Source organism: Rahnella sp. P4_A8 (assembly GCF_056402435.1).
Genome location: NZ_JBFUHK010000011.1, coordinates 57672 through 114852 on the forward strand (window position 1 = coordinate 57672; position 57181 = coordinate 114852).

Genomic DNA, 57181 nt, shown 5'->3' on the forward strand with positions numbered 1-57181 from the left:
TTGCTTGCTTATTGGGAGCCTCGGGTTGCGGGAAAACCACGGTGCTGCGTGCCGTTGCCGGGTTTGAACGGCTGCAAAGCGGTGAGATCTATGTTTCACAGCATCGCGTTGCCGGGCCAGGTCTTCATCTGCCGCCAGAAAAACGTCATGTCGGCATGGTCTTTCAGGAATATGCGTTATTCCCACACCTGACAGCTCAACAGAATGTCGCGTTTGGCCTGCGCAGGATACCGCGTGAGGAGCAGCAAGCCAGAGTGACGGCGCTGTTAAGACTGGTGGAATTGCATAGCCATGCCAGCCGCTATCCCCACGAACTCTCCGGCGGGCAACAACAGCGCATTGCGTTGGCTCGCGCGCTGGCACCGAATCCAGAGATCCTATTGCTGGATGAGCCCTTTTCCAGTCTGGATAAAAAAACGCGCGAGCGACTCGGCGGCGAGGTGCGCGATATTCTGCGTGAAGCCGGGCAAACGGCACTTCTGGTGACGCACAGTGAGCAAGAAGCGCAATTGATGGCAGATCATATTGGTTATGTGCAACAGGGTGAATATCACAAAATAAAGGTGGACGATTCGAATTACGCGAACATTTAGATTTCAAGTGCAGCAAGTATTACGGTTTCCATTTTCTCCGGGGTGGTGAACGGTGCAAAACGCTTGAGCGGTTTGCCGTCGCGTCCGATCAGGAACTTAGTGAAGTTCCACTTGATCCGCCCACCGAGCACGCCGGGCAATTCGTTTTTCAGATACCTAAACACCGGGTGCGTAGCAGCGCCGTTGACCTCCACTTTTTCGAATATCGGGAAGCTCACACCATAGTTGATGTGACAGGTCTGCGCGATTTCGTCGGCGCCGCCGGGTTCCTGCTTACCGAACTGGTTGCAGGGAAAACCAAGCACCACCAGACCCTGTGCAGCGTACTTCTTGTAGAGCGCTTCAAGGCCTGCGTATTGTGGCGTGAAGCCACAATGGCTGGCGGTATTCACCACCAGAACCAGCTTACCCGCATAGTCGGCCATAGAGATGAGCTGGCCATCCAGACTGGTGGCGGTGAGTTGATGAAAGGTGATCATGTCGGGCTCCTCAGAGGGAATTGGCAAAGTCGAACGAAAAGAAAAACAAACCGACGTGCTAAAGGCCTCGCGTCGCGTGAGTAAGATAGAGTCAGTCGCAGCGCCGGTTCAATGAGTCTGCCCGCAAAACCGATGACTATGGGCATCCGGGCACTCTGTAGATCTCAGAAATAACCTGCATCGTTGCGTCTTCGATCATTCCTTCATTACGGCATAAAACCCAGCCGTGATCTGCAACTTCCCGCTCGAACGCCTGGGTACAGGCGACATGATCTTCCAGCTTATGAATCACCGTACTACTTAGCCCACGCGGTCGGGCTGCGGCCCTCGCCCATGAAATATCAGGCGCGGTAACCACCCCGACATGCAGGTCTGGCATTCTCACATTTCGTTCAATGTTAAGCTGTAAAATCTCTGCAAATGGAACCATCCGGCGAAACGCGGCTTCCGACGGGTACCAACGATCCATCAAGATAATGCTGTCCGGTGGCTGTTTAGTCAGCACATGCCGGGAAATCCATGCACGGCTATCAGCAAAGCGCTCACAAACCTCCAGCTCCAAATCCCGGGAGGGATTTCTGGCGAGCCTGTTCACGAGGGCCATTGTTTCCCTCCTGTAAGGATCGCTTTTTTTCTCGCAAAGCCGGACCACCTTCTTGTTGTCAGCCCTGAGTACTTTCGTCATGGCCTCCAACAGTGTGGTTTTGCCGACCCCCTTGGGCCCATCCAGAGAAATAAACAACGGACGACTCATTCCTGAAATGACGATTGATACAGGGTTTTTGTAAAGCTCAAATCTGGCAAAAGCATCTTATTTCCTTCAGATGAACAGACACTGATGAACATTCCGGCAAGGGTTGTGACCTGCACGGTGTAGTTTAAGGGATCCGCTTAGCAAACGGAAAACATCCCACGTTAAGCCTCACAAATTCATCACCATGCCAATAGCAGCGAGCTTCTGGATAAGTTTTACTTTATATATCGTCCTCTCAGCCAGAACCTTTCAGGTTCAAAACTGTATTTAATCGAAATTTTATGTAAGCTGACACACCCATGTACTAGTCAAGTGGATTGAAGATGAATTTTTTGTCAATTGAAGATGTTAGAAATCGAATCGATCAGATTGATCGCGAACTGGTTAAGATGATCGCGCAACGCAGCGAATGTGTTAAAGCTGCAGCAGCTTTCAAAATTGACCACTCAGCCGTTCGCGCGCCTGACCGCGTCCAACAGGTCATCGACAAGGTATGTCAACAGGCCACTGAAGCAGGACTTCCCGAAGTGATTATCGAAAAGGTCTACCGGACAATGATCGGTGCGTTTATCGATTATGAACTCGAGCAACACGACCAGCTCCGACAGGAAAAACGCTGACATCATGCGCCAACATACCATTCAACTTCTCCCCCTTACTGTAGCGGGTATCGAGGCGGTAAACGCCAACAGCGATATCTCTTTTGGGCGGCATACTCACGACCAGTTCGGCATTGGTTTGATGGACAGCGGCGGGCAAAAATCCCTGTATACCGGTGTGACTTACCTGCTGTTTATGGCGTGGCAAACGCTTCGGGATAAGACACTTTTATCCGCTGGCTGCCCCGGGTTAGCGTTATCTCATCGCGCCTTGATACAGCAGGCTGTGGTTGCCAATCTTCTTAATCCCAAGCTTTCGCTATTTTTCCTGGCATTTCTTCCGCAGTTTATCGCCACCAGGGATGTACACCCCACACAGAGCATGTTGATTCTTTCTGCAATTTTTGCGGCCATGACTTTTGCTGTGTTTTCTCTGTATGGCATTTTTGCTTCGGCTGTTAGTCATAGTGTATTAGGAAATCACAGGGTGATGACCGGCATTCGTTGGGGTGTAGCGCTGGCCTTTACTGCAGTTGGGATTCGACTGGCGATGACCGTGCAATAATAAACATTCATGTTAGATAGCACTGGAAAAAGTGTGCTTATAAGAGCTATTGGATGTCCGAATTTGGCACTAACCGGCCCGCTACGTTGGAAACGTCGGCTCTGAGCGAAGAGCTGACGCTACTCCTGGAAATAAATACTTATTAGCCATAAACATGAACAAATAAAAAAGCATCTGCTATAAATATCAGCATGCATTGTGTTTTGAAATCAATGAAGGTGAATGAGATGGCTGATGAAAACATGCTCATTACTGATAGTAATGAGCTTGAGCAACTTTACGGTGCGGTAGCAAAGCCTTCTTTAACAAAGGTGACAGACCATATTCATCCTGCCTACCGCCCCTTTATTGAAGCATCAACATTTGTGGCGCTTGCAACATCGGGACCTGATGGTCTGGATGTATCGCCAAGAGGTGATCCTGCAGGCTTCATTTACATCGAGGATGCTAAAACTCTATTTTTGCCTGACCGCCGGGGTAATAACCGCATTGATAGTCTACGCAATATATTAAATGACAATCGGGTTGCGCTTCTCTTTTTAATACCCGGCATTGGCGAAACTTTGCGTATAAGTGGCACAGCTGAAATACGTAAAGACCCGGCTTTGCTGGATAAATTCGCAATCAATAATCACCCGCCTAAAACGGTATTGCGCATTTCAGTGGAAAGCGTTTTTTTCCAATGTAGCCGAGCGATCATTCGCTCAAAACTCTGGGATCCTGCCGCACAAATTGACAGGCAGGCTCTGCCCAGCACAGGAAGTATCCTGAGTATGATCTCACAGTCAGAAATTGATGGTTTGGCTTACGACGAGGCCTTGCCGGAGCGATTGAAAAACACACTTTACTGATTGTAATGTTGGGCGACTAAATAACATCAGCATCGATATGCCGAAGTAGCCAACAATCCCCTGATACCCCGGAGAAACGCAGGGAATGCGAACCTGGATTGACAATCCTTAACCCTCAGGCAATCTTTCATCTGATAGATGAACCCTGTGAACTTCAGAATTGAATTAATTTTTTCAGCCCTGCTTGCCGGGCAGAGCAGTGACTTTTTGCCCCTGCGCAACAGCAGAACAGCTCAGAGCCAACAAAAGTGATAAAGAAATCCCGGCTTTCATCAATGACCCTCTCTTTTCGGCTGCATTAAATTTTGCGCCACTATTGCTGATAAGGCGCGTTAACCGCGCCACCCTCACAATCCATTTTCATCGCACTCAGCTCCCTGGTTGATTCGCAAGGGTGAGAGTCGTGGCGCTTGTTCAGGCAGTGGCGGTACGATGCCATCAACAACATGAGGAACATACGGTGCTTCCAGCGCTGCAATTTCTTCTGGCGATAATGTCAGCTTAAGTGCTTCCACGGCGGTGGACAGGTGCTCCGCTTTAGTGGCACCGATTATAGGTGCGGTAATCACTGATTTTGACAGCAACCATGCAAGTGCAACATGTGCACGAGGAACGCCCCGCCCGGCGGCCACCTGCGCCACAACCTCAACCACTTTCCGGTCCTGCTGCGCGGCATTTTCATACATTTTCAGTGCAAAGACGTCGTTCTGCGTTCGGGTGGTGGTTTCACTCCAGTCACGGGTCAACCTGCCGCGCGCCATCGGGCTCCAGGGAATAACACCCACGCCCTGATCCCCACAAAGCGGCAGCATTTCCCGCTCTTCTTCCCGGTACAGTAAATTGTATTGCGGTTRCATAGAGACAAAGCGCGTCCAGCCGTTACGCTCAGCGACATGTTGCATCTTTGCAAAACGCCAGGCTTCCATTGAGGATGCACCGATATAGCGAACTTTCCCGGCTTTCACCAAATCGTGAAGTGCTTCCATGGTTTCTTCAACAGGTGTGCCGTGATCAAAACGGTGAATCTGATACAGATCCACATAATCCATACCCAACCGGGTCAGGCTGTCATCGATAGACTGAAACAGCGATTTTCGCGAGAGAAAACCGGTATTGGGTGAGTTACGCCATGGGAAAAATGCCTTAGTAGCGACGACAATTTCATCCCGGTACGCCATATCGCGTAGCGCCCGACCAACAATTTCTTCTGAGCTTCCACCTGAATAAATATTAGCCGTATCAAAAAAATTAATTCCCGCCTCAAGTGCCTGGCGAATCAACGGTCGCGAAGCACTTTCATCAAGCGACCACGGCTGAGGAAGGCGTTCCGGTTCGCCGTAACTCATGCATCCCAGACACAGTCGTGAGACTTTCAGGCCACTGCGCCCCAGGTTTACATACTGCATAATCATCTCCCTGCCACGTTATTTAATGAAGATTGCGACGTCTGTTATTGCCAGTTGCCCACCATTTTCGGGATGAATTCACGAATCTCATATTCAGCGAGATTGGGGTGATAGGCGTCTTCGCTCAGAATAGCGTCCAGATCTTCCCGGCTTTCAGTCTGAGCAATAATCACCCCTGCTCTTTCGCGATCGGAATAGGGACCGATGAGAACAAACTTGCCTGCATTGAAATACTGCTGAAACCAACTGACATGGCGTGTGAAAAGCGCCTCATGCTGAACAGCCGTGATATCGCCATTCACCGTAATATTGATGAGATACATTTTCCCTCTTCTCCTTTACACAGCCATTTTTAAAGCAGGGGTAGTTTCTTTAATCGCGGTAATCAGACGCGCGGCATGAACTTTTGCCAGTGCTTTCTGTTCGAGGACTTTAGCTTCATCACGCCCTGCATAGCTCATCCCAAAGGTGTAAACCGGCTCCTGCCAATCCAGATTGCACAGCAGTGCCGTGGTTTCAAACGGTGTGATGTATTGCTGAATGTCGTGACCGAACAAACCTTCAGGGGAATACAGGCCCTCTGGTGCTCCGGCGGTAAAGGAAATGATCAGCTTTTTGCCACCCAGTTTTGCGGTTGAGCCATGGGCAAAGCCGTGAACTAATACCTGATCAATCCACAACTTCATTAACCCCGGCACTGAATACCATGAAAAAGGAAACTGCCAGACAATCACATCAGCTTCGAGTAAGGCTTGCTGCTCCCGTGCCACGTCGATCCGGTAGTCAGGATACAGAGCATCAAGAAAGCGAATTTTGGCCCCGGGCAACGCTTTTGCGACTTCATCCAGGATAGTGGCGTTACCAATGGATTCACTAAGATTCGGATGACCTGAAATAATCAGTACATTTTGCATTTTTGGCTTCTTTAACAGGGGTTTGTTTTACTGTAAGTGAGTATAACCAACCCTGATTCTGTTTTTTAGAGCAGTAATAGCTCATACACTCTTAGCCAATAGCTAATAATCTAACTTTGTTTCCTCTGCTGGGGGTCGCCATGAACAATGTCATTTACAACCAAATCCGTATTTTCCAGAACATCGCCCGTGAAGGCAGCATCACTGCTGCGGCCAGGAAACTTGAAATAACGCCACCTTCGGTCAGCAAAGCGCTAAAACTGCTTGAGCAGCATATTGGTCACCCGCTTTTTGTGCGCACCACCCGGCGCATTGAGCTGACGGATGCCGGGGAACAATTGTTGCAACAGACATCGCGGGCTGTGGCGTCACTGGAAAGTGCGGTGGAAAGCATCAAAGACCTGAATCAGGAACCCTCCGGGCTGGTCAGAATTACGCTATCACGCTTTGCCTACCTGCTTATCCTGAAGCCTTTTATGGCAGAGTTTTGCCAGAGCTACCCCGGAATACAGCTTGAGATATCCGTTTATGACGGAACAGTAAACATGGTTGATGAACGTTTTGATTTGGGCATTCGTTTTGGGGATATCCTTGAAGAGAGTGTTGTGGCCCGCCCGTTGATGAAACCGTTTCGTGAAGGTTTGTATGCTTCTGCGGCCTATCTCGCGGAACACGGTACGCCCAAACTGCCAGCGGACTTGCATCAGCATCAACTCATCGGCTACCGCTTTATTACCAATAACCGCCTCCTCCCTCTGATGCTGGAAGATAAAGGTCAGCAATTAACCGTTGAGATGCCAGGGCAGCTCATCAGCAATGATATTGATGTCATGKCAGATGGCATACGCAGCGGTCTTGGAATTGGCAGATTGTTTGAGCCGGTGTATGAATTGCAACACGATAAAGAGCAGTTTATCCCGGTGATGATGCCTTACTGGAAGACCTATCCACCGGTTTATCTCTACTACTTAAAAAACACCGGCAAGGCAAAACGAGTCAAAGCGCTGATTGATTTTTTAATGATGAAAACCAAAAAATAGCTGACGACATAACCTGTTAAAGGTCCACATCCGTTTGAAGCGCTAAACAGCGCTACAGGTATATCGCTGCGTGCGCCGTAGCCGTTAAGGTCAGGAGCAATAACTGGCCGACCACCCGGAGGTCTGTGAAATTTCGGATCCCTCAAAGTACCGGTTAAGCCGTTGATAAATATGACAGGTGCGATGTTACCTCAGTCTTTTGGTGGTTTTGACAGGATAAGAATTCAAATTTAGTTTATTTATTAGCCAGCTCATGGCAAAAGTGATCCAGTCAAAGGAGCCAAATTTAAGAAGCCCGCTTAGGAAACTCAGCGGGCTTCTTGCTTTTCATGCTCCGGTACTATGCCTTTATGGCTTTGATGCAATCAGTGAGTGTGAAATTTCCGAAGACAGCCACAGATTCCATGCATTAGCATTTAGGTAACTTTATGATTTTTCCATACCATTTCTGAGAAACCCGCTAAGGACCAGACTGCATTTGTTTAACATCAGATATTGAAAACAGTACGGCAACGGCTGTCATCTTCATTCCAGGCATCATTCACTTCGCTTAATGGCCGAATACGAAATGGGACTGAGAAATCACTCAAAGCAGCAGCTTGTAATAGTTCACCAACCGAAGCGACCAGTTCAGCATCAGATACGCTGCCAAGTCCGCTCCCCATCAGGGTCAGTCCTGATGAGCGTAGTAATTTGCTATGTAATGATATTTCTTGTCCACTTAATGAGCCGATCTGCACAAAACGCACCAGTCTGGCACCTCCGGCAGCGGCAGACTTCATAATATCAAGCGCACTCTCCCCCCAGAGATAATCCAAAACGACATCAACACCCTGTTCCATGAGTGCCGGGAGTTCATGCGATAATTCATCCAGCGTAAGCGTGATATCAGCCCCCTGAGTACGGAGTTTCGCCAGGACTTCAGTATTACGCCCAGTCGCGATGATTTTCCCCGCGCCCAGGTGACGAGCGATACGCACCGCCAGACCGCCGGAGGTGCCTGTCGCGCCATTGATGAGAACAGTTTCCCCTTTTCGCAGCTGCGCCCTGCGCGTTAATGCTGTCCAGGATGACATTCCGGGATTACCAATGGCGGCTGCCATTGAGAGATCAAGTGTTGCCGGGAGCGGCACAATACTTTTAGGCGTAACCAGGGTCATCTCAGCCATACTGCCAAAAGGGGAGCTCAATGCGAAAAAAAAGACCGGGTCTCCGTTAGTCAGATAACCTGCGCCATCAATTCCGGGTATAAACGGATATTCCATTGCTGAACTGTAGTGTGTTCCCGCGGCCCGCGACTTGGCCAGTTGACTGATTGCAGCGGCTTTAACGTTGACCACTATATGCTGCTCATCTCCCTGAGGGTCCATGAAATCACCGTAAATCGGCGTTTCGCCTTTGCCATTAACAAGTGCTGCTTTCATTAAGTTCACCTTTAGCTCAAGAAATATATGTGTACAATGCACACATTATTCCCACTCCCGGATGCCGTCAATGAAAAGAGTGCAAAATACACATAAACCCGATTATTTTGATGATTTACATGATACGTTGCTGGCTATCGTCGGTGCTTTCAATCGGCCGCAACGTGATGAAATAATGATAAAAAACTCCGGTATTAATATTGACCGTGCATTATTTCCACTGCTGGTCCTGATAGGCCGCTTTGGCCCTATAGGTGTAGGAGAACTCGCTGATCGGGTGGGGCGGGATTATACGACGGTAAGCCGTCAGGTAACTAAACTCGGGCAAATGGGCCTAACCCATCGACAGAGAAATGTTAAAGATAAGCGAATTAACGAAGCGGTCGTTACGCCTGAAGGAAAAATGATGACCGATAAAATCGATCACACGCGAGCACTCATTTATAACGACATCTTCAATAGCTGGCCGGACAATGACCGCGTCGAATTCGAAAGATTATTGAAAAACTTCGTTCATGATTTTAATGCATTGGAACCCATTAAGTCCGTTTGATCCGGACTTATGAATATGCAGGCGAAGTGCGCAATAAACTTAGCCTGCACRTAAACAGCCGTACATGGCAGGGTCCGCTAGTCTACAGCTCCACGCTCCTACCCTCCTCCCAAGGCCTTGTAAAGGGTAATAAGACTGTTTTGCTGCGAAAGTCTGCTCTGAATCAGAGACTGTTGCGCAGAGAATAATGTCCGCTGCGCATCCAGCACATTCAGGTAGTCCGTCGCACCGTTAGCATAGCGATGGCTCATCACCATTCCCAACCCTACCGTGATGTGTTGAGCATGTCTGACTCATTCAAAGGCACTTGCGCTGAACGCCTGCGTCAGCGGCTTCTCTTTGCCTTTGAGAAAATATCAAAGGACAAAAAAATCCAGCAAATGCTGCGCTTGTCTTTGACTGAGGGTGTACGTCTTCCGGAAATTGTTGATCGTCATTATGACGAATTCGTAGAGCCTCTGGCAGGAGCAATAGGCAGCTTAATCTGAAATATGCTGCCCGGTGCTTTGTCAGGGGATAATGCGTGCCGCTCTCAGTTGCGTGAACAGGCTGAAAAACATTTCGTGGGTGGCCTGCATACGGGTAAAGCCTGCCCGGCGCAGCTTGCTGCCATCACCAAACATGTCGTAATCCCAACCAAACACAAAATCTGCAAAACTCCCGTCGTTCAGCTGTAAAATGTCAGTTTCCATCAACCGCTGCCCGGCAAGTTCACGCCATGTCGTGCGGTAGTCCTTAAACAACTGATGAAATGACAGCCGGACCGGCGGTGCGTATTCCAGCTCAAACCAGCGCGCGATATGCGGCCAGAGCTCGCTCCAGCGCCAGATGTCACCGTTATTCACGTTGAAAGCCTGGTTCTCTGCCGCAGGCGAGGTTGCAGCCCACAATGTCGCCTCTGCCAGCAACCCGGCGTCAGTATGATCAACGATGCTATGCCAGGTTTGTTCTGAACCGGGAAAGCGGAGAGGTAAATCCTGAGCCTTACACAGCGACGCATACAGTGCGATGCTCATTGCAAGATTCATGGCATTGCCGGGCACCGCGCTGCCAACCACACCCGGCCTGATTGCATTCCAGTGCCACGTTTTCCCACGCTGAAAATGGCTGAGCCATGTGAGCTGAGCCGCGTTAAATTCTGCGCCGGGTATGGCGGGATCGCTTTCACGCGCCGGGGTTTTGAACGGTCCAAGATGTGCGCCATAAACTTTGTATCCTTGCATCAGGCTTACAATCTGGAGGGGTGCCGTTTTCTCAATGTTACTGACCAGATTGCGCAACATGGTGACGTTCGGTTCAACCATTTCTGTCCAGTTCGCGGCGTTCACCCAGGCGCTGTAAAAAATATGGGTGATGCGGCTGAGTGGTTGCAGTGCCTGCGCGCTGTTTTGCGCATCCAGTAAATCGACGTTTACAACCTGAATATTATCAGGGTGAGATAATGCATTGCGGCTCAGCCCGATAACCTCCCACTCATTTTGCAGAAGTGTTTTGACAAGCTGGCTGCCGACAATACCGCTGGCGCCGGCGACCAGCGCGACCTTTTGTTGCTGCGTCTTATTCATGGTGTTTCTCCAGAGAAGGTGACAGATACAGTGTGATATATTATTTTTTTCACACATATCCCATGAAACTGATGGCACTTATAAGCAGAATCATTAAATGAATAATAAGCTCAATGCCATTGCCACCTTTCTGCGCGTAGCACAAGCAGGCTCTTTTTCTGCAGCCGCCCGCCAGAGCGGTATGAAGCAATCTGCGGTCAGTCAGCAGATTGCCGCACTTGAGGAGGAGCTCGGTGTGGTATTGCTGCATCGTACAACGCGTGTGATGGCGCTTACTGAGCAGGGAGAAAGTTACCGGCGTGATATGCAGCTTTTGCTGGAGGCCATGCGGGAAGCAGAAAGGCGTCTGAACCCTGCCGATCACCACTGGCATGGCAGGGTTCATGTGCAATTGCCGAGCGGGCTGGGCCAGCTCTTTTTACCCCATCTGCTGACGCTTCAGAAAATGAACTCAGGATTGCACCTTACGCTTTCACTTGATGACCGCATCGCCGATCTTGTCACTGAAGGGGTGGATGTCGCGCTGCGCTTGACCCATGAGCCTCCGCAAACGCATGCGGCGCGCGTGCTGGCACGTATTGAAACGGCGCTTTTTGCCGCCCCCGGTTTTAAACCGGTTCATTCTGTGAGTGAGCTGGCGGCACATCCACATGTGCGATTCAGCGGCATCGCGCCGGAGGCACCACTACGGTTAGTTTCTGATAGTGAAACTATCGACATCAAAGTTAATACCGTGTTCCGGGCTAATACCAGTGAAGCGCTGTTACAGGCGATAGAGTCAGGCATGGGTATCGGTGGCATGCAGCTACCGCTCGCGGCCAGGGCTTTGCAAGCCGGTACGCTGGTTCCGGTATTACCCGCCTACAGGTTAGCTGATCGCTTCCTCTATGCGGTCTACCCGGACGCCCGCTTTATCCCGCAGAGGGTCAGAAGCATTATCACTGTAATCGAACAATTACTGCCTGAGATGACGGGGCCTTTACGCATTCTATAATGCTTTTTTCATAAAAATACGGCTCGTGCCTTCCGGTTGACAGTCAATACGCCCAACCCCTTCCCTCCCATCAACATGAACTCCCCCACAAACGCCGGCTTCAATTCAGAGAGTGGAAGACCCTCACTGTGGGTAACGCGCTGATTGACGCATTTATTGACCGGGGCTCATGCGATCTGGCAAAGGAATTTGCGTTCCCTTTAACCTGGCTCATAGACATGGTGATGGCGGGACTGCGCGCGGGGGCACCGCTACGCTCTGTTTCTCAATAGACGACGGCAAAGCGTGCATGCAGAAACTTCCTGCGATATCAATATCGTTGTATTACTGTCTGCTGAACTCTACCTCTATTTTATCTGTATCCCCCATCGCGGGGAGTGTCCCGGGATTTACAACGTTCCCGATGGGGGTGTAGCGATATGAAGAGTCAAATGAGGCATAGAATAAAACCAACGTTTGCGTTCCGTACAACATGAGATCACCGGCATGAAGGGTCCCCGGCTGCACCGGGCTGGAAGGCAAGCGATGAGGCAGTTCGGCAAATTTCTCGTTACCATTTAACTCAGTCATTTCGAGTTGCAGAGGTAACATATTAACAAAGGATTTAGCCGCCGGATTGTCGTGAATTCTGACTTCAAATGGTTGGCCATTAATGATCATTCTCGCCTTCATGACGTTATCCTTACGCAGTGTGGTGTCGGCATGGCTTGCAAAAGCGCACACCCAAAGCAGGCTCGTGAGTAAATATTTCACATGACCTCCGGAAGAGCAGCCACACCCGGCAGGATGTGGCTTTGGCGTTTAACTGAGGTGAGTTTTAAAGAATGACGCCAGCTTGGCGAAAGGGATCAAATCGGTACGGTCATACAAATCGACATGGCCAGCACCCGGGACGATATACAACTCTTTCGGCTGTCCGGCACGTTTGTAAGCATCTTCGCTGAATTCCTTCGAATGCGCCTGGTCGCCGGTGATGAAAAGCATCGGGCGCGGAGAAATCGTTTCGATATCATTGAACGGATAGAAGTTCATAAACTTCCCTATGCTGCTCAGCATCGGTTTTGTTGTCAGCTCTTCTTTCTCGCCCTGTGGCGTATAACCCCCCCGTGATGTGCGATAGAAATCGAAGAATTCCCGCTGAACCGCAGAGGTTGAATCATCGAGCTTGTTCACGGTTCCGGGAATATAGGCAATATCGCCGCCTTTAAACTCGACCAGCCGTTGTTCTGTAGCCGACTTAATAAACGCTTTGCGCTGTTCAGGCGTCACGGAATGATTAAGACCATGACGGAACACAGACCCCATGTCATACATGCTGACGGTGGCAATGGCCTTCATTCTCGGGTCAATTTTGGCTGCACTGATAACGAAGCTGCCGCTACCACAGATACCCAGTGCACCAATTCTCTGCGGATCAACATAAGGCTGAGTGCTGAGATAATCGACTGCAGCACTAAAGTCATCCGCATAGATTTCAGGGGAAATCAGATGACCGGGTTTGCCGTCACTCTCCCCCCAGAAGGAAAGATCAATGGCCAGCGTCACGAACCCTTGTTCCGCCAGTTTCTGGGCATATAAATTTGAGCTTTGTTCTTTCACCGCCCCCATCGGATGACCAATGACAATAGCGGGATGCTGCACGTCTTGCTTCATCCCTTTCGGTATAAACAAATTACCGACGACTTTCATTTGATACTGGTTTTTAAAGGTCACTTTTTGCCGGGTGACCTTATCGCTTTGGTAAAAGTTATCTGCTCCGTTAGACATATCGGCTCCTGTCGCAGCAAATGAGCTGATTAACAGCCCTAACAGCAGGGTAAATACTTTCATTGATGAATCCTCAGTGGGTTGGATGGATATCTTTACGTGACGTTAATAAAGCCAGGGCAGCCGCGATGACGAGTAAAATGGCACTGATGAGAAAAGTGCTTTGATAACCACTATGGTCAAAGGCAAAACCCCCGAGAGTGGAGCCCATAGCGATTGACAGTTGCACGATGGCGACCATAAGACCTCCGCCCGCCTCCGCATCTTCCGGCAGGGTTCTGGCAATCCATGTCCACCATCCGGTGGGGGCCGCCGTGGCGATTAATCCCCACAACCCCAGCAACGGCGCAACGATCCATACACTGTTTCCAAAAGCGATCAGCGCCCCGGCGATTGCAGCCATCAGTAAGGGAATGGTGATAAGTGTGGGATAAAAGGCGGTCTTCAAAAACGTGCCAATCACCAGGGTGCCGATAAAGCCCGCCACACCGATGGTCAGCAAAATGAGCGACAGCGTGGTGATATTTACCTGCGTGACTGTCTCGAGGAACGGTCGCAAATAGGTGAATAAGGAAAACTGCCCCATAAAGAACAATCCGCAGGCGGTAAGGCCAGCGGCCACAAGCGGGTTAGCAAAAAGACGAAAAACATTGGCAGTCCTCTTATCGGCTTTCTCCGTGGTCATTGCAGGCAGGCTGAACCACTGCCATATAAAGGCGATGACCGCCACCGGAACGATGCAAAAGAACGCCCCGCGCCAGCCGATGACAGACCCGAGATAACTCCCCAGCGGAGCGGCTATAACGGTTGCCAGCGCGTTACCGCCGTTAAAAATAGCCAGTGCACGGGGAACCCGATGCGCCGGAACCAGGCGAATAGCCGTAGCGGCAGAAAGTGACCAGAATCCTCCWATCGCGATACCAATTAATGCGCGGCCCACCATGTAAATCAGATAACCGGGTGCCAGTGCGATAATTGCACCGGAAACGGCCATCAGCAACGTCATGCTCAGCAGCAATACCTTGCGGTTGAGTGTTCCGGCCAGCGCAGAAATGGAGAGACTGGTCAGTACCGCAAACAGACCGGAAATCGCGATCCCCTGCCCCACGCGTCCCTCACTGACACCTAAATCGGCTGATATCGGCGTCAGCAAGCTCACAGGCATAAATTCCGAAGCGATGAGCGCAAAGACGCATAACGTCATCGCGAAAACCCCGCTCCAGTAAGCGTGCTCTTTTTGACGTTTTGTATGACTCGGCAATGCGGACATAAATAGTAATTCCCAATAATCCAGGGTTATTTGCACACCCGCTGAACGCTATTCGCAGAAATAACGTAAAAAATAAAACGTGAAATAAAGATGAAAAAATAAGAGCGTTAATCTTCCCTCGCGGAATAAGCTCTTGTTGAAAATTTTACACGCGGTGTGCATCATTACTAGCTAATGGATACTGAATGGGCTTATAAGCATTACTTATTAATAAGGCGGGAAGAACTTTATGAAACGCAACCTGAACGATCTTCTTTATTTTATTACGGTTGCCCGTGAAAGCAGCTTCACCCGCGCCGCTGCAAAGCTGGGCGTCACCCAATCCGCACTGAGCCAGGCGATTTCGGCACTTGAAGAGGATATGCAAATTCGCCTGCTGACGCGTACAACCCGTAGCGTATCGCCGACCTCTGCCGGAGAACGGTTGCTACTGACCATAGGCGATCATGTTGATGGCATACTCGCCGAGTTAGACATGCTGACTGAGATGCGTGATAAACCCGCAGGAACTGTTCGCATCACCTGCGGCCCCCATGTTCTGAAAACCATACTGTTGCCCAAATTATCGCCTCTGCTGAAACACTATCCGGATATCAGACTGGAGTTTGATGCTAACCACGGTTTTCGCAATATCGTCGCCGACAGGTTTGACGCGGGTGTCCGTCTGGGTGACACCATTGATAAGGATATGATTGCGATACCGATTAGCCCGAAGTTGCAAATGGCTGCGGTTGCATCGCCTGAGTATTTTGCTACCCATGCGATGCCGCAGATGCCACACGACCTTCTCCAGCACAACTGCATTAATATGCGGCAAGCGACGTCAGGGGGACTTTACGTCTGGGAGTTCGACAATGAAGAAGGCCCGGTAAATGTCCGGGTTACCGGGCAACTGACGTTTAATACGTCAGCACACATGGTGGACGCGGCATTAGCCGGGCTTGGCATTGCTTTTCTGCCGGAAGAAGAGTTTGAATCACATATTGAGGAGGGGCGCCTGATACGCGTACTTGAACCGTGGTGCCAGCCATTTCCCGGCTATTACCTGTATTATCCCAGCCGTAAGCAACCCTCACCCGCATTTTCACTGGTCGCTGATGCCTTACGCCACAAGGCATAGAAAAGCCCGCGGGCCTTCAGGCAACGATGAGCGAAGAGATGACCAGGTCTTGTTATGTTAGCCAGTGGCAGGCCGACATATGGCGTCTAAATTTCCATGCCCATGATGTGCAACTTACTTATCTGTGATTCCGTTCTGAAGTCAGTATCAGTTATGTGTCGCATGCCTGAAGCTTCATAGAATTTACGAGCGCGATCGTTTTTCTCTCTCACCGAAAGCCACAAAAATTTCTTATCTTGCTTTTGCGCAGCTGTAACGATTTCTTTAAATATTTCTTTTCCAAAGTGTTTACCCGTCGCTTCCGGTGCAAGATAAAGCCGGTCAAGCGATACCCCAGAAATAGCCGTTCCCGGAATCGTATTGATCCACGTGAGTTTGGCAAATCCAACCGGTTTATCGTTTTGCGCCAGAAACCAGCAAACTTTTGGATCCCTTAGTCCGTCATTGAGTGCGGACAAAGAGAATTCACTTTCCAGATACGTATTCATTTCGCGCTCTGACAACCACATATGTCTGAAGTGCGCCGGATATATATTGAAAGCCAGGCTGCGCAACAGGCTGGCATCTACCGGGTGGGCGATTCGTGTATTTATATTCATGCAGAAACCTTAAACCAGCAATAAATTGGAATGACTTAACATATCAAACTTACTTTAATAACGGTCGAACTCTTCAGCAAGGGTATTCATCACTGCCCTGACTCTTGCAGTGTGCGACAGATCCTGATGCATAACCAGCCAGACCTCATAAGGGCTTTTACGCGTTCTTTCTGGCCACAGGCGGATAAGTTCCGGGTACATTTTCGCAAGATAATCTGGCAGCTCACCCAGGGCCAGCCCTGCGCGAATAAACGTTGCTAACATCATGCTGGAGTCCAGCTCTGCCACTACGCGCCCTTTATGTCTCGGTTCTCCTGCCAGCAGTCCATCCTGAGAGCGCGTAATGCCTGACTGGTAAAGCGCGATACGGTGCCCGTCAAAGCCTTTGCCGGGTTCTGGTATGCCAAACCTGTCGATATACTTATGCGTCGCAAAAAGTCCCACCTCCCTGGAGGCCAGTTTACGGGTAATCAAATCCGGCTGTTCTGGCCGAATGGTGCGTACCGCTATATCCGCTTCGCGTCGGCCGATATCCAGCAGGCGTGTGGTGGTGGTCAGATTTACCCGAATATTGGGAAAGTTATGCTGTACGCGCTCGATTGCCGGTAAAACAAAATCAATGGCCAGCGAGTCAGTGGCAGTCACATGCACTTCTCCTTCAAGCCGGTCATCATCCCCGGAGCCGCGACGTTCAAAGCTGACCGTCAGGCGCTCAATCTCTTCTGCAAGCGAGAGTATTTTTCGCCCGCCAGCGGTCAGAACCCAGCCCTGACGGCTTTTTAAAAATAGTTTACTCCCCAATAATTTTTCAAGCGTATTGAGTCTGCGGCCTACGGTAGTCTGATCAACTGAAAGCTGCTCAGCCGCGCTGCGTAAAGTACCTGCGCGGTATACCGCCAGGAAAATCCGGACATCATCCCAGTTCATCGTTCCTCATGCTGCATTTTTGCAGGTATTGCCTGCATGATAATGCATTTAAGCAGGATGAAACAGACGTTAAGCTACGCACTTCTTCTGCTGATAACCCTTTTCAACACCGGGAATTTTATGCCTCGACTCTCTTTTATTATTACCGTTGCTATGCTGAGCGCGTTCGGTCTCATCGCGTCCGATATTTATCTTCCGGCGATGCCAGATATGGCACGCGAATTTGCGGTGGATCCATCGCGGATATCTCAGACCATTTCAGCCTATTTACTGGCACTGGCCATATGCCAGCTTTTTTACGGTCCGCTTGCAGATCGCTTTGGACGAAAACCCGTACTGCTCGCTGGCATTGCGATTTACATTGGCGGATCGCTGGGATGTGCAATTGCTGAGAGCTATTCTTCTTTTCTGCTCTTTCGCCTGCTGCAAGGGGCAGGTGCAGCGGCTGGTCTCGTCATTGGTCGCACGCTGATCGCGGATACCTGTAATAAAGCCATTTCTGCCAGGGTCTACTCGGTCATCTATCCACTGGTCTCATTGTCACCTGCAATAGCACCAATGATAGGTGGACATCTCGCCGCCACATTTGGGTGGCATACGGATTTCATTTTCGTCGCCATTTTCGGCATGGCTACCATGCTGATGATCATTTTCATGCGCGAGACGCGACCTGAAAATATCTCTGCTACGGCCTCGCCGTTTTCAGGATTTAGCGTTATTTGCGGCGATACGGGGTTCTGGCGTTATACGCTTATCGTCTGTTGCATCTACAGTGCATGGTTTATTTATCTGACTCAGTCTCCTTTTTTATTTGCGCAGCTCGGGATGAGTGAGGAGGCGCGAGGATGGCTCTATATTCCCTTAACGGCAGGTATTATCGGTGCCAATGTGTTAACGAAACGGCTTTTAAACTTCTGGCAATATGATCGCATTGTTACTGCCGGCATCATGTGTTTTGTGCTGGGTGGTCTGGCTTATGCCACAGTAATGTTTACGGCAGAAAAAGGGATTTTATCTATTTTGCTTCCTATGTGCCTGGTCAGTCTGGCAAACGGCTCCAGCCTTTCACTGGCAATATCCGGGGCAATCAGCAGCGGGCATGGTCATGCCGCCACGGCCTCCGGAATGATTGGTTTTATGCAGATAGGCAGCGCGGCTGTTTTTGCCAACTTCATAAGTGCAGAGTTTGGTTTCAGCCAGCCGGTACTGGGCTCTTCAGTTTTATTGCTGGCTCTCACCGCACTTGTGGCCTGCCGTAAACAGCGTATCCGGCGCCATCATATTCAATCCTCCCGTTGAGCCTCTGACCGGCTGTGAAGGTTGTAATGTTTATTTCTGTCTCGAAATAAGAGTAATTAATCAAAGTTCAAAATAGCGCATTATTTCCACTATTAACGAATTTTTTCAGGATTAACAAATAACAGGTCATCAACGATGCAATTTTCTTCCCGCAAATACATATCCCGGAGTTTTATATAAATAATGTATAAATAATGGCACAACACTCATTGAGTGCATGCCTTTTTTGATCATGCCAATATTCTCACGACTTCAAACGTCAAACAGTATTAACATCTATTTAATTAAAGGATATTTGCATGACAAATTTAAATTATAAACCGACAATCTGGACACGTGCTGATGCTCTGAAGGTCAACGAAAATGACCCGACCACCACACAGCCTATTGTTAGCGCCGATTTTCCGGTTATGAGTGATGAAGTATTCATTTGGGATACGATGCCGCTTAGGTCATTAGACGGCACGGTGGTTTCTGTCGACGGATGGTCCGTTATTTTCACGCTGACAGCGCAGCGTAATAACAATAATTCAGAATATCTCGATGCAGACGGAAATTATGATATTACCAGTGACTGGAATAATCGCCACGGACGCGCCAAAATTTGTTACTGGTATTCCCGTACGGGTAAGGATTGGATTTTTGGTGGCCGCGTGATGGCAGAAGGTGTTTCCCCTACGACCCGCGAATGGGCAGGGACGCCAATTTTGCTCAATGAAGACGGCGAGATTGATCTTTATTATACCTGTGTCACGCCAGGTGCGACCATTGCAAAAGTGAGAGGCAAAGTGCTGACCTCAGAAGAAGGCGTAACACTGGCCGGTTTCAACGAGGTTAAATCATTATTTTCAGCCGACGGCGTGTATTACCAGACTGAAAGCCAGAATCCATACTGGAACTTCAGGGATCCAAGCCCGTTTATCGATCCTCATGACGGTAAACTCTACATGGTGTTTGAAGGTAACGTGGCGGGTGAGCGGGGTTCTCACGTCATTGGCAAACAGGAAATGGGTACCCTTCCGCCGGACCATCGTGATGTGGGCAATGCAAGATACCAGGCGGGCTGTATTGGTATGGCCGTCGCCAAAGATCTTTCAGGAGATGAATGGGAAATTCTCCCTCCTCTGGTGACCGCTGTCGGCGTCAATGATCAAACCGAACGCCCTCATTTTGTCTTCCAGGATGGAAAATATTACCTGTTCACGATCAGTCATAAGTTTACCTATGCGGAGGGTCTGACGGGGCCTGATGGTGTTTACGGTTTCCTGAGTGATCGCCTTACCGGCCCTTATTCTCCGATGAACGGCTCCGGTTTGGTATTAGGTAATCCTCCTTCTCAGCCCTTCCAGACTTACTCGCACTGCGTAATGCCCAATGGCATGGTGACATCTTTTATTGATAACGTTCCGACCACCGACGGTAATTATCGTATTGGCGGGACAGAGGCTCCTACCGTAAAAATTGTCCTGACCGGAAACCGTTCATTTGTAGAACGCGTGTTTGATTATGGGTATATCCCGCCGATGAAGAATATTATTTTAAATTAATGAGGTGATCTGCCTTTCCGCATACGCTTTGCGGAAAGGCAGTGCAACTGGATTAAAACGGCACCGGCCTCCCCGCTGACTGAACGATTAAAGATTTATATTGATTCCAAAATCCCTGCCAATACATCTCCCGGCCTTTCAAGCACGGCCAGGTGAGTTCTGGCATTCTCCAAACGTTTCACCTTAAAGAAATCATGCGCCATAGCGAAACGCTGTTGTAAAGCAAGGTATTCGTCGTTTCTGTCGAGGGAATAGATATGGGTAGCCTTCGGTGGATTTTTGAGTTTTTCAAGGCGCTGGAGTGGCGAACCGTATGTCTGATAGGCATCGGCGATCACCTGCCCTGCAAGTCGCCACAACGGGTAGCTGGATTCAGACATTTCGGTTTTGAAATGATGGATCATGGTGGGTGACTCGCTTCCTGCCAGCCAAAATTCGTACAGCTGGTTCCGTGCAGACTGCCAGCGTTCTTCATGCTGCATCTCGTTGATTGAAGTGAAAAACGCCGTTGCAGGCTGATTCATGATCCAGTCAAGGAATATCACCGCAGGCACACGTTCTTTCAAACTTTCGGCCAAATCAACCGCTATCCAGCTGGCATGTGCAACGGAAACCGGTACTACGCGGGTCAGACCGAGATGGTCAATGAGTGTCAAAGCGTCTGTTAATAACGCCGCACCGTCAAAATCCTTGCCATCGGTCGATGATTTTCCATGACCACGCCAGTCAATAATGACAACACGGAAAAAAGCAGCGGCCAGTTCAGAGAAGTCATTGAAGACAGTTTTTGGCTGGCACCAGCCAGGCATGAGGAACAGCGTTGTGTCACCCGTACCGATATCCTGATAATCGATATCGCCATGCTCTGTATGCAAAATAGGCATGTTTTCGCCCCGTAGTGAAGTGAGTGGATAACTAACCTATCCGATCCCCCACCAATTAAACAAGCATTTGCTTGTTTAAATAGCACTAATGTCTTATCTCCCCGGAGATGGCTAACTGACCTTTTGATTAACGCGATTATTTTCGAACTGCATAATAAGACTCAGCGCAGCGGGCAAAACAGTCAGCGTGACGAAAGTGGCAACGATCAGCCCGCCGATAATCGCATAGGCCATCGGCCCCCAGAAAACCTGCTCAGCAATCGGGATCATTCCCAGTATGGCCGCGCACGCCGTGAGCAATATGGGCCGGGAACGGTGTTGTGCCGCCGCTTTGATGGCTTCATCGCGGTCAAGCCCCTCCCTGACGTTATTGTCCACTTCACTGATGAGGATCACCGCATTGCGGATAATCATGCCTGCTAATGCGATGATGCCGAGCAACGCAACAAATCCCATCGGCGTACCCGTCGGCAACATCGCCAGCACAATGCCAATCAGTCCGAATGGCGCCATGAACAACGCGAGAAGCATGCGGGAGAAGCGCTGCAACTGGACCATCAGCAGGATCAGCATAACAAACAGTGTGACCGGCAACACCGCGAATACCGAGCTGTTGCCTTTGTCCGACTCGTCCACCACACCGCCCTCCTCTATCGTATATTCCGGCGGTAAGCTTGCCCTGATACGTGAGACCAGAGGAGAGAGTTGTTGAGAAACAGCCTCTGCCCGCAGACCTGCAGCTAAATCCGTCTGTACCGTGATAAACGGCAGGCGCTGCCGACGCCAGATAACCGGGTCATCAACTCCCCAGACCGGCGTCGCCACCTGACTCAGGGGGATTTTCTGCCCGCTTGCCGTGGTGATCATCAGCCCGGACAGCGTGGTCAAATCCTGACGTTCGCGCTTATTCCCGCGCAGAACAACGTCAATCAGCCGGTTTTTATCCCTGACGGTGGTGACAACGCTGCCAGACCAGACAGTGTTGAGCAACGTGGCGAGACTTTCGGAAGAAACACCCGCCGCCCGTGCTGCGGTCTGATTCACCTGTAACGTGATGACCCGCTCAGGTTCACCGGCGGTCAGATTAACTTCGCGGGTCCGGGGACTGTTTCCGAGAACGCTGGCGAGGTGCTGCGCAATCTGCCTGACCTTCGCATAATCCGGTCCGCTGACGCGATATTTTACCGGCCAGCCGATCGGCGGCCCCAGTTCCAGCGGCGAAACGCGCGTCGTGATATCACTGAAATCCCGGGCCAAAATAGTGTCCAGTTGCGCACGTAACTTATCCCTGTCCTCCAGACTTTTGGCGACAACAACCAGTTGTGCCGTGTTCTCATCATCCAGTAACACGTCCATGGGCAGGTAAAACCGCACCGCGCCTGACCCCACGTAGGTAGAAAAATGATCTACGTTCGGATTGTCTTTCAGGGCGTGCTCCAGCCTCTCCGCCCGGCGTGCCGTGTCGCTTTGCGAAACGTTACCGGGAAGCGTAAGGCTGACCAGCAGTTCCGGGCGATCGGACGCCGGGAAAAATTCGCCCTGCATAAACGTGGTCGCATAAGCGGCAAGCCCTAACAAAAGGCAGGCGAAACTGAGAGTCGCCACGCGTCTTTGCAAAACCTGATTCAGCAGACGCTGATAGAAACGCATCAGTCTGCCCTGTTTTTCAGCGTGTGATGCCAGTTTCTCAGGTAACAGCCAGGTTCCGATCAGCGGTGAAAACAGAATGGCCACTACCCAGGAACATAAAAGCGCAATCAGCACCACGGCGAAGAGAGAATAGCAATACTCTCCCGCACTTGAGGCAGCAAAGCCTACCGGAATAAAGCCCGCTATCATCACCAGTGTGCCGGTCAGCATCGGGAAAGCAGTCGTTTCAAATGCGTAAGTTGCCGCCCGCCATTTAGAATCACCGGCCTCAATACGGGAGACCATCGCCTCGACGGTTATCATGGCATCGTCCACCAGCAGCCCCAGGGCGATGATTAACGCCCCCAGCGAAATACGTTGTAACCCGATGCCGGCAAGCATCATGCCAATAAACGTCATTGCCAGCACGATGGGGATCGCCGCAGCCACCACCAGCCCGGCACGGGTGCCTAATGAGACGAAGGACACCGCCAGCACAATAACCACAGCCTCAATCAATACACGGATAAAGCCGCTTACCGCCTGCGATACTACGGCCGACTGATCCGCGACTTTAACCATTTCAATGCCGTGCGGGAGCTGTGCGCTAATCACGGCCATCCGGTCACTCAGCGCCTTGCCAAAAGAAAGCATGTTGCCTGTAGAAGCCATGGAAATGGCGAGACCGATCGCGGGCTGACCGTTGACCCGAAATGCCGGTGACGGGGGCTCGGCATCCTGGCGGCTAATGGTCGCGATATCCGTCAGCGGAATGTAGCGCCCGCTAATATGCAGCGTCACGGCACGTAAACTTTGCTCTGACGTCAGTGCGCCGCTCACACGCAGGGCAATGTTTTCACGATCGCTTCGCAAGACCCCCGAAGGTTCTACCGCATTTTGAGCCTTCAGTGCATCGGTGATTTGCTGGAGATCCAGCCCCATTCCCGCCAGTTGTGCCGGTGAAAATGCGAGAACAATATTCTCTTCCTGCACGCCCAGCAGGCTGGCTTTTCCCATATCCGGCAGCGACATCAGACTGCGGCTGATATCATCGACCTTGTCACGAAGCTCACGCGGCGTGAAACCTTCCGCAGTAAAGCCATAAATGGTGCCAAAGGTGTCATCAAATTCGTCATCCACCGAGGGACCCTGCACACCTGCTGGCAGTGACGGCGCGATATCCTGCATCTTTTTGCGCACCTGATACCAGATACCCGCAACCTCTGCAGGTGGCGTGTTATCGCGAAGATTCACAAAAATAACCGATTGCCCGGCACGCGTTTCACTTTGCACAAAATCAAGATAAGGCGTTTCCTGCAGTTTTTTCTCCAGCGTATCGGTGACCAGATTAACCGTATCCTCCACGCTTGCCCCCGGCCAGCTCGCGGACACCACGGCAGTTTTAATGGTAAACGCCGGATCTTCATTACGGGGGAGTTGCTCATAGCTGATGACACCCGCCGCCATTAACAGCAGCATAAAAAAGGCAATCAGTGACTGATGATTCAGCGCCCAGGCTGAAAGATTGAAGGCCCCGACCGGGGAAGACGGTTTCATTCGCTGTCCTCCCCGGGCATGACTTTTTCACCTTCACGAAGTTTACTCACACCGGCAATGACCACCCTTTCGCCAGGCTGTACACCGGCAGACAGGAATATTTCAGAGGTACTGTAACGCCCGATATCGACGGGCCGTAAATGCAGCGTCAGCGTTTTCTCATCAACAACAAAAACCGCCGGTTTATCACCGGATCGGGTCAGCGCAGAAGCAGGCAATGCAATCAGACGCGGACCTGACGCGTTAAGTGTCAGTTGAACACTGGCACCGAGTGCCATGGCCGGTGGCGGGTTATCGAGGGTAATGCGAAGGCGCCAGGTGCGGGTTTGCGGGTCGGCCTGCGGGCTGACGTCGCGGAAATGCCCCTGCGCAACCCCGGAAGGGGCCGAAAGTAACGATATAGTAAACAGGCTGTCAGCTTGCTGAGGAACAGACTGGGGATCGGCCACATCAAATACGGCATCACGCAGGCTGCCACTGGCCAGGGTGATCACAGACTGTCCGGCACTGACCACTTGTCCTGCCGACGCGCTGACCTGGGTAATCACGCCGTCAGCCGGAGCCGTGAGTTTTGTCCAGGACACGTTTTCCTGCGCATTTTTGAGCGCATCTTCACTGCTCTGACGCTTCGCGCGGGCAGCCTGCCAGTCAGCTTGCGCACTATCAAGCTGCGAGCGTGCGATAGCCCCGGAAGGCATCAGTAACTGCATACGCCTGAGACTGAGCGCCGCAACCTGCTCTGCCGCGCGGGCACTGTTCAGATCAGCCTGCGCACTGCTGAACTGGTTGCGGCTGGTCTCGCTTTCTTGCGTGGCGAGAACCTGACCGGCGATCACACGATCCCCCACCTCAGCCTGCCGCGTCAGAATGCGCCCGTCCAGCCGGAACCCGAGCGTCACCTCTTCATGGGCGCGTATTTCACCCGTTTGAATCAGGGAACTCAAAGCAACAGGAGGCGGTGCGGAAATGGTGCGCACCGGCCTGACAGAGGGCGCTTGTTTATGGGCTTTGTCACCACAACCTGTCAGCACAATAGCAACGATGATCAGACAGGCGGCGGGAATGAAGGGAAGCATCCGACCGGTGGCGGATAAATGGCGAACGGCGTGACGCGCATAATCGGTGAAGGTAACAGCCATGACAGTCTTCCTGAATTGAGATGTCGCTATTCAATCCAATCACTGTCCAGATTCCCGTAATATTTCATCAAGAAACCGTCAAGATGCGCACTTTTTTGCAAGATGGCTGACCGGCGCAGTGACAGCGGACGTGCAGCATGTAAATCAACATCGGCCACGTCCACCGCATCATCGTCTTCAATAATCAGCATCTGCCTGGTCTCCATACAGGTCGTCTTGACGGTTTCTTCATAATTCCCCGACAGTTTATTGACACTGCCTCTTCATACTTCGGGTTTCAGACGCGGCTGCAATCCGCTACGAACCAACGTTTAGGTGATGAGGAATCACAATGACATCCAGAAAACTAATGCTGCAGATGACCTGTTTCAGCCTGTCCGCCACAGTGCTGCAGGCAATGGCCGACAACACGCCGTCTGCGCCGACGTTTACCGTCGGCATGGGCGCACAAAGCGCGCCGCGCTACAGCGGTTCCGATCAGCGCCACTGGCTGGTCGGGCCGGTCATTCAGGCGCGCGATGGCGCCTTTTTCTTCGATTCGCTCAAAGGCGTGGGTTATGACCTGCAGGCGGATAACGGCCTGTATCTGGAACATACGCTGGGATACAGCCTCGGGCGGACAGACAAAAATTCCACCTGGCGGGATGGCTCGAATAAGCTCAAAGGCATGGGGAATATCGATGCGACCATGAATACCGCGCTCGCGGTGGGCTGGTCTGCAACGCCGTGGTTGTCTTTTGAAGGCAAAGCCACCCTGCCACTGACGGACGGGCAAGGTGTGCATTATCAGACTTCCGTCACGGTACTGCCGCTGCAAAACGACACTGACACTGTTGCACTTCAGTCGGCAGCGCTCTTTGGCGACCGGCGCTATATGAATACCTTTTATGGTGTGAGCCGCGAACAAAGCGACCGCACTGACTTCGCGCCTTATCAGTCGGCCGGGGGTTTCTATGGCGTGGACAGCAGCCTGACCTGGAGCCATCAGTTCACGTCCCACTGGGGGGGCGTTATCAGTGCCGATTACACCTGGCTGGACGACAAAGCCGGTAACAGCCCGATTGTCGTTAAGCGCGGCGGCACGACTTACAATTTGGGTGTGCTTTATACCTTCTGATGCAATGAACATGAACCTATGAAAAGTCGTCCCGAACGGCGACTTTTTCATAGGTCCAAAAACACAAAGTCACAACCTTTCTGATAATAAAGGCAGAACACATGAAAGGAGATATCGCAACGCTGGTTTCAATTATTTTGTTTTATATTTTCTCATACTATTGCGTCTTTTTGACGTTATCCCCTCCGCAATTCGGCGGTCATTTCCGGCATATTCTGAATGTCCTCTTAAACTGAAAAAATATATGTGTGATTACAGAAAAATAAGCACACATTCCCGGGCTGGCGCTGTTTAGAAAAGATATTTAAAGCGCACACGGGCACCATAACGGTCATCCGTATTACCGGTTTTTACCGACGGCGATTCCAGCCAGGAGGCATAAGCCCCAAGATAAATATTGAAGTCAGGCATATCCATGATATCAGGCAGGTGCCATGAGGAATGGATGGTGTGGATGTCATATTTTCCCGGCGCCAGAATCGCGCAGTCGCTGTCACAGTCACTGGCTACCCCGGCCATATTGAACTTGTCGATATTGTTGTGCGCATAGATGTAACCCAGTTCCACGCGGTGCCATAAGGCATTTATGCCTGCGCTGAAATCTTTTTCGTCAGCGGCGTCGAGATAAGCCGTACTCAGGTTAACAACCGCACCGTCTTCTGCATCGGTTTTAAGCGTGTTCCAGCTCATCGTCATGCCGTAACCGGTCCGGCCCGACTGGTCTACCCAAACACCCCGAGTATCCTGATATCCATAGGCATTGTTCACCAGGTTGCTTTCGACAGCGGCGGCAACCGACCACGCGCCGGATTGCCAGGCCACGACCGGGCGGGCATAAACCACATTTTTACGGTTATCTAACGCATTGCCGTGATAGTTATTGTCGACAAATAGCGAACTGCCATCCTCTATAAGCGTGTTGAGTTCGAAATACCAGTTATCGAGTGTCTTACTGAGCAGGAAATTGCCACCGCTGCTGCTGCGCCCGCGCCCCTCTTTCATCATGTAGATATAACCGTAACCGTCACTGTAGAGATCGTTGGCGGTATTACCGGAATACTCAATGAACGTATCCTGATTCAGCGGGAACATATCCCAGGCCTCGAAGCGACCTATTTTAATTTTCCAGTCATCCTGCTGACCAAAGAAAAATGCCGCATCGTCGAGATTCATTTTTCCGTTTATATCAGCCAGTGGCTGAACAGTGAATCCGGCATATTTTCCATTAACCCCGTTTCGCAGACCATCAAACCCCAGAAGAATACGACCATTCATATCCCAGCGTTCTTTATCTCCGGGCGCCCAGTTTTTATTTGTACTGGTTTTTACCGACGTCAGGCTACCCGTGCGGCTGGCACCGTCCATATTAAATTCAACGTCCCCGTAAAATTTAATATTACTATTCCCGCTGAGCTGAATAGCGGGAGTGGCGGGAACTGCGGGTGTATTGTTTACCACGGAGGATAATTGCTTCTCCTGCCTGAGTGCGCGAATTTCTGCCTCCGCACCCGCAGCGCGTTGCTCGGTGACTTTCAGCCGCTGCTCCATTTGTTCCAGCCGTTGTTCGAGGGAAAGCGTATCCTGTGCATTGGCTACTGAGGTACATACAGACGTCAACATACATCCGACCCAGATTTTATTCATCGGAAAAGACCTTCTTATTATTGATATTAGTGTGTCATTTTTTGTATAAATACAGCCCGAAGATAAACGCAGTAATAACCCGCCCATCATCAAAGACGGGTTATTCGCGACGCTGAACAGAATTTATTCCAGCTGCCAGGCTCCGGCATCGGATAATGTTGCCGTTCCATGCCAGGCAAATAAATTTAATTCTCGGTGACCGGCATCAGGATATATCCGGCTACTGAGGCAGGCCTGGCCGTCATTAACAAATACCTCGACGGATGAGCTGTCGATAAACACACGTAAAGCCAGAGGAGCGCCGGGCACTAACGGTACGCTGCGCGTGCCACATAATCCGTACTGCGGATAGCGGCGTTCCAGCACCAGACGCTGCATCTGGGTATCAACATAGACACGTAAACCGTCCCCCAGACTAAGTCCATACTGCTCCGCATCACTGCGTGCGCCATCCCAGTGAAGCGCAACTTCCATCGACTCCCCTTTTTCCGCCATCAGGATCTGCTGATTTTTCAAGGTACTGACAGGCCACGGGAACCAGGCCTGACGCAGTGCTTCCACCTCTTTCGCGGGACGCATCTGCAGACGATTGTTCTCATCAAGACTCAGCTCACGCGGCAGAGACAGCATCCCCGCCCAGCCGTCCTGTTGCTCCGGCATCGGCGACTCCCACATAGCCAGCCAGCCAATCACGATGCGGCGACCATCCGGCGTCAGGAAACTCTGCGGGGCATAGAAGTCGTGCCCGTGATCCATTTCAATAAATTCTCCTGTACGAACAAACGGCTCGCCGGGCTGCCAGTCCCCCACCAGATAACCGCTCTGGAACAGATTACGGTTCTCAAAACCCTGCGCGGCTATCCCCTGCGGAGAAAACATCAGGACGCGTTTACCATTAAGGGTAAAGAAATCAGGGCACTCCCACATAAAGCCCATACCGGCTTCTGCCTCATCCAGGATCCCTTCATCCTGCCACTGACGCAGGTCGGCTGAACGATACAACCGTATTTGCCCGGTATCGCCAACGCGCGCACCGACGACCATGTACCAGCTATCCCCTTCGCGCCAGACCTTAGGGTCGCGGAAATGATGCAAGTCCGCCGGGGTATCGATAATGATCCCCTCACGTTTAAAGTGAATACCATCGCCACTGGTTGCCAGGCACTGCACCTGATAAAGGTTTTCGTCATTACCGGCGTCGCCGTGAAATTTATGCCCGGTGTAAATCAGCGCCAGGGTATCGCCATCCACCACCGCCGAACCCGAAAAACAGCCGTCTTTGTCTTCCGGTCCTTCCGGGGCCAGTGCAACGGGCAAGTGCTCCCAGTGAAGCAAATCTTTGCTCCTCGCATGTCCCCAGTGCATCGGTCCCCACTGGGTGGAATACGGATGATGCTGATAAAAAGCGTGATACCAACCCTCAAACCAGATCAGGCCATTAGGATCGTTAATCCAGCCAGCCCTCGCGGCCAGGTGATAGCGCGGGTACCAGCGCAGATTTACCCTCCCGTGCTTAGCCTGAAGTTCCTGTTCAGCATGAGCAATTGTATACGTCATCGTTTTCTCTCTTTTCAATCAGATAGTAGAAAGTTGCGGTATCTGTGGATCCCTCGAAGGCTTACCGGAGCGCAACAAGAAAATAGAAATAAAGGTGATACAGAACACCATCAGCCCCATAACCAGGTAGGACTGGGCAAATCCATATTTTTCGTAGCTGTAGCCGGCGAGGGGGGACAACACGGTGGCTATCACTGAGCTCGTACAGGCAAAGCCCACCAGATAGAGCGTGGATGAGAGTCGTTTATCGAAGTTAAGACTGTTGTATTTGAAGATAGCGATTAACAGTACCGGGAGTTCGACGGCATGCAGCAGCTTAGTAATGGAGATAAGCAGCGGGCCTTCCACTAAACCGGAAGCGACCATGCGCATCGCCATCACCATTCCGGCGAAAATCAGACCATTTTTGGCACCGATACGATTGACCAGCCACGGCGCACAGAACATGCCTGCGGCCTCCAGGAACACCTGAAACGAATTAAGATAACCGTACATGGCATTCCCTTCATGTTGCGTCGGGAACTGTGAGGAAAAATAGACCGGGAACTGCTGATCGTAGACGCCGTAAATACAGGTGCCGACCACAAAGAATACCAGAGCCCAGAAGCGCGGCAGGGTCAGCAGGCGTAATGCGTCCTCAAGGGTGACTTTGCCGCCTGACACGGCTTCCTGCATCGCGTGCGGTGCCGAGGAGACGCGTAACCGCATCAAAAGCATAAAGAAGATCAGACCAGAACAACTGGCGACCGCGAAGTTCAGTTTCGGGTTGATATTAAACAGTAACCCGGCGAAAAACGTGGCGACAGCCCAACCCAGCGATCCCCACATTCTTGCTTTTCCGAATTCAAACTGGCTCTGGCGGGCAACACGCTCGGTGTAGGATTCAAGTACACCAATACCGCCATTGAAGGTCAGGCCGATATAGATCCCGCCAAAAAAACTGCCCAGAAAGACATTAATTTTCAGAAGATGTCCAAACAGCAGATAGGCCGGACCGGAAAAGATCAACAATGCCGTGATAAACCAGAGCAGGTTCTTACGCAGACCGAGTTTATCCTGAATAAAACCATAACAAATTTGCACAAACAGCGTGGAAAGCGACATCACGGAAAAAATGATCCCGGTGTCCCCTGCTTTCAGACCCACTTCCTGATGTAGCCAGATCGAGAGCAACGACCCTGTAGAGGACCAGGTCACAAAGAAAAAGAACAATAAAGCGCTGAGTATCAGATAACTGTGAGAATGACGGGTTTTCATCATGGCAATCTCATGCTGAGGTGGAGCGCAAATGATAACGTTAACATAAAATAAAACGCATGCCGTTTTACGGCGATTCTAGATGTTAATCACAAAAGTTAACGTTAACATTATCAGTGTGAGATCATGATCAACTTTTCGGGTTTACAGCAAACGACACACGCAGTCCAAAATCACGTATGATCCTTTTACATCAGCAAGTTAGTTTTATAGCCTGTCGCGTAGTGACAAGTTTGGAGCGAGAAGAATGGCATCCCTGAAAGATGTGGCAAAACTGGCAAACGTGTCGCTGATGACGGTTTCCAGGGCATTAAACTCCCCGGAACGCCTGAAGCCGGAGACCCTGGCTCGCGTACAGTCCGCTATCGACGCCACTAATTACGTGCCCGATTTATCGGCAAAAAAAATACGTGGCGCTCACGCGATTGCAAAAACCATCGGTGTGCTGGCACTTGATACTGTGACCACCCCCTTTTCAGTGGAAATCACACTCTCCATCGAAGAAACCGCACGTGCGCATGGCTGGAACAGCTTTGTGGTTAACATGTTTTCCGATGACAGCCCGGAAAAAATCGTTGATCTGCTTCTCTCACATCGCCCGGATGGCATTATCTATACCACCATGGGATTGCGGCAGGTACCGCTGCCCGGAAAGTTGTTAAACCTCCCCTGTGTGCTGGCCAACTGTGAAAGCCTGCATCAGCAGGTAGCGAGTTATATTCCCGATGATGAACATGGACAGTATGTTGCGGTGCGGGCACTTTTATCTGCAGGCTATCGTCGCCCGCTCTGCTTACATTTGCCTGCCAACCATCTTGCGACTGTCAGACGCCGCAAAGGGCTGGAGCAGGCATGCACGCAAGCCGGTATAGCTCCTGATACGCTCGACCACCATTACATGGAATATGGCGATGAGCATTATCACGATATTCCCGACATGCTTTTGGCCCATATAAACCAGGGCAAACCTCAATTCGATTCAGTGGTGTGTGGAAACGATCGTATTGCATTTATGGTCTATCAGACGCTGCTGTCACAGGGCTTAAGGATCCCTGATGATGTCGCGGTGCTTGGCTACGATAATATGGTGGGTATTGGCGATCTATTCTTACCCCCCCTCTCGACCGTGCAATTACCCCATTACGAGATAGGACGCCTTAGTGCGCTTCATATTATTAACGGTGAGTGCCATAAGAATACTGTGGCCGTTGAAAGTCCGTTACTCCTTCGTGAATCAGTAAAAAACCACAGTAAAAGCAGATGAATATGATCAGCCGCTTTTAAAAGAATGGAAAATATAACGGGCCTGAGAATTGTCCGCAGAAAGCGTTCAGGAGCCTTATCGGGTAGTGAATTAGACTGATTTTCTGGATTGTCTATTCAGCGTTGGAGTGCTTATTTTCACGGGATTAATGTCTAGACTCAACTTTCTGACAAATACCTAAGGAGCACACCATGGCAGACCATTCTGTTAAAGGCAAAGTTGTGATCATCGCAGGCGGTGCTAAAAATCTCGGCGGTTTGATCGCCCGCGATTTAGCCGCTCAGGGGGCGAAAGCCATCGCCATTCATTACAACAGCGCCTCCTCAAAAGCAGATGCTGATGAAACGCTGGCCGCCATCGAAGCCGCCGGAGCCAGGGCGGTGGCATTGCAGGCAGATTTGACGACCGCTGCAGCCGTCGAAAAACTCTTTGCTGACACCATCGCCGCCGTTGGCAAGCCGGATATCGCTATCAACACCGTGGGCAAAGTCCTCAAAAAACCCATGGCGGAAATAAGCGAAACTGAATACGACGAGATGACATCCGTTAACTCGAAAACGGCTTTCTTTTTCCTCAAAGAAGCCGGTAAAAATCTCAACGACAACGGTAAAATCTGCACGGTAGTCACCTCACTTCTGGGTGCCTTTACCCCGTTTTACGCCGCGTATGCAGGCACGAAAGCCCCGGTGGAGCATTACACGCGGGCAGCGTCCAAAGAGTTTGGCGCGCGCGGTATTTCGGTCACGGCGGTAGGGCCGGGTCCGATGGATACCCCTTTCTTTTATCCTGCTGAAGGCGCTGACGCGGTGGCATATCATAAAACTGCAGCAGCACTCTCTCCTTTCAGCAAAACAGGCCTGACCGATATTGAAGACGTGGTGCCTTTCATTCGCCATCTGGTGAGCGATGGCTGGTGGATCACCGGCCAGACTATTCTGATCAACGGCGGCTATACCACCAAATAACCGATGACATCTGAATATCGGACTGTAAAAAGGATGGGTGATATGCTGAAGGCCCTGGAATATCCCCGTCCCTGCCGCAGACAAAGAGCAATAGCGAATTTCCTTTGTCAGGTATAACAACGAGATATTAAAGATGGACAGGTTCAACCAATATCGCGTATTCACGCAGGTCGCAGAAATGGGAAGCTTTGTTCGGGCCGCCAGCGCACTCTCTGTGCCGCGAGCCTCCGTTTCTGCCGCCATCCAGCAATTAGAATCGCAACTGGGCGTGAGGCTGTTGCACCGCACCACCCGCACAGTGCGGCTGACTACCGACGGCGAGCAATTGCTCGAACGGGTGCGCCCTTTACTGGCAGAAGTAGAGGATATCGACCAGTCATTTCAGCTCAGCCAGCGCCAGGCCTCAGGGAAGCTGACCATCGATGTCCCCAGCCGCATTGCCCGTCGCCTGATTGCCCCGGCCCTGCCAGAGTTATTGCGGTGCCACCCCCATTTACAGCTGGTTCTGGGGTCATCGGACAGGGCTATCGATTTGGTACAGGACGGCGTGGATTGCGCTATCCGTGTGGGCGTATTGCATGACAGCAGTTTAGTCGTACGCTCCCTGGGTCACATAACCCTGATCAACTGCGCCAGCCCTGCATATCTGAGCGAACATGGCCTGCCCTCCCAGCCGGACGATCTCGTCGGGGAGCATCTGGCCATCGGTTATATTTCATCAAGAACGGGTAAAGAGTTACCCTGGCAGTATCAGTCAAAGGACGGACATATACACAGTGTCAGCGTCCCCCACCAGGTTGGGGTTAACAATGCAGAAAGTTATATCGCCTGCTGCCTTGCAGGCCTTGGGCTGATCCAAATCCCCCGCTTCGATGTTCAGCATCTTCTGGATTCAGGGGAACTGACTGAGGTCCTGCCAGATTACCGGGCAGCGTCTATGCCGGTATCACTGATCTATCCGCATCGCCGCCAGCGATCCCGGAGACTGGCTGTTTTTCATGCATGGTTTGAGAAACTGATGCAACCCCATCTGGATACTTGAATTATCTCGTTTATTGACCAGAGAATTGCAGACTAAAATTAGCCGCACCGACAACATCAGCGACCTGTCTCACCCTGGCGAACCTTACCGATTCGCCAGCCGGTTTAAAATTCGTTATCATCCGCTCCCACTCTTCATCCGGGTATCCTGATGTCTGCGATTATCGATACTTTTATTGCCCCGCCGTGCCATGGCCAGATCGAGACGCTGTATCAGGACGAGCATCTGGTGCTTATCAATAAACCCACCGGACTGCTCAGCCTCTCGGGGAAAAATCCGCAAAATCTGGATTCCATACATCACCGGCTGGTAAAGATATTTCCCGGCTGTACGCTGGTTCACCGTCTGGATTTCGGCACGTCCGGGCTGATGGTGATTGCGCGTAATAAGGCTATCAATGCCGCCCTCTGCCATCAATTCAGCCAGCGCACGGTAACCAAAGTGTACAGCGCATTGCTTTGCGGGCATCTGCAACATAACGAGGGGGTGACAGACGCGCCGATCGCCAAAGATCCTGCACTGTTTCCCCTGATGTCAATTTGCGCCGTCCACGGCAAGCCCGCCCGCTCCGGCTATCAGGTGGTTGAGCGCTTTTATCGTGAGCAGGAAAACGGCGAATTACTGCCACTGACGCGAGTACTGCTGACTCCGCAAACCGGGCGCACTCATCAGCTTCGCATTCACTGTCAGTATCTGGGCCACCCGATTTTGGGCTGTGATTTGTATGGCGGACGCCTGCTGCCGGGCACGGAACAGACTCCGCGACTGATGCTGCACGCCAGTGAACTGCATTTTGTTCATCCCGTCAGCGGAGAACGGATCGAAGCCCGCCATGCCAGCCCGTTCTGAAAGCGAAATCCTTTTTAACACCCCGCCCGGCACATTCCCTGCATTAAATTGCCCTCCCGCTTTGCAAAAGCGTTTTTAACCTGACGTTTGACGCTGTAGTCTCAGTAGCGGTTTTTATTTTGCTGCGTTCCAGCCAGGTAAACGGCCTTTAACCGATTTTAATAACGAAAAATTTTAGAAATCTGACGAACAGACAGGACAATTATGGACTCCATGCTCACCGCCCCCCACCCCGATGAGGAGATACCTTCATATCACCGTGCCCGCCGGGCTGCCTGGGGCAGTTTCGTCGGCGCAGTCGTAGACTGGTTTGATTTTTTGCTCTACGGCATCACCGCAGCATTAGTGTTTAACAGCGAATTTTTTCCGCAAATCGACCCGGCAATGGGCACACTCGCCGCATTTGCTACTTTCGGCGTCGGCTTTCTCTTCCGCCCGCTCGGCGGCATTGTCTTCGGACATTTCGGCGATCGCCTGGGTCGTAAGCGGATGCTGATGATGACCGTCTGGATCATGGGCATTGCCACCGCGTGCATCGGTATTCTTCCCTCTTTCGCGATGATTGGCTGGTGGGCTCCGGCGCTGCTGGTCACCTTGCGCGCCATTCAGGGATTTGCCGTCGGCGGCGAATGGGGTGGTGCGGCACTGCTGGCGGTGGAAAGTGCACCTTCCGGTAAAAAGGCGTTCTACAGCAGCGGGATACAGATGGGATACGGCGTCGGCCTGTTGCTGGCGACCGGACTGGTGTCACTGATCAGCAGCCTGACCACCGATGCGCAGTTCCTCAGCTGGGGCTGGCGTTTGCCATTTTTGTTCAGTGTGGTGCTGGTGCTGGGCGCGCTGTGGGTGCGCAATGGCATGGAAGAGTCGGTCGAGTTCGAACGTGCTCAGGAAAAGCTCCCCAAAGCAGCAAAAAAGCGGCTACCGGTATTTGAAGCGCTGTTGCGCCATCCCGGCGCATTTTTGAAAATCATCCTCCTGCGCCTGTGCGAACTGCTGACGATGTACATTGTCACGGCGTTCGCCCTTAACTACTCGACGCATAATCTGGGGATGTCGCGTGAGCTGTTTCTGAATATCGGGCTGCTGGTCGGTGGTATCAGTTGCCTGACGATCCCGTTATTCGCCTGGCTGGCAGACCGTTTCGGCCGTCGCCGCATTTACATTACCGGCGCACTCGTCGGCGCGATGAGCGCCTTCCCGTTCTTTATGGCGCTGGAAGCCCGCTCCATTGCCGGGGTGGTGATCTTCTCGCTGCTGCTGGCAAATATCGCCCACGATATGGTGGTCTGCGTCCAGCAACCGATGTTCACGGAAATGTTCGGCGCAGGTTACCGCTACAGCGGTGCGGGTGTCGGTTATCAGGTCGCCAGCGTCGTGGGCGGCGGATTTACACCGTTTATTGCCGCCGCATTGCTGAATTTCTCCGGCGGTGAATGGCATTCCGTCGCCATTTATCTGATGGCTGGCTGTTTGCTTTCTGCGCTGACGGCGATGTTTATGAAGACACCTGCGCCGCGCTGAACCGCCGGCCATGTAGAAAAGCCCGCTTAAAAATATTAAGCGGGCTTTTTTGCACCTGAAACAGATTTAGACCACCCGCAGCTCCTCGTAAGAGATCATCACATGTTCCGCAAATGCCGGACGCTGTGTGAGTTTTTCATAATAGTGTTCAATAGCCGGGAAGGACGGCCGTTCAATGGCAATATCGAAATAGCGATACAAACTGTGTCCAAACTGAATATCGGCCAGTGTGAATGCGCTTCCGGCAAGGTAGCCATGCCGGGCAATCTGCGCTTCGGCAATCGCCAGCTTCTTGTTCAGATTCTGCAATGATTTTTCTAATGCCTGATGATCCTGATCTTTAGCCGCCGTTCTCACCACCATCCAGAACACCGGCGTAGTGAAATTCATCGCTACGCTGATTTTTGCCCATTCCGTCCATTTATCGGTTTCGGCTCGCCGTTCAGGATCCTGCGGCCAGAATTCATCAGCACCGTATTTTCCTGCCAGATAACGCAGGATGGCGCCGGTTTCCCACAGCGGCTGGCCTTCACCATCGCGGATCACAGGAACCGTGCCATTGGGGTTCATCGCCAGAAATTCCGGGGTGTCATTCCCCCCGTATTTATGGCCGATGTCAAACCGCTCATACTCCAGCCCTAATTCCCCGATACACCACATCAGCGCCTGCACATTTGACGACGTTTTTCTGCCCCATACCCGAATCATTCACTTCCCCCTGTTCGTTCATAAAAGCACCATCCGGCTCTTGTACCCTAATAAAACATTGGCGACACCGTGCAGACAAGCCATATTTAGAATGAATGACGATAAACGAAGCCCAAAGGAAAAGCGTATGGATAACAAGTCCCTCACCCCCTCACAGGCGATTGAGAAGCTCGAAAAGATGTACAACGACTCTGTGGCCGCCCTGCGGGATGCGATTAAAGATTTCATCGTTCAGGGTACGTTGCCTGATATCACAGCGCGTGCTGCCGGGCTGTTTGTTTATCCGGAACTGCGGGTCAGCTGGGATGGCGTGACGCCAGCCAAAAACCCGACCCGCGCTTATGGCCGTTTTTCGCATCCGGGCCGTTATGCCAACACCATCACGCATCCTGAGCTGTTCCGTGATTATCTGCTGGAACAGCTTTCCCTGCTGGAAGAGGAATATGATGCGGTGATTGAAGTGGTGCCGTCACAGCAGGAGATCCCTTATTCGTATGTGATTGACGGCTCGGATCTGACGCTTGACCGGTCGATGAGCGCCGGGCTGGCGAAGCATTTCCCGACCACAGAACTGTCGCAGATAGGCGATGAAACCGCAGACGGCCTGCATTATCCCGGTGACACTTTCCCGCTGTCGCATTTCAATGCGCTGCGCGCTGATTTCTCGCTGGCACGCCTGCGCCATTACACCGGCACGCTCACCGAACATTTTCAGCCATATGTGCTATTCACCAACTACACCCGATACGTCGATGAGTTTGTCAGCTGGGCGTGTGCGCAAATTGCCGATCCGGAAAGCCCGTATGAAGCACTGGCCTGCGCGGGCAGTGTATTTATCACGGCAGAAACGCAAAACCCTGAGCAGGCAGTGTCTGATCTGGCCTGGAAAAAACACCAGATGCCCGCCTATCATCTGATTGCCCGCGACGGTGCGGGGATTACACTGGTGAACATCGGCGTCGGCCCTGCCAACGCCAAAACCATTTGTGACCATCTGGCGGTGCTGCGTCCCCATGTCTGGCTGATGATTGGTCACTGCGGCGGATTACGTGAAACACAGTCGATCGGTGATTACGTTCTGGCGCACGCTTATTTACGTGACGACCATGTACTGGATGCCGTACTGCCGCCGGATATCCCGATCCCAAGCATTGCTGAAGTGCAACGTGCCTTGTATGACGCGACCAAAATGATGAGCGGCATGCCGGGTGAGCTGGTCAAGCAACGCCTGCGTACCGGCACGGTGGTGACTACCGATGACCGTAACTGGGAATTGCGTTATTCCGCCTCGGCATTGCGTTTTAATCTCAGCCGCGCCGTCGCCGTCGATATGGAAAGTGCAACCATCGCCGCGCAGGGATACCGCTTCCGGGTGCCTTACGGCACGCTGCTGTGCGTATCGGATAAGCCGTTGCACGGTGAAATCAAACTGCCGGGTCAGGCAAACAAATTCTACGAAGGCGCCATCTCAGAACATCTGCAAATTGGTATCTGTGCCATCGGCCTGTTGCGCGCTGAGGGCGATCATCTGCATTCACGCAAATTGCGTACCTTTAACGAACCCCCTTTCCGCTGATAACCACTCTGATTCCCCTTCAAGAGTTCGTGTTGCAGGCAGGCGGCAAGTTTGATAATCCCGGTGAGCTGACATTAAGTCAGTGATTCGGGTTATTAACCGCAGCCCCCCATCTGCGGCACAAAATATGGCGGGGAATTAAGGATTTCCTAAAAAAGACTTTGCATAATGCAGAGTCTTTTACCATCATAAATTAAAACGCTGTTCTACTTTCTTCCACACTGGAATTCTCTTGCAAAACGTCATCGTCTCTTTGCGCAAAGCCATCGAGCGCACGCCCTGGTATCCGAAACGGCGTTCTTACCGTACGTTGTTCTGGCGCGAAATAACGCCCCTCGCTGTCCCTATTTTCTTCGAAAATGCCTGCGTACTGCTGATGGGCGTACTGAGTACTTTTCTGGTCAGCTGGCTGGGCAAGGAAGCAATGGCAGGCGTGGGTCTGGCCGACAGTTTCAATATGGTGGTGATTTCATTCTTCGCCGCTGTCGATCTTGGTACCACCGTCGTCGTGGCATTCAGCCTCGGTAAACTCGACCACGAGCGCGCCCGTGCGGCAGCACGTCAGTCACTGGCGATCATGACCGTTTTTGCCGTACTGCTGGCGATACTTCTGCAATTTTCCGGACATGTAATTGTCGACATGATCGCCGGCAATGCCGAGCCGGAGGTAAAAGAACTGGCGCTGTCTTACCTGCAAATGAGCAGCTGGAGCTATCCGGCGGCAGCCATTGCCCTGATCGGTTCCGGTGCTTTGCGTGGTGCGGGTAACACCAAAATACCGATGTTACTTAACGGCGGGATGAACATCCTCAATCTGGTGATCAGCAGTGTGCTGATCTATGGTTGTTTCGGCTGGCACGGTCTGGGCTTTATCGGTGCCGGACTGGGGCTGACCATTTCACGTTATATCGGCGCGGTGTCCGTCATTTTCGTGCTGATGATTGGTTTCAATCCGTCCCTGAAAATCTCGCTGAAAAGCTATTTTCTGCCGCTCAATACCAACATTCTGCGCGAAGTCTTAGGCATTGGTATTCCGGCCAGTATCGAATCGGTATTGTTTAACGGCGGTAAATTACTGACGCAGGTTTTTGTCGCAGGCATGGGCACCAATGTGATTGCCGGTAACTTTATCGCCTTCTCGATTGCGGCGCTGATCAACCTGCCGGGCAACGCGCTGGGTTCTGCCTCGACCATTATCGTGGGAACACGTCTGGGCAAAGGGCAAATTGCCCAATCTGAGCGCCAGTTGCGCCATATTTTCTGGCTTTCCACCTTCGGACTGTGTGTTCTGGCCTTCCTTTCAATGCCATTTGCCGGTTTGCTGGCACGGTTTTACACCAACGAACAGGATGTTATCGACGTCGTCAAAATCCTTATCTGGCTGAACGCCGCCTTTATGCCTTTCTGGGCTGCCTCGTGGGTATTGCCTGCGGGCCTGAAAGGAGCGCGTGATGCCCGCTTTACCATGTACGTTTCTATGCTCGGGATGTGGGGCTGCCGTATTGTGGTGGGCTATTTCCTCGGGATCGTCCTGGGTTTCGGCGTAGTCGGCATCTGGCTGGGAATGTTCCTCGACTGGATCGTGCGCGGCCTGTTTTTCTACTGGCGTATGGCCAGCGGCCGCTGGTTGTGGAAATACCCGAAGGCCAAAAGGACAGCATGACTTACTGCGGTTATGCCCGCCGGTACATCCGGCGGGGATGGCCGATTTTCCCGTAGAGCATGTCGACTTTCAAATCGCCTTTCTGCACACAGTGTTCGAGATAGCGGCGGGCAGTGGTTTTACTCAACCCCGTTTCGCTGACGACTTCATCCACTGAATAGCAGCGTCCGGCATCCTGCATAAAGATGCCTTCCACCAGATTCAGCGTGTTTTCCTCGATGCCTTTATTACCCGCTTTCGGCGTGAAATCCTTCGCCTGGAGCTGATAAAGGCTGTCTACGTTTTGCTGATCCACCACTTTCCAGGTCCGCTGTGTCTGGCTGAACTGGATAAAGCGATCCAGCGATTGTTGCAGCCTGTTCCACGACACCGGCTTGAGGATGTAATCAAAAGCACCACAGCGGATCGCCTGACTGCAGGTATTCATGTCGCTGGCGGCGGTGATAAAAATCACCGAACAGGGTGTTCTCTTCAGCAGGTCATCCTCAATCAGTGAAATCCCCTGACCGTCAGGCAAATAGTTATCCAGCAACAGCAGTTGCGGCCGCTTTTCTTCGATAAGCACTTTCGCTTCATGCAGCGTGGATGCGACACCCACCAGTCGCAACCAGCGGTGATTATCAATCAGTTCGGCATACAGTTGTGCCAGCTGGTTTTCATCTTCAACAATCATTACGTCAATCATTTCAGCTTGCATCATTTGCTCTCTTCCAGTTCTTCTGGTCGGGGATTACCGGCATAAAACCACCCTTTTCTTCAGGGCAGCACACCGGAATAAAGACCGAGAAAACAGCGCCGCTCGGCGGATTATCGGACACTTCAATGGTTCCGCCCGCATGGCTGACATAGCTGGCAACCAGATGCAGTCCCAGCCCGTGATCGCCTTGCGTTTTGGATGTCACCCCCAGCGCAAAAATCTGTTCGCGCCGCTCCTGCGCAATCCCGATGCCGTGGTCAGCGACTTCAATCACCAGCTCATCCGTGCCGGAAACGACATACACTTCAACCGGCCCGGCATCACTGCCGCGCAGTAACGTGGCTTCGATGGCGTTATCCAGCAGGTTGCCGATGATCGACATCAGTTCAGTTTCACTGAGCGCAGCAGGCAGATACGTTAATTCACAGGCAGGATCGAATGTGAGCTCAACACCTTTTTCCCGTGCACGGGCATATTTTCCGAGTAATAAACCGCACAACCTTGGCGAGCAGAACCGCTCTGAAACGAAATCCAGCAATTCCTGCGCACTTTCAGACTGGGCCTCGATATAACGAATCGCCTCGTCGTAGCGTCCCATATGCAGCAGGCCAGCGAGCGTTGCCGTCCAGTTGAGCTGTTCATGCCGCATCACCCGCAGGTTATCGGCATAGCGCTGCACCTGACTTAGCTGGATGCTGAGCCGGTCGATATCGCTGCAATCGCGAAAAGTGATCACCCAGCCCTGAAGCTGGTCTTCCAGCATGATCCGCACCCGACTGGCAATCACGGTCAGGTTATTGAACAGACAGATTTCATCGTGAATGTCTTTTTTCAGCATGACCTGCGGGTCAAAGAAACTGACCGGCGCAATCACCTGCCTGAGCGGCTGACCACGCAGTTCACGGGACGGCACGTCAAGGTTGAGCAGCTTTTTGGCCGCCTGGTTGATGACCGCCACGCGGGAGTGCGCATCGATGGCGATCACCCCTTCGTAAATCGACTCCATCAGCGCCTTTTGCTGACGCACCAGCAGGCCGATTTCCCGGGGCTCCAGCGCAAACATCTGTCGTTTAATCGAACGTGAAAAAAACCATGAAAAGGTAAACAACGCCAGCAGCAAGGTGGCGGCCGCCAGTAAAATGCGGATGGCTTTTTCAACGGTCAGGCTGTTGATGTGGCTGGTGAGATAGCCGACAGAAACGATACCCATCACCTTGCCTTGCGCGTTCACGATCGGTGCTTTACTGCGCAGCGACAGCCCGATCCCACCCAGCCGGATGGTGGTGGTGCTTTTACCCGCCAGCACTTCTTCGTTGTCCCCTCCGACCAGCGTTTTTCCGACGCGGTCAGCATAAATCGAATGAAACAGATGTATCGCTTTACCATCGCCGATCACCATATAACTGGCATCGCTGTGAGCAGAAATATTCCTCATTAAACTGTTAATTGCTGAAATGTCCTTATTTTCAACTGCGGTAATTAATGAGGGAATAAGTGCAATTTCCTCTGCCTGAACTTTTGCACGAATACCCATATCTTCATATAACTGACGTTCTATATCGTGATAGTAATAAACACCTGTCAGCGAAAAAAGCGCCATAAATAACAGAACAAGATAAACAAAAAGCTTTATCTGAAAAGAAAGACGGAACCGCATCGGAGAACCTATCGCCAGACCGTGATATTAACAAACAGTATGTGAAGATTATCATTTCCCGGTATTTCCGTCAGAATGAAGGATCAAAGTTGCGAGGCATGCCGCAGAACACCTTCAGGCACCGCAAGCCTCTGACGGCACAACACATAATTCACAACAGCTATTTCACGATAAATTAACAGTAATATTATAATTACAAATAACACCATAAAAACCACGAGAAAATAAACGCATCACGAATTTTTAAATTAATTAAAACCATAAAAACCTTTCGCTCCTTTAAAACACCCTGTCTAATTTGCGGCACTTCACATATTACCGGTTATTATTCCTCTTACACTCCCTGCACAAATTGACACAGGGGATTCATCATGAGTACAACCGACGACACTTATTCTGTTCCCGCGGGAGTTTCTTCCGCAAAACAGCTCTCATTAAAAGAAAAATGGTGGCACATTCTCGACACCTGGAAAATCGGCATTATTCCGTTGCCGCTGTTTGCCATGGCGGGGTTGCTTATCGCAATAGATTGTCTCGACGGCAAACTGCCGAGCGACATCGTGGTCATGGTCGCCACGCTGGCGTTCTTTGGATTCGCCTGCGGCGAATTCGGCAAACGTCTTCCTTTCATCGGCAAGATGGGCGCGGCAGCGATTTGCGCCACGTTCATTCCTTCCGCGCTGGTCTATTACGGCCTGCTGCCGGATGTCGTGGTGGAATCCACCACCAAGTTCTATAAAAGCACCAACATTCTGTATCTCTACATTTGTTGCATCATCGTGGGCAGCATCATGAGCATGGATCGCAAAGTGCTGATCCAGGGTTTCATGCGTATTTTCTTCCCGATGCTGTGTGGCGAAGTGGTCGGCATGCTGGTCGGGATGGGCGTGGGTCTGTCGCTGGGCATGGAACCTTTCCAGATTTTCTTCTTCCTGATCCTGCCGATTATGGCCGGTGGCGTCGGTGAAGGAGCGATTCCACTTTCCATCGGTTATGCAGCCATCCTGCATATGGATCAGGGCGTAGCGCTGGGTCGCATTCTGCCTATCGTGATGCTGGGGGGGCTGACCGCTATCGTCATTTCCGGCTCACTCAATCAGTTAGGTAAACGCTATCCGCATCTGACCGGTGAAGGCCAACTGATGCCGTCTTCCAAAAATGCCACCGCTGACAGCAGCAAGCTGAGCGGCACCGGTGGTAAAACGGATGTCACCACCATCGCGGCAGGCGCCCTGCTGGCCGTTCTGCTGTATATGGTGGGCATGCTGTTACACAAACTGATTGGTCTTCCTGCACCGGTCGGCATGCTGTTTGCGGCCGTTGGCCTGAAACTGGCGCACGGCGTTTCACCCCGCCTGCTGGAAGGCTCTCAGGTGGTGTACAAATTCTTCCAGACTTCCGTCACCTACCCGATTTTGTTCGCCGTCGGCGTGGCCATCACACCGTGGAATGAACTGGTCGCCGCATTCACCATTTCTAATCTCCTGGTCATTGTCAGCACCGTTGCGGCGCTGGTCGCCACCGGCTTCTTCGTCGGCAAGAAAATCGGCATGCACCCGATTGATGTGGCCATTGTTTCGTGCTGCCAGAGCGGTCAGGGCGGTACCGGTGACGTCGCCATTCTGACAGCGGGTAACCGCATGCAACTGATGCCATTTGCCCAAATTGCTACGCGCATTGGCGGCGCCATCAATGTCTCAGTCTCCCTGCTGGTGCTTGGCAACTTCCTTGTCTGACGCCGGGCTAACCCTTCTTTAATTCAGGACATTTTTATGAAACTGGCAAGTTATCTCTATCAGGGACGCAAGTCCTACGGCATCGCGACAGAGCGCGGCATGATCGACCTCGGCCGCCATCTCGGGCAACGTTATCCCGACCTCAAAGCCCTGCTGGCAGGCAATGCACTGGCACAGGCCCAGGCGCTGGCTGCCCTGCCCGCTGATGTGGATTTCGACGACCTGACTTTTCTGCCGGTGATCCAGAATCCGGAAAAAATTCTCTGTGTCGGCATGAATTACGCCGAAAAGCGTAAAGAGTTTGATCAGCATAATCCGGCCCCGACGCTGTTCGTCCGCTTCGCCGATTCCCAAACCGGCCATGCCTCTCCCGTTATCAAACCGAGCCTTTCTGTCGAGTTTGATTACGAAGGTGAACTGGCGGTGATTATCGGTTCTGCGGGGGAAAATATTTCCCGCGAAGATGCACTTACTCATGTCGCAGGATATAGCTGTTATATGGACGGCTCCGCCCGTGACTGGCAGCACACCTGGTTTACCGCCGGTAAAAACTGGCCGCAAACCGGTGCGTTCGGACCGTGGATGACCACCGCCGATGAGATCCCCGACCCGCACACCCTGGCGATCCGCACCTGGCTGAACGGCCACATGGTGCAGGACGACAACACCCGCAGCATGATCCACAAAGTCGCCGAACTGATTGAGTACATCAGCACCTTTACCTCGCTGAGTGCCGGTGACGTGATCATTACCGGCTCACCGGGCGGCGTGGGTAAAAAGCGCGTACCGCCGCTGTTTATGAAACCCGGCGACCGTATCGAAGTAGAAATCGAAAAGATTGGTCATCTCAGCAATATGATTGTCGCAGCAGACACGAAGGTTGCCGCCAGCCGTCAGGTGAGTCATGCCCAGGCAGCCCACTAACCGGTTAACACTGACCGAACTGGCCGGGCATTCAGCCCGGCGTTTTAAACATCGCTTTGACTTACAGCCGACATCAGGAACGCATTATGTTCAGCCGTGACCAACCGGACTTTCATGTCATCAGTGTCAGCCAGCCGCCGGAAGGCATGCTGGAGGATATCCGCACCCTGTTGCAGCAAAGCCAGTTAGGCATGGATGACGACATTGAGCAGTTCGTGGTGGCCTGCTCCGGCCGCCGTCTGGTCGGCTGCGCCGGTCTGGTCAGCAACACTATCAAATGCGTCGCCGTGGCCGCCGACTGGCGCGGGGAAAATCTCAGCGCCAGATTGCTGGGTGAAGTGGAAAATCTGGCGGTGTCCGGCGGCAAATTCCATTTATTTCTCTATACGCGGCCATCGAATCTGCAGCGCTTTCGCGGCTGCGGATTTTACCCGCTGGTGCAATGGGACGACGTTGCCGTGCTGATGGAAAACACGCCGGTAGGCATCAGCCATTATTGCCGCTGGTTGCAGCGCCATCACCACCACGGCCAGCGCATCGGTGCCGTGGTGATGAATGCCAACCCGTTCACCCTCGGGCATCGCTTTCTGGCAGAACAGGCAGCGGCAACCTGTGACTGGTTGCATGTGTTTGTGGTGAGCGAAGATGTGTCGTATTTCCCGTTTAAAGAACGTCTTGAAATGGTCCGTCTGGGTGTCGCGGACCTGCCCAACGTGACGGTGCATGCCGGTTCTGAATACCTGATCTCCCGCGCAACTTTTCCCGGCTATTTTCTCAAGGACGCCGGGCTGGTGAATCAGGCGTGGAGTGTGATGGATTTGCTGATTTTCCGTCAGTACATCGCACCGGCGTTAGGCATTACCCACCGTTTTGTCGGCAGCGAGCCTTTCTGCCCGGTGACCCATCAGTACAACTGCGACATGCATGACTGGCTGGAAGCGCCCGCACGCCTGACGTCGCCACCGCTGAAGGTGATTGAGTTGCCGCGCAAACGTCACGCCAGCGGCCGGGCCATTTCGGCCTCAGAAGTGCGTGCGCTGCTCCGGGCGCATCAGTTACCGCGCATCCGGGACATTGTTCCGCTCAGCACTTATGTACACCTTGAACAACACTATTCCGCCACTGCGCCCGCAGAACCGGCGCATGACGATGTCCTTATTATTTCACCCTCACTTTGTTAACAGCAGGAAATATTGATGAAAATTGTGAAGGAGGCGCTGGCAGGCACGGTTGAATCCAGCGATTTACTGGTAAAAATCGCCCCGGCCAGTGAGCTGAATGTGGTGATCAGCAGCGAGGTCGCCAAACAATTTGGCGACCAGATCCGCAGTGTGGTGAATGACACGCTGAGTGCACTCGGCGTCATCGCGGGTTTGGTGATTATCGAAGATAAAGGTGCGCTGGATTGTGTGATCCGCGCCCGGGTACAAAGTGCAGTACTGCGTGCGGCACAGGCTGAAGAGATTAACTGGGAGACATTACGATGAAAAAACTCCGCCGCAGTATGCTGTTCCTGCCGGGGTCCAGCGCCGCCATGTTATCCACGGCATTTATCTATCGCCCTGACTCCATCATGTTTGATCTGGAAGATGCCGTTTCGCTGCGCGAAAAAGACACCGCACGCATTCTGGTATTTCATGCCCTGCAACACCCGATGTATCGCGATATTGAAACCGTGGTGCGCATCAATCAGCTCAGCACCCCCTTTGGCCTTAAAGATCTCGAGGCCGTGGTGCGGGCGGGCGTGGATGTGGTGCGCTTACCCAAAACCGATACGCCGGAAGATATTTTTGAGCTGGAAGCGCATATCGAACGCATCGAGAAAGACTGCGGTCGCGAAGTTGGCTCCACCAAAATTATGGCGGCCATCGAATCGGCCATTGGTGTGATTAACGCCGTGGCGATCGCCCGCTGCTCGCCGCGTCTGATCGGTATCGCGCTGGCGGCTTTCGATTATGTGATGGACATGCAAACCGAGCGCGGCGACGGTACCGAACTGTTTTATGCCCGTTGCGCCGTGCTGCACGCGGCACGCGCCGCCGGAATTGACGCCTTCGATGTGGTGTATTCCGACATCAACGATGAGGCCGGTTTCCTGCGTGAAGTGGAACTGATCCGCAAGATGGGCTTTAACGGCAAATCCCTGATCAACCCGCGACAGATTGAGCTGCTGCATAACGCTTACGCACCGACGCAGGAAGATGTCGACTATGCGCACCGCGTGATTGCCGCCGCAGAGGAAGGCGAGCGCAAGGGTCTGGGCGTAATTTCGCTCAACGGCAAGATGATCGATGGCCCGATCATTAACCATGCGCAGGTGGTACTGGAACGCGCCAGTGCATCCGGCATCCGTCGCTAGCCCTCAATTTTGCACAGGAATATCAAGATAATGAGTCATTTAACTGAAACTTTGCACAGCCTTTATCCGCAGCTCAGGCATCTGACTGCCTTTGACGGCGCGCACCGCAATACGCCGTATCTTTCCGATCCCGATGCCCGCCTGCACCGTAAACTTTGCGATTCACTGGAACAGGCGATCGCCCGCAGCGGCCTGAAAGACGGCATGACCATTTCCTTCCACCATGCTTTCCGTGAAGGTGATCAGGTCATTAATAACGTCGTCGCCACACTGGCGAAGCTCGGTTTTAAAAACCTCACGCTGGCGTCCAGTTCGCTGATGACCTGCAACGATGCGCTGATCGAACCTATCCGCAACGGCGTCATCACCCGTATTTATACCTCCGGGATGCGTGGCAAACTGGCCGATGCCATTTCTCACGGGCTGATGGAAGAACCGGTACAAATCCATTCGCACGGCGGGCGGGTTAAATTATTGCAGGACGGCGAGCTGAAGATTGATGTCGCGTTTCTCGGCGTGCCATGCAGCGATGAATTCGGCAATGCCAACGGCACGCACGGTAAATCCTGCTGCGGTTCGCTGGGCTACGCGATGGTGGATGCACAGTTCGCCAGAACCGTGGTGCTGCTGACCGAAGAACTGGTGCCCTTCCCTAATATGCCCGCCAGCCTGGTGCAGGATCAGGTGGATTACATCGTTAAAGTCGATCAGGTCGGCGATCCGGCAAAAATCAGCGTCGGCGCAGCGCGGGTGACCAGTAATCCGCGCGAACTGATGATCGCCCGCACGGCGGCTGAAGTCATCGAATACTCCGGCTATTTCAAGCCGGGCTTTTCAATGCAAACCGGTTCCGGCGCAGCGGCTACGGCCTGCACCCGTTTCATGGAAGAGAAAATGGAACGCAACCAGATCACCGCCCGTTTTGCCCTCGGGGGCATCACCGGCAGTCTGGTGGATTTACATGAAAAAGGCCTGATTGAAACGTTGCTGGATACGCAATGTTTCGACGGTCAGGCTGCGGCGTCACTTAGCCGTAACCCGCAGCATATCGAGATTTCTACCAACGTTTATGCCAATCCGGGAGCCAAAGCCGCGAGCTGCGATCAACTGGATATTGTCATTCTGAGTGCGCTGGAAATTGACACCGGCTTTAACGTTAACGTAATCACGGGTTCCGACGGCGTTATGCGTGGCGCGTCCGGCGGTCATTGCGATGTCGCCAGTGCGGCCAATCTGACCATTGTCGTCGCGCCTTTACTGCGCAGCCGAATTCCGACAGTCGTACGTCGCGTCACCACCCGCGTCACACCGGGGGAAAGCATCGATGTGCTGGTGACTGACCACGGCATCGCCGTCAATCCGGCACGTCCTGAAATCCGTCAGCGGCTGGAAGAGGCTGGCATGAAAATCATGGACATCGAAGCGTTGTATCAGCGGGCGATTTCCCTGACCGGCGAACCGAAACCAATTGAATTCACTGACCGTGTGGTGGGCGTTATCCGCTATCGCGACGGCAGCGTGATCGACGTGGTTCATCAGGTAAAAGAGGACGCATAATGACCATCATGACGCCTGCGGATGCAGGCGTCAGCCTGGAGGATTTGCTGGCAGCAAAGGAACTGCGTGCCAAACGGCAAACCGACTGGCTGACTCAATTCTCACAACCGCTGATTTCACTCACGCTGGTGACGCCGGGGCCGGTGAAAGACTCCGTGGCCTGGCGTCAGGTGATGCGCGAGGCGTTGCAACGTGCCGAAGTTATGCTGCTGCAACACGGCTGGCCGGTGCTGAAACATCAGGTTTTCTGGCTGCCGACCGGCGCCGAAGTATTCTGGTGCGTGGCACATCCTGCGCCGGAAGTGAAAGCGGCCACGGTTGAACTGGAACAATCGCATGCCCTCGGGCGTTTATGGGATTTCGATGTGATCTGCCCGCAGGCGGGTGTTGTTGGCCGCCGTTCGCTGGACAATGCCAGCCGCCGCTGCCTGATTTGCGACGGTCCTGCGCATGCCTGCGCCCGTTCACGTCAGCACCCGCTCGTGGACGTTATCGCTAAAGTGGAGGCACTGATTGATGGCTGGCACCGCACGCGCTGAACACCCTGCCTGCACGGACATCGCCACGCTGGCGGCAGAGGCGCTGCGCCGTGAAGTGTGGCTGACGCCCAAACCGGGACTGGTCGACAGCGCCAATAACGGCTCGCACCGCGACATGGATTTACCCCTGTTTCTGCGCAGCATTGACGCCATCACGCCCTGGCTGCATCAGTTTTTCGCCCTTGGTCAGCAGGATTTCCTGCAACCGGCGCAGGCGATGCTGACGCGCATCCGCCCGACCGGAATAGCCTGCGAACAGGCGATGTTCGGTGCCACACAAGGCGTTAATACGCATAAAGGCGGCATCTTTTCACTGGGATTATTGTGCACCGCCGCAGGCAGGCTGACCGGCCAGAGCCAGCCACTGACCCGCCACCGCTTATGCGCTGAAGTGGCCGCCATGACGCAAGGGCTGGTTGAACGTGAATTGCAAAGCTGCCGCCAGCCGGTGACTGCCGGTGAACGGCTGTTTATGGCGCACGGCATGACCGGTGCCCGTGGCGAAGTGCAGAGCGGGTTCCTCACTTTACGCCGTCACGTTTTTCCGTACTGGTATCAGGAAAGCCATTCCGGGCGCCGCAGTCTTAATGCTTTGCTGCGCCTGATGGCCTATAACCCCGATACCAATCTGGTAGCACGCGGCGGGCTGGACGGATTACATTTCGTGCAGGACTACGCCCGCCGGTTGCTGATAACGGGCTGGAAGACAGAGGATTTGCAGCAGATGGACCGCGCCCTGATCGCCCGCAATCTCAGCCCCGGCGGCAGTGCTGATTTGCTGGCGATTGCCACCGTGCTGATGGCTTTCCCGCAATGAATTCGTCCCCTGAATTCACCCGCATGCTGGTGCCCGGATTACGTGACAGCGAGGCCGGACACTGGCAAAGCCGCTGGCATGAGCAGCATCCGCACTGGCTGCGTATAAAACAGCGCAACTGGGCGCAGGTTGATCTCGAGGGTTGGATCACCGCCATCGATCGCGAGCAAAAACAGGCGACATCCCCGCTGCTGCTGATCGGCCACAGTTTTGGCGCGCTTGCCAGTCTGGTGTGGGCGAACCGTCATCCGCAACGCGTGGCGGGTGTCATGCTGGTCGCCCCCGCCGAGCCTGTGCGGTTCGGACTGGGTGATGACATTCTCCCTGCACCGCTGGCCGTGCCGGGGCTGCTGATCGCCAGCCATACCGATCCGCTGCTGACCTTTACCCGCGCGGAATTTTGGGCACAGGCGTGGCGCTGCGAGCTGGCAGATATCGGCGAAGCAGGACATATCAATGTGGAATCAGGATTCGGCGACTGGTCGTGGGGGCTGGCAAAACTGGAGGTGTTTGCCGCGCAACTGGCGGCAAACTTGTCGGATTAAATGCGCAATAATGCTTTCAGCGTGACGTTACTCAACAATGCGGGTTTGTGTGGTCGGCGCAGGCTGTGATTTCTGGCAGCACAGGAAAACCATCACCAGCAGCGGGATCCAGCCCAGCACGATGCCCAGCGTGATTTTCATCCAGACATAGGTTTCCGGTGAAGCGTATTGCATCAGGATCGTATTCAGCAGGCGCGAGACAATACCAGCCAGATAAACGCCACCAAACCACCAGCCGGAACGGTTGATGTCGTGCATACGCCGGACACCGACCGCCAGCAACGGTAATGCCGTCGCCAGCGCAAACAGGGTGTAAGCGACACCTGCATAGAAAATACTGTAAGGATTACCCGCCAGCGCGAACAGGAATGACACGCCCATCGTCAGCAAAATAATAATCAGCAAATTACCCAGCGCAAAGGTCCAGAACGCCTTGCGGCTCGCCCGACCACGGAAATCCACATACTTTTTCCAGCCCTGCACATAACACTGCCATAGCGTCATTTCATCACGTCCTTTTGCCTGTTCATCTGATGTTTCAATGGAAATTTCATTCTGCTTTTCAATAAGCCGGGAATTAAAGCGTTTTCTTACTGGCCCCGCAACTGCCGCGCCAGAAGATCGAGCTGATCGGCTATCTGATTGAGATCTTTATCCTGCTGCCCGGGCGCACGGGTCGAATTACGCACCACCAGTTTCGCAGGCAGAATTTTGGATGACATCACCTCCGCACTTTCGGCCAGTAAATGTTCAACCGCCTCTTTGCTCTGCAAATCGAGATCCAGTGACACGGTGGTCAGTGACGGATGGAAGAATGCGCTGTCGTACGTGTCATCGTAGCCAATGATCGACGCCTGCTGCGGAATGGCCACATTGTGCTGATGCAGCGCACTGATGACGCCCAGCGCCATCTGGTCATTGCCCACCAGCATGGCGGTGAATTGCGGAGTTTCACGCAAAATCTGCAACGCGCAGTAATAACCGCTTTTCGCACTCCAGTCGCCGTGGATGACGGTCACCGGCTGAATGCCCTTCTCTGCCAGCGTTTCCTGCCAGCTTTTCAGACGCAAACGGGAAGACACAGAATCTTCCGGCCCCGCCAGCAAGGCAAATTCCCGATGCCCTAAATCATGCAGATATTCCACGCTGGCACGCGACCCGTCAGCCGGATTAAAGCAGACGTTAAACACCGGACTGGTCGGGTCGACATCGAGAAACAGACACAGAATGTCGCGGTTGTTTTCATAAATCCGCTCAGCCTCGGCACTTTCCAGCGGGATGTTAATGATCATGCGGTCAACGCGTTGTGATTTCAGCTCGTTAATGGAGTCCTGAATGCTCTGATTGACGTCCTCATCAATCATTGAAATCAACACCTGATACCCGGCCTGATGGGCATATTTTTTCACTGACGCCGCAATTTGCGACGGCGCGTGTAAGGCCAGTGATGTGGTGACCAGTCCGATGGTAAAACTCTGCTTTCCAACCAGTTGCTGCGCCAGCCGGTTCGGCACATAGCGCAGAACTTCAATGGCCTGTTCGACCTTCAGACGCGTGGCATCTGAAACATTGGCCGATTTGTTTAACACCCGCGAAACCGTCTGGTACGAAACACCGGCATAGCGGGCAACATCTTCTAATGTCGAACTTTTTGATTTCATTCTTTCCCCACACAGCAGCCCGTGATTTTGCTCAATCTTATGATAATCGAGCCAACGTACGGGATCTCATTTAAAAGTTCAATCCGGGCGTTCGTTGCTGCATAAGTTATACGTTAACATTGCATATAATCGTGATTTACATCACTCCTGATTTATCATTAATTCATAAGTTGTAGACATATCTCACATTTCACAATATGTAAAATTGATCATTATTGTTTCTGGGTATCTTATAGATTTCGTAAATGTGAACGTCATACAATCATAAGGAAAAAAAATGAAACACAACTTACGCACTCTGGCTGTGGCGGTTTCCCTCGCCATCACAGCGGGCCCTGCTGTGGCAAATGATATTGATTTCCATGGATATCTGCGTTCGGGGCTGGGGGTTTCTGGCGGTGGCGGTCTGGAACAGTTCCAGAAAAACAAAGTCGGGCGTCTGGGTAACGAAGATGACACCTACGGCGAAGTCGAACTGGGCAGCGAAGTTTACAAGAAAGACGACGTGAGTTTTTACGTCGACTCGATGGTCAGTATGGTGTCTGACGGCTCCAATGATGATGAAAACACCCTGAATGATGATGCACAGTTCGGCCTGCGTCAGCTGAATCTGCAAATCAAAGGACTGGTGCCGTGGGATAAAGATGCAGTGATCTGGGGCGGTAAACGTTATTACCAGCGCCACGACTTACACATCATCGATACCAAATACTGGAACATTTCCGGTGCCGGTGCCGGTATTGAGAACCTGAAAATGGGTGAAGGTGCGCTTTCTCTGGCGTGGATCCGTGGCGATGCCAATGATGTGGATTACCGCGTGGATGGCAATAACGATGTGAACATTAACTACATCGACGTGCGTTATGCCGGGATCAAACCGTGGAGCGGTGCCTGGATGGAAATCGGTGCCGACTACGCCATGCCAAACCTGTCGCATGACCAGAAAGAGTACGGCGGCCTGTACGATGCGGATAACGGCGTGATGCTGACCGGTGAAATCAGTCAGGATATGTGGGGCGGCTATAACAAACTGGTGTTGCAGTACGCGGATAAGGGCCTGGCGCAGAACATGATTTCGCAGGGCGGTGGCTGGTACGATATGTGGAACTACACCAATGACGCTACCGGTTATCGTGGCATCATCACCGGTCTGATTCCGATCACCAGTAAGTTCAGCCTCAACCATGTGCTGACCTACGGCCATGCAGAAAACATCACCGATTACACCGACACGACTGAGCTGGTTTCTCTGGTAGGCCGCGCGCAATACCAGTGGACAGAATACGTGCGTACCATCGGTGAAGTCGGTACCTTCTATCAGAAAGATGATTACAAGAACGGCTCGAACTACAAGCAAGGCGGTCAGAAATATACGCTGGCGATGGGTCTGGCAGCCGGTCCGGAGTTTATGTCACGCCCTGAATTGCGTGTGTTTGCGTCTTATCTGAATGATTCTGAGCATGGCGATACGTTTGACGACCATACCAAAGCGGATACGTGGAACTTTGGGGTTCAGGTGGAAGCCTGGTGGTAAATTTCCTTCATTCTTGAAGCTGTTGCTGCGTTGGCTGCGTTTACTCACCCGAATCACTGACTTCAGTCAGCTCATCGGGATTCGTTCACTTGCCGCCTGGCTACAACTCCAATAATTTTGGAAATGTGAAGTCATATTGTACAAAAAGAAATATCCTCATTGTTATACAGCGACAGATAAAAACTTAATTTCTCTTGTAGGGGATCGTTACGTTTTTTCTCCGCACAGCAGCATCATTATTATTTATAAAAAGCAGAAACAATAAAGGCAGCCTTGTGTCGGGCTGCCTTTATTTTTGGGATTATTTCAGCAACAGCGTTTAATTACTTTTCAGTCCAAACTTCTCAGTCATTAATTTCTTCAGGCTGTCGGATTGCTTACCGAATATCGCATGTACTTCCTGACCGATGATCACCACGCCAATCGCACCGGTCTGCTGGATAGCACCGGAGTTCACGCGCTTAAGTTCTTTTACCGTCACGCGCAGGCGGGTAATACAGGCATCAACATTCACAATATTATCGCGCCCGCCGAGTGCATCAATTAATAACGCTACGTCAGTCGATGGCGGCACTTCATTGTCAGGCGTTTTATTCTTCGCAGAGAATACATGCATAAAGTCTTTAATATTTACCATGATGAACACTCTCTTTCAGGAATGAAAAAAAACGTGCAACCGGGAAATCCTGATTGCACGTCGCTGTTAAAAATAATGGGTTAAGAAATAACAGATAAACGCCGCGACAGGATCTGACAACCGAATGCCGGAAGCGTCAGTGTGCGCGGTAATATACCGCCGTGAACCATATCGCGGTAATCATCCGGCAATGTCACCGTCTGGCTGTCGGCGGCATAGTTTTGCAGGAAGATAAATTCACTTTCACCGTCGGTGCGTCGTGCGGCAGTGACACCTTCAGGCAGATCGGTGGCTATCGCCCGTGGCAGCTTCATTTCTTTCGCCAGCGCGGTATAAAAATCGGCGTGGAATTGCTGATCGTTTCGGGAAGCCAGATAATACGCCTGCCCTTTGCCAAACAGATTCACGGTCACGGCGGGCGTGCCGGCGTAGAAATCGTCACCGTACGTCGCCAGTGCGGCCGCACCTTCCAGGTGGATCACTTCACACAATTCGCTGGCACGATACGGGCCGTTTAACCCCAGCGCATTGCCTTCAGTGCCGCTGACGCTGTTGTGCTGATCGTCGGTCAGGCTGTCGATTTCTTCCGCCCATATACCCAGTACCGGACGCAACGGTCCAGGGAATCCGTTGAGGAAACACAAATCGCTTTCGTTAACGATACCGCTCCAGTAAGTCGCGACGAACCGCCCGCCGGCCTGCACGAACGCGGTGATCCGCTCGCCGACGCCTGCCCTCACCATATACAGCATCGGCGCAATCACCAGGTCGTAACCGGTTAAATCGCAATCGGCATTGATCACATCGACCGCTATACCCTGCGCCCACAGTGCACGGTAATGTCCGGCAACCGTGTTTTCATATTCCAGTCCCTGATTGCGCGGTCCGAGGGAATCGTCCATCGCCCAGCGGCTTTCCCAGTCGAAGATAATTGCCACTCTGGCTTCTACGCGGCTGCCCGCCACCGGAGCCAGCGCCGATAGAATCCCGCCCAGTTCGGCCACTTCGCGGCCGACACGGGTATCGATATGCCCGACGTGATCGACGACCGCGCCGTGGAATTTTTCTGACGAACCGCGGCTTTTACGCCACTGGAAATACTGCACAGAATCCGAACCATGAGCGACCGCCTGCAAAGAAGACAGAATATGCATGCCCGGCTTTTTCAGTTTGCTGACCGGCTGCCAGTTGGTGAAACTCGGCGTCGATTCCATCAGCACAAACGGCTGACCCTGTTTCAGCGTCCGCATTAAATCGTGATACATCGCAGTGTACGCCGCCAGACCGATATCATCTTTGCGGGTATGCCACATCGGATAGCTGTCCCACGAGATGAAATCCAGCACGCTGGCGAGTTTCCAGTAATCGTAATCGTAGAAATACTCCATGAAATTGGTGGTCGCCGGTAACGCCGGATTCTCCGCTTTGAGCGGGCGGATTTCCTCGCTGCAAAAACGCGTGACCTGATCGGTGTTAAAACGACGCCAGTCGAGATTCAGGCCGTGAATGCCGCTTTCGCCCTGCGGCGACGGCGATTCGATCTGCGCCCAGTCGGTATAGGTGTGGCTCCAGAAAGTGCTCCACCAGGCTTGATTCAGCGCATCGAGCGTGACGTAACGGGCTTTCAGCCAGTCGCGGAAACGGGTCTGGCAGTAATGGCAATGGCACTCGCCGCCGTATTCGTTGGAAATATGCCAGCCAATCACCGCCGGATGATGGGCGTAACGCTTCGCCAGCGCACTGTTCATCAGTTGCACTTTTTCGGCATACACCGGCGAACTCATACAGTGATTGTGACGCCCGCCGTGCAGTGCTTTTACGCGGTCACGCCCGACACGCAGAACTTCAGGATACTTTTGCGACATCCACGCCGGACG

At 52.3% G+C, this 57181-nt stretch carries 55 protein-coding genes and 1 pseudogene (2 of these 56 only partly in view); 29 read left to right on the forward strand and 27 right to left on the reverse strand.

Translation table 11 applies throughout. The annotated features are described in order from the left end of the window. Window positions 1-593: the 3' portion of an ABC transporter ATP-binding protein gene (locus tag AC1DUO_RS08630; RefSeq protein WP_015689650.1), read on the forward strand. Its footprint begins 103 nt before the window's first position; the window shows 593 of its 696 coding nt (coding positions 104-696); the start codon falls outside the window, past its left edge; its stop codon occupies window positions 591-593. Here AC1DUO_RS08630 and AC1DUO_RS08635 read toward each other — a convergent pair. Both AC1DUO_RS08635 and AC1DUO_RS08640 read right to left on the reverse strand, forming a co-directional pair. Next, window positions 590-1072: a glutathione peroxidase gene (locus tag AC1DUO_RS08635; protein WP_013574968.1), complete on the reverse strand. Its 483-nt coding sequence runs from the start codon at window positions 1070-1072 to the stop codon at window positions 590-592. The genes AC1DUO_RS08630 and AC1DUO_RS08635 overlap by 4 nt on opposite strands. A 136-nt stretch (window positions 1073-1208) precedes the next feature. After that, window positions 1209-1826, reverse strand: coding sequence for a dTMP kinase (locus tag AC1DUO_RS08640; RefSeq protein WP_112151781.1), 618 nt, complete (start codon window positions 1824-1826; stop codon window positions 1209-1211). 323 nt (window positions 1827-2149) lie between these two features. On the opposite strand from AC1DUO_RS08640, the gene AC1DUO_RS08645 reads away from it, so the two are divergent. The 3 genes from AC1DUO_RS08645 to AC1DUO_RS08655 all read left to right on the forward strand — a co-directional run bounded on the left by AC1DUO_RS08645 (window position 2150) and on the right by AC1DUO_RS08655 (window position 3841). Further along, window positions 2150-2446: a chorismate mutase gene (locus tag AC1DUO_RS08645; RefSeq protein ID WP_013574966.1), complete on the forward strand. Its 297-nt coding sequence runs from the start codon at window positions 2150-2152 to the stop codon at window positions 2444-2446. 4 nt (window positions 2447-2450) lie between these two features. Then, window positions 2451-2990, forward strand: coding sequence for a LysE family translocator (locus tag AC1DUO_RS08650; RefSeq protein ID WP_449632293.1), 540 nt, complete (start codon window positions 2451-2453; stop codon window positions 2988-2990). Between the two features lie 227 nt (window positions 2991-3217). Beyond that, entirely contained in the window at window positions 3218-3841 is a 624-nt protein-coding gene (locus AC1DUO_RS08655; protein WP_443566574.1) for a pyridoxamine 5'-phosphate oxidase family protein, read from the forward strand. Window positions 3842-4188: 347 nt separating this feature from the next. Here AC1DUO_RS08655 and AC1DUO_RS08660 read toward each other — a convergent pair whose 3' ends face one another. From AC1DUO_RS08660 to AC1DUO_RS08670, 3 genes are read right to left on the reverse strand one after another with little or no spacing between them, the layout of a single operon-like run. After that, window positions 4189-5247, reverse strand: a complete 1059-nt coding sequence (locus AC1DUO_RS08660; RefSeq protein WP_477987039.1) for an aldo/keto reductase — start codon at window positions 5245-5247, stop codon at window positions 4189-4191. Window positions 5248-5291: 44 nt separating this feature from the next. After that, window positions 5292-5570, reverse strand: coding sequence for a YciI family protein (locus AC1DUO_RS08665; protein WP_448311707.1), 279 nt, complete (start codon window positions 5568-5570; stop codon window positions 5292-5294). A gap of 15 nt (window positions 5571-5585) precedes the next feature. Then, on the reverse strand, window positions 5586-6161 hold the full coding sequence (locus tag AC1DUO_RS08670) for an NAD(P)H-dependent oxidoreductase (protein WP_112151778.1): 576 nt from the start codon (window positions 6159-6161) through the stop codon (window positions 5586-5588). Between the two features lie 140 nt (window positions 6162-6301). Between AC1DUO_RS08670 and AC1DUO_RS08675 the strand changes: the two genes are divergently transcribed. Then, window positions 6302-7201, forward strand: coding sequence for a LysR family transcriptional regulator (locus tag AC1DUO_RS08675; RefSeq protein ID WP_477987044.1), 900 nt, complete (start codon window positions 6302-6304; stop codon window positions 7199-7201). A gap of 488 nt (window positions 7202-7689) precedes the next feature. Here the strand turns inward: AC1DUO_RS08675 and AC1DUO_RS08680 are convergent, their stop codons facing one another. Further along, the gene (locus tag AC1DUO_RS08680) at window positions 7690-8625 is read right to left on the reverse strand and encodes a quinone oxidoreductase family protein (RefSeq protein ID WP_013574958.1); all 936 of its coding nucleotides are present in this window, start codon (window positions 8623-8625) and stop codon (window positions 7690-7692) included. Between the two features lie 70 nt (window positions 8626-8695). Between AC1DUO_RS08680 and AC1DUO_RS08685 the strand changes: the two genes are divergently transcribed. Further along, window positions 8696-9178, forward strand: coding sequence for a MarR family winged helix-turn-helix transcriptional regulator (locus tag AC1DUO_RS08685; protein ID WP_013574957.1), 483 nt, complete (start codon window positions 8696-8698; stop codon window positions 9176-9178). 98 nt (window positions 9179-9276) lie between these two features. On the opposite strand, the pseudogene AC1DUO_RS08690 reads toward AC1DUO_RS08685, so the two are convergent. Then, window positions 9277-9420: pseudogene (locus AC1DUO_RS08690) on the reverse strand (TolC family protein); the annotation flags it as partial. A 42-nt stretch (window positions 9421-9462) separates the two neighbouring features. On the opposite strand from AC1DUO_RS08690, the gene AC1DUO_RS08695 reads away from it, so the two are divergent. Then, window positions 9463-9666 carry a hypothetical protein gene (locus tag AC1DUO_RS08695; RefSeq protein WP_015689645.1) on the forward strand — a complete coding sequence of 68 codons (204 nt, stop codon included), beginning with the start codon at window positions 9463-9465 and terminating at the stop codon, window positions 9664-9666. A 21-nt stretch (window positions 9667-9687) separates the two neighbouring features. Here the strand turns inward: AC1DUO_RS08695 and AC1DUO_RS08700 are convergent, their stop codons facing one another. Then, a complete protein-coding gene (locus AC1DUO_RS08700; protein WP_013574956.1) occupies window positions 9688-10743 on the reverse strand; it encodes an SDR family oxidoreductase in 1056 nt (351 codons plus the stop codon). A 97-nt stretch (window positions 10744-10840) separates the two neighbouring features. Here AC1DUO_RS08700 and AC1DUO_RS08705 point away from each other — a divergent pair, with 97 nt between their 5' ends. Further along, the gene (locus AC1DUO_RS08705; RefSeq protein WP_013574955.1) at window positions 10841-11737 is read left to right on the forward strand and encodes a LysR family transcriptional regulator; all 897 of its coding nucleotides are present in this window, start codon (window positions 10841-10843) and stop codon (window positions 11735-11737) included. 324 nt (window positions 11738-12061) lie between these two features. On the opposite strand, the gene AC1DUO_RS08710 is transcribed toward AC1DUO_RS08705, so the two are convergent. The 3 genes from AC1DUO_RS08710 to AC1DUO_RS08720 are packed head-to-tail and all read right to left on the reverse strand — an operon-like array spanning window position 12062 to window position 14774. Beyond that, entirely contained in the window at window positions 12062-12490 is a 429-nt protein-coding gene (locus AC1DUO_RS08710; RefSeq protein ID WP_477987048.1) for a cyclophilin-like fold protein, read from the reverse strand. A 48-nt stretch (window positions 12491-12538) separates the two neighbouring features. Beyond that, window positions 12539-13567: an alpha/beta hydrolase gene (locus AC1DUO_RS08715; RefSeq protein ID WP_217244271.1), complete on the reverse strand. Its 1029-nt coding sequence runs from the start codon at window positions 13565-13567 to the stop codon at window positions 12539-12541. Between the two features lie 10 nt (window positions 13568-13577). Next, entirely contained in the window at window positions 13578-14774 is a 1197-nt protein-coding gene (locus AC1DUO_RS08720; protein WP_449632291.1) for an MFS transporter, read from the reverse strand. A 229-nt stretch (window positions 14775-15003) separates the two neighbouring features. On the opposite strand from AC1DUO_RS08720, the gene AC1DUO_RS08725 reads away from it, so the two are divergent. Then, window positions 15004-15894 (forward strand): LysR family transcriptional regulator, encoded by an 891-nt coding sequence (locus AC1DUO_RS08725; RefSeq protein ID WP_112151773.1) that lies wholly within the window; start codon window positions 15004-15006, stop codon window positions 15892-15894. Window positions 15895-15980: 86 nt separating this feature from the next. Here AC1DUO_RS08725 and AC1DUO_RS08730 read toward each other — a convergent pair whose 3' ends face one another. Both AC1DUO_RS08730 and AC1DUO_RS08735 read right to left on the reverse strand, forming a co-directional pair. Beyond that, window positions 15981-16493: a GNAT family N-acetyltransferase gene (locus AC1DUO_RS08730; protein WP_112151772.1), complete on the reverse strand. Its 513-nt coding sequence runs from the start codon at window positions 16491-16493 to the stop codon at window positions 15981-15983. A gap of 54 nt (window positions 16494-16547) precedes the next feature. Then, window positions 16548-17420, reverse strand: coding sequence for a LysR family transcriptional regulator (locus tag AC1DUO_RS08735; RefSeq protein WP_037035909.1), 873 nt, complete (start codon window positions 17418-17420; stop codon window positions 16548-16550). Window positions 17421-17456: 36 nt separating this feature from the next. Between AC1DUO_RS08735 and AC1DUO_RS08740 the strand changes: the two genes are divergently transcribed. Both AC1DUO_RS08740 and sacB read left to right on the forward strand, forming a co-directional pair. After that, window positions 17457-18719, forward strand: coding sequence for a multidrug effflux MFS transporter (locus AC1DUO_RS08740; RefSeq protein ID WP_112151771.1), 1263 nt, complete (start codon window positions 17457-17459; stop codon window positions 18717-18719). Window positions 18720-19018: 299 nt separating this feature from the next. Beyond that, complete coding sequence (gene sacB / locus AC1DUO_RS08745; protein ID WP_112151770.1) at window positions 19019-20266, forward strand: levansucrase; 1248 nt, start codon at window positions 19019-19021, stop codon at window positions 20264-20266. 95 nt (window positions 20267-20361) lie between these two features. Here the strand turns inward: sacB and AC1DUO_RS08750 are convergent, their stop codons facing one another. From AC1DUO_RS08750 to AC1DUO_RS08765, 4 genes are all read right to left on the reverse strand, one after another. After that, window positions 20362-21150 (reverse strand): alpha/beta hydrolase, encoded by a 789-nt coding sequence (locus AC1DUO_RS08750; RefSeq protein ID WP_112151769.1) that lies wholly within the window; start codon window positions 21148-21150, stop codon window positions 20362-20364. 111 nt (window positions 21151-21261) lie between these two features. Further along, window positions 21262-24336 carry an efflux RND transporter permease subunit gene (locus AC1DUO_RS08755; protein ID WP_121019466.1) on the reverse strand — a complete coding sequence of 1025 codons (3075 nt, stop codon included), beginning with the start codon at window positions 24334-24336 and terminating at the stop codon, window positions 21262-21264. After that, window positions 24333-25475 (reverse strand): efflux RND transporter periplasmic adaptor subunit, encoded by a 1143-nt coding sequence (locus AC1DUO_RS08760; RefSeq protein WP_112151767.1) that lies wholly within the window; start codon window positions 25473-25475, stop codon window positions 24333-24335. The genes AC1DUO_RS08755 and AC1DUO_RS08760 overlap by 4 nt, the downstream gene beginning before the upstream one ends. A 26-nt stretch (window positions 25476-25501) precedes the next feature. Then, window positions 25502-25666, reverse strand: a complete 165-nt coding sequence (locus AC1DUO_RS08765) for a hypothetical protein (RefSeq protein WP_013574943.1) — start codon at window positions 25664-25666, stop codon at window positions 25502-25504. A gap of 140 nt (window positions 25667-25806) precedes the next feature. Between AC1DUO_RS08765 and AC1DUO_RS08770 the strand changes: the two genes are divergently transcribed. Further along, window positions 25807-26592 (forward strand): MipA/OmpV family protein, encoded by a 786-nt coding sequence (locus tag AC1DUO_RS08770; RefSeq protein WP_112151765.1) that lies wholly within the window; start codon window positions 25807-25809, stop codon window positions 26590-26592. A gap of 291 nt (window positions 26593-26883) precedes the next feature. Here AC1DUO_RS08770 and AC1DUO_RS08775 read toward each other — a convergent pair whose 3' ends face one another. The 3 genes from AC1DUO_RS08775 to AC1DUO_RS08785 form a co-directional block, all read right to left on the reverse strand. Then, on the reverse strand, window positions 26884-28236 hold the full coding sequence (locus AC1DUO_RS08775; protein WP_477987055.1) for a carbohydrate porin: 1353 nt from the start codon (window positions 28234-28236) through the stop codon (window positions 26884-26886). A 123-nt stretch (window positions 28237-28359) separates the two neighbouring features. After that, on the reverse strand, window positions 28360-29793 hold the full coding sequence (locus AC1DUO_RS08780; protein WP_112197740.1) for a glycoside hydrolase family 32 protein: 1434 nt from the start codon (window positions 29791-29793) through the stop codon (window positions 28360-28362). A gap of 18 nt (window positions 29794-29811) precedes the next feature. Then, on the reverse strand, window positions 29812-31053 hold the full coding sequence (locus tag AC1DUO_RS08785) for an MFS transporter (protein WP_015689639.1): 1242 nt from the start codon (window positions 31051-31053) through the stop codon (window positions 29812-29814). A 244-nt stretch (window positions 31054-31297) separates the two neighbouring features. Here AC1DUO_RS08785 and AC1DUO_RS08790 point away from each other — a divergent pair, with 244 nt between their 5' ends. From AC1DUO_RS08790 to shiA, 5 genes are all read left to right on the forward strand, one after another. Next, the gene (locus AC1DUO_RS08790) at window positions 31298-32314 is read left to right on the forward strand and encodes a LacI family DNA-binding transcriptional regulator (RefSeq protein ID WP_013574937.1); all 1017 of its coding nucleotides are present in this window, start codon (window positions 31298-31300) and stop codon (window positions 32312-32314) included. Between the two features lie 191 nt (window positions 32315-32505). Further along, a complete protein-coding gene (locus AC1DUO_RS08795) occupies window positions 32506-33279 on the forward strand; it encodes an SDR family oxidoreductase (RefSeq protein WP_013574936.1) in 774 nt (257 codons plus the stop codon). Between the two features lie 133 nt (window positions 33280-33412). Continuing rightward, on the forward strand, window positions 33413-34321 hold the full coding sequence (locus AC1DUO_RS08800; RefSeq protein WP_166860104.1) for a LysR family transcriptional regulator: 909 nt from the start codon (window positions 33413-33415) through the stop codon (window positions 34319-34321). A 150-nt stretch (window positions 34322-34471) separates the two neighbouring features. After that, on the forward strand, window positions 34472-35170 hold the full coding sequence (locus AC1DUO_RS08805) for an RluA family pseudouridine synthase (protein WP_477987059.1): 699 nt from the start codon (window positions 34472-34474) through the stop codon (window positions 35168-35170). 204 nt (window positions 35171-35374) lie between these two features. Next, window positions 35375-36694 (forward strand): shikimate transporter, encoded by a 1320-nt coding sequence (gene shiA / locus AC1DUO_RS08810; RefSeq protein ID WP_112151760.1) that lies wholly within the window; start codon window positions 35375-35377, stop codon window positions 36692-36694. Between the two features lie 66 nt (window positions 36695-36760). Here the strand turns inward: shiA and AC1DUO_RS08815 are convergent, their stop codons facing one another. Beyond that, window positions 36761-37402 (reverse strand): glutathione S-transferase family protein, encoded by a 642-nt coding sequence (locus AC1DUO_RS08815; protein ID WP_013574932.1) that lies wholly within the window; start codon window positions 37400-37402, stop codon window positions 36761-36763. 127 nt (window positions 37403-37529) lie between these two features. Here AC1DUO_RS08815 and AC1DUO_RS08820 point away from each other — a divergent pair, with 127 nt between their 5' ends. Together AC1DUO_RS08820 and AC1DUO_RS08825 are read left to right on the forward strand one after the other, a co-directional pair. Next, window positions 37530-38978: an AMP nucleosidase gene (locus AC1DUO_RS08820; protein WP_013574931.1), complete on the forward strand. Its 1449-nt coding sequence runs from the start codon at window positions 37530-37532 to the stop codon at window positions 38976-38978. 232 nt (window positions 38979-39210) lie between these two features. Beyond that, window positions 39211-40641, forward strand: a complete 1431-nt coding sequence (locus tag AC1DUO_RS08825) for an EmmdR/YeeO family multidrug/toxin efflux MATE transporter (RefSeq protein WP_314523102.1) — start codon at window positions 39211-39213, stop codon at window positions 40639-40641. 10 nt (window positions 40642-40651) lie between these two features. On the opposite strand, the gene AC1DUO_RS08830 is transcribed toward AC1DUO_RS08825, so the two are convergent. Together AC1DUO_RS08830 and AC1DUO_RS08835 are read right to left on the reverse strand one after the other, a co-directional pair. Next, window positions 40652-41338, reverse strand: coding sequence for a response regulator (locus tag AC1DUO_RS08830; RefSeq protein WP_015689638.1), 687 nt, complete (start codon window positions 41336-41338; stop codon window positions 40652-40654). Then, the gene (locus AC1DUO_RS08835; RefSeq protein ID WP_477987062.1) at window positions 41328-42995 is read right to left on the reverse strand and encodes an ATP-binding protein; all 1668 of its coding nucleotides are present in this window, start codon (window positions 42993-42995) and stop codon (window positions 41328-41330) included. The genes AC1DUO_RS08830 and AC1DUO_RS08835 overlap by 11 nt, the downstream gene beginning before the upstream one ends. A gap of 371 nt (window positions 42996-43366) precedes the next feature. On the opposite strand from AC1DUO_RS08835, the gene AC1DUO_RS08840 reads away from it, so the two are divergent. The 9 genes from AC1DUO_RS08840 (at window position 43367) to AC1DUO_RS08880 (ending at window position 51472) form a co-directional block, all read left to right on the forward strand. Next, entirely contained in the window at window positions 43367-44731 is a 1365-nt protein-coding gene (locus AC1DUO_RS08840; RefSeq protein WP_037035946.1) for a 2-hydroxycarboxylate transporter family protein, read from the forward strand. Between the two features lie 36 nt (window positions 44732-44767). Beyond that, window positions 44768-45655 carry a fumarylacetoacetate hydrolase family protein gene (locus AC1DUO_RS08845; RefSeq protein ID WP_013574926.1) on the forward strand — a complete coding sequence of 296 codons (888 nt, stop codon included), beginning with the start codon at window positions 44768-44770 and terminating at the stop codon, window positions 45653-45655. An 86-nt stretch (window positions 45656-45741) separates the two neighbouring features. Further along, window positions 45742-46836: a [citrate (pro-3S)-lyase] ligase gene (gene citC / locus AC1DUO_RS08850; protein ID WP_477987065.1), complete on the forward strand. Its 1095-nt coding sequence runs from the start codon at window positions 45742-45744 to the stop codon at window positions 46834-46836. 15 nt (window positions 46837-46851) lie between these two features. Further along, window positions 46852-47142, forward strand: a complete 291-nt coding sequence (gene citD, locus AC1DUO_RS08855) for a citrate lyase acyl carrier protein (RefSeq protein ID WP_013574924.1) — start codon at window positions 46852-46854, stop codon at window positions 47140-47142. Then, window positions 47139-48014, forward strand: a complete 876-nt coding sequence (gene citE / locus AC1DUO_RS08860) for a citrate (pro-3S)-lyase subunit beta (RefSeq protein WP_037035952.1) — start codon at window positions 47139-47141, stop codon at window positions 48012-48014. The genes citD and citE overlap by 4 nt, the downstream gene beginning before the upstream one ends. A gap of 30 nt (window positions 48015-48044) precedes the next feature. Next, on the forward strand, window positions 48045-49571 hold the full coding sequence (gene citF / locus AC1DUO_RS08865; RefSeq protein WP_013574922.1) for a citrate lyase subunit alpha: 1527 nt from the start codon (window positions 48045-48047) through the stop codon (window positions 49569-49571). After that, window positions 49571-50110, forward strand: a complete 540-nt coding sequence (gene citX, locus AC1DUO_RS08870; protein ID WP_112197742.1) for a citrate lyase holo-[acyl-carrier protein] synthase — start codon at window positions 49571-49573, stop codon at window positions 50108-50110. Before citF ends, citX begins: the two co-directional genes overlap by 1 nt. Next, window positions 50088-50927 (forward strand): triphosphoribosyl-dephospho-CoA synthase CitG, encoded by an 840-nt coding sequence (citG, locus tag AC1DUO_RS08875; protein ID WP_013574920.1) that lies wholly within the window; start codon window positions 50088-50090, stop codon window positions 50925-50927. Before citX ends, citG begins: the two co-directional genes overlap by 23 nt. Next, a complete protein-coding gene (locus tag AC1DUO_RS08880) occupies window positions 50924-51472 on the forward strand; it encodes an RBBP9/YdeN family alpha/beta hydrolase (protein ID WP_037035958.1) in 549 nt (182 codons plus the stop codon). The genes citG and AC1DUO_RS08880 overlap by 4 nt, the downstream gene beginning before the upstream one ends. A 27-nt stretch (window positions 51473-51499) precedes the next feature. Here AC1DUO_RS08880 and AC1DUO_RS08885 read toward each other — a convergent pair whose 3' ends face one another. Further along, the gene (locus AC1DUO_RS08885) at window positions 51500-51976 is read right to left on the reverse strand and encodes a DUF805 domain-containing protein (protein ID WP_013574918.1); all 477 of its coding nucleotides are present in this window, start codon (window positions 51974-51976) and stop codon (window positions 51500-51502) included. An 86-nt stretch (window positions 51977-52062) separates the two neighbouring features. After that, the gene (locus AC1DUO_RS08890; RefSeq protein ID WP_013574917.1) at window positions 52063-53133 is read right to left on the reverse strand and encodes a LacI family DNA-binding transcriptional regulator; all 1071 of its coding nucleotides are present in this window, start codon (window positions 53131-53133) and stop codon (window positions 52063-52065) included. Window positions 53134-53410: 277 nt separating this feature from the next. On the opposite strand from AC1DUO_RS08890, the gene AC1DUO_RS08895 reads away from it, so the two are divergent. Next, on the forward strand, window positions 53411-54667 hold the full coding sequence (locus tag AC1DUO_RS08895; RefSeq protein ID WP_013574916.1) for a maltoporin: 1257 nt from the start codon (window positions 53411-53413) through the stop codon (window positions 54665-54667). Window positions 54668-54986: 319 nt separating this feature from the next. On the opposite strand, the gene AC1DUO_RS08900 is transcribed toward AC1DUO_RS08895, so the two are convergent. Both AC1DUO_RS08900 and AC1DUO_RS08905 read right to left on the reverse strand, forming a co-directional pair. Beyond that, entirely contained in the window at window positions 54987-55304 is a 318-nt protein-coding gene (locus tag AC1DUO_RS08900; protein WP_013574915.1) for a PTS sugar transporter subunit IIB, read from the reverse strand. A gap of 80 nt (window positions 55305-55384) precedes the next feature. Beyond that, window positions 55385-57181 carry the 3' portion of a beta-galactosidase gene (locus AC1DUO_RS08905; protein WP_454843249.1) on the reverse strand. The gene runs 273 nt beyond the window's last position, so the window shows 1797 of its 2070 coding nt (coding positions 274-2070); its start codon lies off the right edge, out of view; it ends in the stop codon at window positions 55385-55387.

Bases quoted from the DNA above. Each gene is read 5' to 3' on its own strand.
- AC1DUO_RS08635 (WP_013574968.1), bottom strand. From the start codon at position 1,072: ATGATCACCTTTCATCAACTCACCGCCACCAGTCTGGATGGCCAGCTC.
- AC1DUO_RS08640 (WP_112151781.1), bottom strand. From the start codon at position 1,826: ATGAGTCGTCCGTTGTTTATTTCTCTGGATGGGCCCAAGGGGGTCGGC.
- AC1DUO_RS08645 (WP_013574966.1), top strand. From the start codon at position 2,150: ATGAATTTTTTGTCAATTGAAGATGTTAGAAATCGAATCGATCAGATT.
- AC1DUO_RS08650 (WP_449632293.1), top strand. From the start codon at position 2,451: ATGCGCCAACATACCATTCAACTTCTCCCCCTTACTGTAGCGGGTATC.
- AC1DUO_RS08655 (WP_443566574.1), top strand. From the start codon at position 3,218: ATGGCTGATGAAAACATGCTCATTACTGATAGTAATGAGCTTGAGCAA.
- AC1DUO_RS08665 (WP_448311707.1), bottom strand. From the start codon at position 5,570: ATGTATCTCATCAATATTACGGTGAATGGCGATATCACGGCTGTTCAG.
- AC1DUO_RS08670 (WP_112151778.1), bottom strand. From the start codon at position 6,161: ATGCAAAATGTACTGATTATTTCAGGTCATCCGAATCTTAGTGAATCC.
- AC1DUO_RS08680 (WP_013574958.1), bottom strand. From the start codon at position 8,625: ATGAAAGCAGCACTTGTTAATGGCAAAGGCGAAACGCCGATTTACGGT.
- AC1DUO_RS08685 (WP_013574957.1), top strand. From the start codon at position 8,696: ATGAAAAGAGTGCAAAATACACATAAACCCGATTATTTTGATGATTTA.
- AC1DUO_RS08695 (WP_015689645.1), top strand. From the start codon at position 9,463: ATGTCTGACTCATTCAAAGGCACTTGCGCTGAACGCCTGCGTCAGCGG.
- AC1DUO_RS08700 (WP_013574956.1), bottom strand. From the start codon at position 10,743: ATGAATAAGACGCAGCAACAAAAGGTCGCGCTGGTCGCCGGCGCCAGC.
- AC1DUO_RS08705 (WP_013574955.1), top strand. From the start codon at position 10,841: ATGAATAATAAGCTCAATGCCATTGCCACCTTTCTGCGCGTAGCACAA.
- AC1DUO_RS08715 (WP_217244271.1), bottom strand. From the start codon at position 13,567: ATGAAAGTATTTACCCTGCTGTTAGGGCTGTTAATCAGCTCATTTGCT.
- AC1DUO_RS08725 (WP_112151773.1), top strand. From the start codon at position 15,004: ATGAAACGCAACCTGAACGATCTTCTTTATTTTATTACGGTTGCCCGT.
- AC1DUO_RS08730 (WP_112151772.1), bottom strand. From the start codon at position 16,493: ATGAATATAAATACACGAATCGCCCACCCGGTAGATGCCAGCCTGTTG.
- AC1DUO_RS08735 (WP_037035909.1), bottom strand. From the start codon at position 17,420: ATGAACTGGGATGATGTCCGGATTTTCCTGGCGGTATACCGCGCAGGT.
- AC1DUO_RS08740 (WP_112151771.1), top strand. From the start codon at position 17,457: ATGATAATGCATTTAAGCAGGATGAAACAGACGTTAAGCTACGCACTT.
- sacB (WP_112151770.1), top strand. From the start codon at position 19,019: ATGACAAATTTAAATTATAAACCGACAATCTGGACACGTGCTGATGCT.
- AC1DUO_RS08750 (WP_112151769.1), bottom strand. From the start codon at position 21,150: ATGCCTATTTTGCATACAGAGCATGGCGATATCGATTATCAGGATATC.
- AC1DUO_RS08755 (WP_121019466.1), bottom strand. From the start codon at position 24,336: ATGAAACCGTCTTCCCCGGTCGGGGCCTTCAATCTTTCAGCCTGGGCG.
- AC1DUO_RS08760 (WP_112151767.1), bottom strand. From the start codon at position 25,475: ATGGCTGTTACCTTCACCGATTATGCGCGTCACGCCGTTCGCCATTTA.
- AC1DUO_RS08765 (WP_013574943.1), bottom strand. From the start codon at position 25,666: ATGCTGATTATTGAAGACGATGATGCGGTGGACGTGGCCGATGTTGAT.
- AC1DUO_RS08770 (WP_112151765.1), top strand. From the start codon at position 25,807: ATGACATCCAGAAAACTAATGCTGCAGATGACCTGTTTCAGCCTGTCC.
- AC1DUO_RS08775 (WP_477987055.1), bottom strand. From the start codon at position 28,236: ATGAATAAAATCTGGGTCGGATGTATGTTGACGTCTGTATGTACCTCA.
- AC1DUO_RS08780 (WP_112197740.1), bottom strand. From the start codon at position 29,793: ATGACGTATACAATTGCTCATGCTGAACAGGAACTTCAGGCTAAGCAC.
- AC1DUO_RS08785 (WP_015689639.1), bottom strand. From the start codon at position 31,053: ATGATGAAAACCCGTCATTCTCACAGTTATCTGATACTCAGCGCTTTA.
- AC1DUO_RS08790 (WP_013574937.1), top strand. From the start codon at position 31,298: ATGGCATCCCTGAAAGATGTGGCAAAACTGGCAAACGTGTCGCTGATG.
- AC1DUO_RS08795 (WP_013574936.1), top strand. From the start codon at position 32,506: ATGGCAGACCATTCTGTTAAAGGCAAAGTTGTGATCATCGCAGGCGGT.
- AC1DUO_RS08800 (WP_166860104.1), top strand. From the start codon at position 33,413: ATGGACAGGTTCAACCAATATCGCGTATTCACGCAGGTCGCAGAAATG.
- AC1DUO_RS08805 (WP_477987059.1), top strand. From the start codon at position 34,472: ATGTCTGCGATTATCGATACTTTTATTGCCCCGCCGTGCCATGGCCAG.
- shiA (WP_112151760.1), top strand. From the start codon at position 35,375: ATGGACTCCATGCTCACCGCCCCCCACCCCGATGAGGAGATACCTTCA.
- AC1DUO_RS08815 (WP_013574932.1), bottom strand. From the start codon at position 37,402: ATGATTCGGGTATGGGGCAGAAAAACGTCGTCAAATGTGCAGGCGCTG.
- AC1DUO_RS08820 (WP_013574931.1), top strand. From the start codon at position 37,530: ATGGATAACAAGTCCCTCACCCCCTCACAGGCGATTGAGAAGCTCGAA.
- AC1DUO_RS08830 (WP_015689638.1), bottom strand. From the start codon at position 41,338: ATGCAAGCTGAAATGATTGACGTAATGATTGTTGAAGATGAAAACCAG.
- AC1DUO_RS08835 (WP_477987062.1), bottom strand. From the start codon at position 42,995: ATGCGGTTCCGTCTTTCTTTTCAGATAAAGCTTTTTGTTTATCTTGTT.
- AC1DUO_RS08840 (WP_037035946.1), top strand. From the start codon at position 43,367: ATGAGTACAACCGACGACACTTATTCTGTTCCCGCGGGAGTTTCTTCC.
- AC1DUO_RS08845 (WP_013574926.1), top strand. From the start codon at position 44,768: ATGAAACTGGCAAGTTATCTCTATCAGGGACGCAAGTCCTACGGCATC.
- citC (WP_477987065.1), top strand. From the start codon at position 45,742: ATGTTCAGCCGTGACCAACCGGACTTTCATGTCATCAGTGTCAGCCAG.
- citD (WP_013574924.1), top strand. From the start codon at position 46,852: ATGAAAATTGTGAAGGAGGCGCTGGCAGGCACGGTTGAATCCAGCGAT.
- citE (WP_037035952.1), top strand. From the start codon at position 47,139: ATGAAAAAACTCCGCCGCAGTATGCTGTTCCTGCCGGGGTCCAGCGCC.
- citF (WP_013574922.1), top strand. From the start codon at position 48,045: ATGAGTCATTTAACTGAAACTTTGCACAGCCTTTATCCGCAGCTCAGG.
- citX (WP_112197742.1), top strand. From the start codon at position 49,571: ATGACCATCATGACGCCTGCGGATGCAGGCGTCAGCCTGGAGGATTTG.
- citG (WP_013574920.1), top strand. From the start codon at position 50,088: ATGGCTGGCACCGCACGCGCTGAACACCCTGCCTGCACGGACATCGCC.
- AC1DUO_RS08880 (WP_037035958.1), top strand. From the start codon at position 50,924: ATGAATTCGTCCCCTGAATTCACCCGCATGCTGGTGCCCGGATTACGT.
- AC1DUO_RS08885 (WP_013574918.1), bottom strand. From the start codon at position 51,976: ATGACGCTATGGCAGTGTTATGTGCAGGGCTGGAAAAAGTATGTGGAT.
- AC1DUO_RS08890 (WP_013574917.1), bottom strand. From the start codon at position 53,133: ATGAAATCAAAAAGTTCGACATTAGAAGATGTTGCCCGCTATGCCGGT.
- AC1DUO_RS08895 (WP_013574916.1), top strand. From the start codon at position 53,411: ATGAAACACAACTTACGCACTCTGGCTGTGGCGGTTTCCCTCGCCATC.
- AC1DUO_RS08900 (WP_013574915.1), bottom strand. From the start codon at position 55,304: ATGGTAAATATTAAAGACTTTATGCATGTATTCTCTGCGAAGAATAAA.